This is a genomic window from Nostoc sp. (assembly GCF_036919675.1).
In the GTDB taxonomy this organism is placed as follows: domain Bacteria; phylum Cyanobacteriota; class Cyanobacteriia; order Cyanobacteriales; family Nostocaceae; genus Nostoc.
This window is the reverse complement of sequence record NZ_JBALCP010000022.1, coordinates 115,343-161,270: the sequence shown is the minus strand read 5'-3', so window position 1 is coordinate 161,270 and position 45,928 is coordinate 115,343. Positions and strand designations below refer to the sequence as shown.

The window sequence follows — 45,928 nt, the reverse complement described above, 5'->3', positions numbered from 1 at the left end:
TAGAAGTTCAAAACTCGATTTAGAAGTTCAAAACTCGATTTAGAAGTTCAAAACTCGATTTAGAAGTTCAAAACTCGATTTAGAAGTTCAAAACTTGATTTAGAAGTTCAAAACCAGCTTGTAGGGTCAGTTGTCGCGCAGCGCAATGCACCAAATCAATCATTGCAGCACGATATCACCTCACAATCAAATCTGTGACAAAATAATATTGTTGTCTTATGGCCAATGCGATCGCCTACGACCTATGATTTCTACCATCTCGCGCCGCTACAGCTTGGATGAATATCGTGCGATCGCAGAAAAAGCTGAAGGACACAGCGAATATCGAAGATGAACCTTTTGTGGAACGCTACAGTAAACAAGCAGAAGGTTGCTTGCTCAGTGATTTTAGCGGCTTAGAAGTATCTATTTCTTTGGATTTAGTTGCGATCGCATTATCGATGGCGGAAATTTATCGCGGCGTTGTTTTTGAGTAAATCAGCTTTGTGACGATGTATGCTTTGGGAGGGGTGCGATCGCCTGCTGATATGATAAAGGTGCATTGCGATTTGTGACAACGCACACTACATTAGGGATGCGATCAGACTCAATTTATCAGTAAACGGTTAAAATTGTAGATGTCCTAATTGAGGTTTCATGATTCTATACTTCTAATGCATATATTTTGTCAGAGATGGAGATTAAAATGCCGAAAGCCTCAAACACACCACCAGAGCCAGAGATTACTGATGAGCATAGAGAAGCAGCAGAAGAAGAAATCCGTGAAAAGCAGAAAATAGTTGACTACGATACAAAAGAGTACCCAGTAGAAGTCCTTGTTCAGAAATATAGAGAGGGGCTAGATGAAGACATTAATGAACTATATATACCAGACTATCAGCGGGACATGATTTGGCCCGATGATCATCAATCAAAGTTTATCGAATCCATTTTTCTGGGATTACCAATTCCATATATTTTTGTTGCCGATCTCCGACCAGAAGAAGAAGAAGATTTAGCTCGGCTAGAAATTGTTGATGGAACTCAACGCATCCGAACTTTGGATAGGTTTCTTAAAAATGAATTAAGATTATGCGGATTAAAGAAACTAGAAAACCTCAATGACTTTAAATTTAGCGACTTATCGCTTGCACGGCAGAGACGATTTAATCGGGCTACTATTCGCATGATTGTACTTACTGACAAAGCTGATGAGGAGGTGCGTAGAGATTTGTTCGAGCGTATTAACACAGGTAGTATTGCATTGAATGATATGGAGAAACGGAGAGGTATATCTCCTGGCCCATTTGTCAAGCTACTAGAAGAACTTGCAAAGGAACCAAAGTTTGTAAAATTGTGCCCTCTATCTGAAGCATCACGTCGCAGCCGAGAGCCAGAAGAATTTGTCCTACGCTTCTTTGCATACTTAGATAATTACAAAAACTTTGATAGGTACGTCAATGTATTTTTAAATGAGTATCTAGAAACGCATAATAATTCCAAAATTGACAAAGATGTTTTTCGTCATACATTTCATACAATGCTGGATTTTGTTGATAAATATTTTCCTAATGGGTTTGCTAAAGCAAAAGGTCATGTCAGAACACCTAGAATTCGCTTTGAAGCTATCTCTGTAGGTGTCGCACTTGCGCTGCGAGAGAAAAACGATTTGGAACCAAGCTCAATAGATTGGCTTGACTCAAAAGAGTTCAAAGAATATACAACTTCTGATGCAAGCAACTCTAAACCTAAAGTAATTCGACGTATTGAGTACGTGCGTGATCAACTTCTAAATTAGCTATGCAAACAGTTTTGTTAGATTTCAATACTCGTGTCCAATAAATTAATGAATATTTTTTATTTTTAGAGGGACTAATTAACGAGACAACTAAGTTGGCTGTATTAAATGATGGTGGTGAACAAAATATTAAGGCTATTGATCCTGAGTTGGCTAAAACCCTAAAAGCTAACGGCTTTCTACTATTATATAATCTTATGGAATCAAGTATGAGAAATGCGATTGAAGCTATTTTTGATGAGCTAAAAGGTAAAAAAGTTTCCTTTAATTCTGTCAGAATTGAAATAAAAAAAGTTGTACTTCAAAACTTCAAGAATCGTTCTCCTGAAGATATACATGCTAGGATAACAGATATTTCTCTTGATATTATTACTGCTGGATTTAAAAGTAAAGAGTTATTCTCAGGAAATATTGATCGAGATGAAATTACAAAGACAGCTAGGAAATATGGTTTTTCTTGTGATACTGATTATTCTAAAACAAGGCATGGTGAAAACTTATACAGTATCATGCGGAACCGTAACGATCTAGCTCATGGAAACAAATCATTCTCTGAAGTTGGTAAAGATACAAGTATCGGAGATATTCTAAAATTTAAGGAAGAGGTAATAGAATATATTGGACAGATATTGGAAAATATTGAAAAGTATTTGAATGCGAAAGAATATTTGGATTCTTCTTATGTTGGTACTCTTTAAATAACTTGATTGATATGTTCCAGAATGCTTTGAGCAATAACTTGACCTAGTTTGACAGGAACAGCGTTTCCAATTAATCTTCCTACATGAGCAAACACAACAGGTTCATCAGTAGCTACAAATTCATAATCTGCTGGAAAAGTTTGTAATAATGCTGCTTCTCTAAGAGATATAGCCCGATCTTGTTCAGGATGTCCAAAGCGTCCATTACCAAAACCAAAGCACTGTGTGGTCATGGTTGGGCTAGGCTGATCCCATTCCATCCTACCGTATACTCCTGAATAATTTTTACCACTGGTTTTCAAGTGACATTTAGCTATTAAGTCTTTAGACCAATCACGCCAAGTTCCACCAGGTTTGGAAGCACGGATACGTTGAAGATTTAGAGTAGATAATTTACTGCATTGATGAAGTCTATCAGTTTTAGATGCTTGACCTGCCAAAAGAGGTTCAAGATGTCCGATCGTTTTACGTACTGTTCTGTATTTTTCGGTATTATGGATGGGTTTAATCAAGTCAATTTTACCGAACTTTGAAGCAAGAAGAACTAAACGTTTTCGAGTTTGAGGAATTCCATAATCTGAACAATTAACTTCGTAAGTTTCAAATGAATAGCTTAAATCCTCTAACTGCTGAATAAATTCATAAAAAACTGAATGGTATTTTAGTTGAAGTACGTTTTCCATCGAAACAATTTCAGGCTCGCACTCCTGCACAAGACGAGCAAAATCTTGCACAAGCTTCCATTTCGATTCTTTATCCGTGTAACGTCTTGAGTAGCTTGAAAAAGGTTGACAAGGGGCACAACCAACTAAGACCTTAACACTACTGGCAGGAAAGTATTTTGCCAAATCAGAGCCGTTAACACGCTCCACATCTTCTAGTATGAATTCTGCTTTGGTGTTGTGTTCATATGGAAATTGACACGCTGGATCAATATCATATCCAGCTCTAACTGGAAGACCTGCTTGCTCAAATCCATAAGTCAGTCCCCCTACACCACAAAACAGATCAACTGTAGAGATACTGTCAGCCATTCACTTCCTCTTATTGTTGGTATATACTAACCAACGAGCTAGTCTAGCGTATTTGCATATGGACTACAAGATAGCGAGTTAGCAGATTTACTTTTAAGTACAGCCCTACAATCCTATTTTAGCTGACTTATGAGCAAATTCAACTATGCTTGTAAACCATCTCCATTTTCATTTTCTCAATATCAAGTTTCAATTTATCATTCTCCATCCTCAACTTAGCGTTCTCCTCCCTAATCAACTCAACTTCATTCCTCTTACTCAAAGCCTGATTAATCGCTAATTTCCGCATATCCAGCGAGAACCAACGCTGATAAGTTTGCGTGTGAACCTGCACACTATGCCCCAAATTATCCGCCGCTGCTTTGATTGGTATCCCCAAAATATGCGCCCGAATTGCCCAAGCATGGCGTAAATCGTATGGTTTAAAATCCAATCCTATCTTGCGAAACCACCAACTAACTCGCTGTGTTAATGCGGTTATCTCCGCATGATTAGTGTTATCTTTTTTAGCGATCGCACTCCCCAACATCTCTAAATATTTAGGATTTATCAAATCAAAGTCCGAAATCCATTGCCTATATAATGGTAATGCTTCTCTTTCCCCTGTCTTACAATCCTTATGAACTTTCCATGTCAAATCTGTATTTTCTTGGCTTAACCACCAATCAATATCAGGATTAATAAAAAGTTCCCGTGGACGTAAACCAAAAACTGCTAACATTCCATAAGTCCAGCGCCAAAGCTGCCAGCTATCTTGAACATTTTGATTAACTTGATTACCTCTGCTATTCAGGTAATCTTCAAACTTAATAATCCCTTCATATACTTTCGTATCTGTAGGGATATTCCGGGAATTATTCTCAGGCATTTTGGAATATTTAGATAAATCAATTTCAATTTTGAATGTCAAGCAAAATGCAGATATCGCTCTAGCTGCGTTATATTTAGCCCATTCTTTATCGATTTCCTCAATTGAATTTATCAGATTTTCAGCAGTTGCTAAATCTTTAGCATTAGTGAATCGTTTAGTTCGAGAAAAGTAATAAAAAAAAGTATGCTCGCTTTTGGTAGTCCGTTGATGAGTTTTAAAATACTCTTCTTCAAATTGTTCGAGTAATTCTCCTATGGTTTTAAAATCTTTTATAATTGCCTCATTTCCTAAATATTTATCATTCCATTCAAAAGTTTTACGAGCGATTAACTTCCCTAATTCATAAGCTTCTTCCTCAGCTGTCTTGAGTCCATCTAAGTTAGCAGGAATATTCAAGCTGAGATTGTATTGCTTTTTCCCAGTACCGCTGCTATCTTTGTCTCCTGGTTTAATTGGTAACGTCGCCCGTAACTGCAAACTTCCATTTGATTCTCTAATTGTCACTTTTGCCTTTGCAGACTTCAAACGCAGATTAACTTTCTCTAATTCCAGTAGTACTTTAGTTCTCATGTGTTCTTTTTGCTGCTGTGCTTGCAGAGATGAGCAAAAAAACGGGCGATTAGAAATCGCCCTGGCTCAGGACAACATTTAGATGATGCGGGATATCATGTCCGGTTGAACAATTGTCATTGCGAACGTTTCACTCGCAATGACATATCACATGTAATTTACCGGACATAATATGAGTCCTGAACCTGATTATGCATCGCTGTGTTTTTAGCCTATATTTAGCCTAAAAATAAATGTGTTATCAGCGAACAATGTTTAGCATAGACATTGCTTACTGCAAACATTAGGCTATTTAGAGCTATTGAAGCGCAAAAAGGATTACTCCGGTCCTTATCACGGTTATGACGGCTTCGCCATCTTCGCACGCGACATGGACTTGGCACTCAACAGCCCAACCTGGGGATTAATTGGCGCTCCTTGGAATGAAAAAGCTCAGGCTAAGAAGGCTGAAGCTCAGGCTAAGAAGGCTGAAGCTCAGGCTACAGCTACAGCTAAGGCTACAGCTGCCGTTTAGGGAAATGGGACAGAGAGATAAGTAGGGATAACCTGGGGCTAAAACCCCAGTGGGGAGTTGGGAATCCAAAATTCAAAATTAAAAATGAAAATTAATTTTGGTTTTTGCATTTTGAATTTTGAATCATATTCCCACTTCCTAGTAGAGACGCGATTAATCGCGTCTCTCCCGCCTCAAATCCTCATTCCTCAATAAGTAAAGAATTCAGTAAGCTTGGAGATCCAAAAATGCCTCAGAATCCAGAAAAAATTCAAGACCACGTAGAGTTATTCCACCAACCAGAGTACAAACAGCTATTTCAAAACAAAAAGCAGTTTGAAAATGGTCACGAAGCCGAAGAAGTAGAACGGGTTGCAGAATGGACGAAAAGTTGGGATTATCGTGAAAAGAACTTCGCTCGTGAAGCTTTAACCGTTAACCCTGCTAAAGCTTGCCAACCATTAGGAGCAATCTTTGCTGCTGTTGGTTTTGAAGGCACTCTACCTTTTGTTCAAGGTTCTCAAGGTTGCGTTTCTTACTTCCGCAGCCACTTAACCCGTCACTACAAAGAACCATTCTCTGGTGTATCTTCTTCAATGACTGAAGATGCAGCCGTGTTTGGTGGTCTGCAAAACATGATTGACGGGTTGGCGAACTCTTACCAACTCTACAAGCCCAAGATGATTGCTGTCTGCACCACCTGTATGGCAGAAGTAATTGGTGATGACTTGCAGTCTTTCATCAACAACGCTAAGGAAGCTGGTTCAGTTCCTCAAGATTTCCCAGTACCCTACGCTCACACCCCTAGCTTTGTCGGTTCCCACATCACTGGTTACGACAACATGATGAAGGGAATTCTTTCTAACCTGACAGCAGGTCATAAGAAAGAAACCAGCAATGGTAAAATCAACTTCATCCCAGGTTTTGACACCTATGTAGGCAACAACCGGGAAATCAAGCGGATTGCTTCCTTGTTCGGTTTAGACTACACCCTTCTAGCTGACAACAGCGACTACCTGGATTCACCAAACACAGGTGAGTTCGATATGTATCCAACTGCAACAAAGCTAGAAGATGCAGCAGATTCAATTAATGCTATAGCTACAATTGCTCTGCAATCACACTCCACTCTCAAAACCCGCGAGTACATTCAAAAAGAGTGGAAGCAACCAACCGCAGTTTGCCGTCCTTGGGGTATTAAGGGTACTGATGAGTTATTGATGAAAATCAGCGAACTTAGTGGTTTACCCATTCCCGAAGAATTGGAAAATGAACGCGGTCGGGCAGTTGATGCCATGACTGACTCCCACTCATGGATTCACGGCAAGCGCTTCGCTATCTTCGGTGAACCAGATTTAGTATACTGCGTAGTTGGCTTTATGCTAGAAATGGGTGCTGAACCTGTGCATATCTTGGTTCACAACAGCAACGATGTATTTGAAGCAGAAATGAAAGAACTGCTTGCTTCTAGCCCCTTCGGTAGGAATGCAACTCTTTGGCCAGGTAAAGACTTGTGGCACATGCGTTCTCTAATGTTCACCGAACCCGTAGACTTCCTTGTTGGTAACACCTACGGTAAGTACCTGTGGCGCGATACCAAGATTCCCCTCGTGAGAATCGGCTACCCGATCATGGATCGTCACCACTTACACCGTTACGCCACCATTGGTTACCAAGGTATAATCAACCTCCTCAACTGGACTGTAAATACCCTGTTTGAAGAAATCGATCGCAACACCAACACTCCTTCTAAGACAGATATTTCCTACGACTTAATTCGTTAGAAATTGTGTAGAAACACAACGTGTTAATTAAGGGCGGAAATAATTCGTAATTCGTAATTCGTAATGACGCTCGCGGACTCGCTAACGTAATTCGTAATTATGAATTATTTCCGCCTTTTTATTTCTAGCATTTACCCAAGGTATCTATAAATGGAAACCATCAATCACACTCACGAACACACTCACACTCATCCGAATTACCATCCACCTAACTATAAAAAACCAGGGAAGTTCAACAATCTTCTTAATCCCTTGCGTCGTGTGGTGGATGAAATTCAGGTTAAAAATAATCGCCTCGCTCATCTAATTTGCCAAACAATTCCTTGTTGCTGTCCCTTTGAGCGACAAATTAAATTATTTGGGCGGTCTATTGATATCCCACCACTATGTAAACTCAATCCTTTATATGACGAATTTGTAGGATTGCGTTTCCGTGCTTTATCTTACCTTGCCGATGTATGTGGAGAGGATGTCAAAAAATACATTTGCTAATTATTAGTCATTGGTCATTAGTTATTCAAATGACAAATGGCAAAGAAAACTTCCATCGAACACGAAAAGAGAGATGAAAATCACCCAAGGCAAAATCAACGAGCTGCTGACTGAGACAGGATGCGAGCATAATCAGCACAAACAATCCGAAAAGAAAAACAAGTCTTGCGCCCAACAGGCACAACCTGGCGCAGCTCAAGGGGGCTGCGCCTTTGATGGTGCAATGATTGCCCTAGTGCCGATCGCAGATGCTGCTCATTTAGTCCACGGTCCTATAGCCTGTGCTGGTAATTCCTGGGGCAGTCGTGGTAGTCTTTCTTCTGGCCCTCAACTCTACAAAATGGGCTTTACCACTGACTTGGGTGAAAATGATGTCATCTTCGGTGGCGAAAAGAAGCTTTACAAAGCGATTCTGGAACTCAAAGAGCGCTACCAACCAGCAGCAGTATTCGTCTACGCTACCTGTGTTACTGCCCTAATTGGTGATGATATTGATGCTGTCTGCAAAGCGGCAGCTGAAAAAATCGGTACTCCTGTTATTCCCGTCATTGCCCCAGGATTCATTGGCAGTAAAAATCTCGGCAACCGTTTTGGTGGTGAATCTTTATTGGAATATGTTGTCGGCACAGCAGAACCGGAACAGACAACGCCCTATGATATTAACTTAATCGGTGAATACAATATCGCCGGGGAAATGTGGGGAGTAACACCACTGCTAGAAAAATTAGGCATCCGTATTTTATCTAAAATTACGGGCGATGCTCGCTACAATGAAATTCGCTACGCCCACCGTGCCAAGCTCAACGTCATGATCTGCTCACGAGCGTTGCTCAACATGGCAAGAAAGATGGAGGAGCGTTACAACATCCCCTACATTGAAGAGTCTTTCTACGGCATCGATGATATGAATCGTTGTCTGCGAAATATCGCTGCTAAATTAGGCGACGCTGATTTACAGGAGCGCACAGAAAAGCTGATTGCAGAAGAAACGGCTGCTTTAGATTTGGCATTGGCTCCCTATCGCGCTCGACTCAAAGGTAAACGGGTTATTTTATATACAGGTGGTGTGAAGAGTTGGTCGATTATATCCGCTGCTAAAGATTTAGGTATTGAAGTTGTTGCTACCAGTACTAGAAAAAGTACTGAGGAAGATAAAGCCAAAATCAAGAAGTTGCTCGGCAATGATGGCATCATGTTGGAGAAGGGTAACGCTCAGGAATTGCTACAAGTGGTTAAAGACACTCGTGCAGATATGCTGATTGCTGGTGGTCGTAACCAATACACCGCTTTGAAAGCTCGAATTCCTTTCCTTGATATCAACCAAGAACGTCACCATCCTTATGCAGGTTATGTGGGGATGATTGAGATGGCGCGGGAACTGTACGAAGCTCTGTATAGCCCCATTTGGGAGCAAATACGTAAACCCGCTCCTTGGGAAGAAGAGGCAGTTTAATGGCTCTTATACCCTCGTTCCCAGGTTCCGCCTGGGAACGCATTCCGGGAGGGCTGCTGCCCTTCGTTTTAAAGCAGATGAGGCAAAGCCTCACTGTCAGCATTCCCTGGCAGAGCCAGGGAACGAGAAAGTCCGCCCTGTGGAATGAGGAGGTATTGTAATGGCGATCGTCACTGTTTCTAACAAATCACTGACAGTTAATCCCCTCAAACAAAGTCAAGCTTTGGGTGCAACCTTAGCCTTTTTGGGATTGAAAGGGACGATGCCTTTATTCCACGGTTCTCAAGGTTGTACTGCTTTCGCCAAAGTTGTCCTGGTGCGGCATTTCCGGGAAGCGATTCCCCTAGCTACAACAGCGATGACGGAAGTCACTACTATCTTGGGTGGCGAAGAGAATGTGGAAGAAGCAATTCTCACTTTGGTAGAAAAGGCTAACCCGGAAATTATTGGTTTATGCACCACGGGATTGACCGAAACCAGAGGTGATGACATTGAGGGCTTTGTTAAAGCAATCCGCGGTCGCCACCCAGAATTGAATGATTTAGCGATCGTTTTTGCACCTACCCCAGATTTTAAAGGGGCGTTGCAAGATGGCTTTGCTGTTGCTGTGGAAAGCATAGTTAAGGAAATTCCTCAACCAGGTGAACTCAGAACTGAACAAGTCACGGTTTTGGCGGGTTCTGCCTTCACACCAGGGGATGTACAAGAAATCAAAGAGATACTCACAGCCTTTGGACTAGTGCCTATCTTTGTACCTGACCTTGGCGCTTCCTTAGATGGACACTTAGAGGATGGTTATAGTGCAGTTACAGTCAGTGGGACTACCTTAAAACAGCTACGAGAAGTAGGTAGTTCTGCTTTTACCCTGGCATTGGGTGAAAGTATGCGGGATGCTGCAAAGATTCTAGAAGAACGCTTTGGCACACCTTATGAGGTGTTTGGCGAACTGACTGGATTAGAACCGGTAGATGAGTTTATCCAAGCATTAGCGATTCTGAGTGGTAACAGCGTACCCGAAAAATACCGCCGCCAACGCCGTCAGTTGCAAGATGCAATGTTGGACACTCACTTTTACTTCGGTGCAAAACGAGTTTCCCTAGCGCTAGAACCAGATTTGCTGTGGTCAACAGTGCATTTCCTGCAATCGATGGGAGCGCAGATTCACGCTGCGGTGACTACCACGCGATCGCACTTACTAGAAAAACTCTCAGTTAAAAGCATCACCATCGGTGATTTGGAAGACTTTGAGAGTCTAGCAGACGGTTCTGATTTGCTGATTGGTAACTCGAATGTAAGTGCGATCGCTAAACGGCTTTCGGTTCCTCTTTATCGTCTCGGACTGCCAATTTATGACCGTTTAGGTAATGGCCAGTTTACCAAAGTTGGCTATCGAGGCACGATGGAACTTTTGTTTGGCATAGGCAACTTGTTTTTAGAACAAGAAGAGTCATTAGTAGAGACGCGATTAATCGCATCTGTACTAGATTAATCGCATCTGTACTAGATTAATTGCGTCTGTACTAGATTAATTGCGTCTGTACAATAGACGCGATTAATCGCATCTGTACAATAATCATTCGTCAGTAGTCACTAGTCATTAGCAACTGACAACTAAGAATTGACAAAGGACAAACCACGATGAAAATTGCCTTTACGACAAGTGACCGAGTTCACATTAATACTCACTTTGGAGGGTCAGAAGAAATTGATGTTTATGAAATTTCAGATGAGGGATATCACTTTCTAGAAACTATCAAATTTAATTATGAAATTAAAGAAGAGAATAATGAGAGTAAACTCGCCCCAAAAATTGAAGCATTAGGTGATTGCACAATTATTTATGTTTTAGCAATTGGCGGGAGCGCGGCTGCTCGTTTAATCAAGAAAGGTGTCACTCCCGTGAAGGCGCGATCGGAAGAAGAAGAAGTTAGTGAAGTCCTAACTAAGCTAGTGAAAACCCTCAAAGGTAATCCCCCACCTTGGTTACGTAAAGCTTTACAGCCAAAAACCAAAAACTTTGCCGATGAAGTTGAAAATGAAGCAACGGTATGACGACAAATAATAGTGTTAACGGAACTGCTACAACTGAAGTCTTGAACTCACCTTTCCTTAAGGTATTAATCAAACAAATTCGGGGTCAAGACAATTATGGAGTTTATCGTAGTTGGTCGGATGAGTTGATTCTCAAACCCTTTATTGTTACCAAACAAAAGAAACGGGAAATCTCCATTGAGGGTGAAGTTGATCCGATAACTCAAGCACGAATTATGGCTTTTTTTCGAGCTGTAGCTGCTGGGATTGAACAGGAAACAGGTTTGATCTCCCAGGTTGTAGTTGATTTGAGCCATGAAGGATTTGGCTGGGCATTAGTATTTTCTGGTCGTCTTTTACTAACTGTGAAAACCTTGCGAGATGCTCAACGCTTTGGCTTTGACTCGCTCGATAAATTAGCAGAAGAGGGAGAAAACTACGTCAAAAAAGGCATTGATTTGGCGAAACGCTTTCCGGAAGTTGGCAACCTGTAACAATTTTAGATTTTGGATTTTGGATTTTGGATTCAAGTTTTAATCACTAGTACACTGTGACGGAAGTTTGCCTACCTTTAACAAACAAAGAGCTTAATCTCCTTGTCGGGTTAATTGAGATGGTAGCTAGATTTACGCCGTGTTGTACTAGTCTCATCACTATTTGATTAAAACAATATTATCCAATCCAAAATTTAAAATCTAAAATCCAAAATCAAATGTGGAGTGGCTGATTGTGCAAGCAGAAGAAACCAGTATTGAGGAGCTACAAGGACAAATCAGACGGCTCAACAGCAAAGCAGGTCAAATGAAAATGGATCTACATGATTTAGCTGAAGGTCTGCCAACAGATTACAAACACCTTATGGATGTTGCAGCCGCAACTTATGAAATCTATCGCAAGTTAGATGAGCTTAAGCAACATCTGAAACAATTGGAGAATGCTAAATGACTGGAACAATTGATGAATTCAATAAGCTCGTAGATGCAGAAGAATTTTTTCAATTCTTTAATATGTCTTACGACTCAGAAGTTGTAAATGTAAATCGTCTACATATTCTGAAAAAGTTTTCTCAATATATAAAGGAAATTGATGATCAGTCTCTTGACTTGAGTCAAGAAGAGAGACTAAATCAATATTCTTTGGCTTTGCAAAAAGCTTATCAGGTATTTATTGAATCAACACCCCATGAACAAAAGCTGTTCAAAGTGTTTAACGACAAGCCCAAAAATGTAGTCACACTGACAGAAATCACTTCTGATTAGGAGGTATAAATTGGTTAACCTGACGCCTACCGAATTAGAACGCTATCGTCGCCAAATGATGCTTCCGAATTTTGGCGAAACAGCACAGAAGCGCTTGAAGTCAGCGACGGTTCTGGTTACAGGTGTGGGGGGATTAGGCGGTACAGCGGCGCTTTACTTAGCAGTAGCGGGCGTTGGGCGGCTAATCCTAGTCCGGGGTGGTGACTTGCGGCTGGATGATATGAATCGTCAGGTTCTGATGACGGATGATTGGGTAGGTAAACCAAGGGTATTCAAAGCTAAAGAAACTCTGGACGCAATTAATCCTGATGTGCAAGTGGAAACTGTTCATGATTACATCACCCCGGAAAATGTAGATTCATTAGTGGAGTCCGCTGATATGGCTCTTGATTGCGCCCACAACTTTACAGAGCGCAATTTGTTGAATGAAGCCTGCGTGCGCTGGCGTAAGCCAATGGTAGAAGCCGCGATGGACGGGATGGAGGCTTACCTGACGACGATTATTCCTGGTGTAACTCCTTGTTTATCCTGTCTGTTTCCAGAAAAGCCTGATTGGGATCGGCGCGGCTTTTCAGTTATAGGCGCTGTTTCTGGGACACTGGCTTGTCTAGCGGCGCTGGAGGCGATCAAGCTGATCACCGGGTTTAGTCAGCCTCTATTGTCACAATTGCTGACAATCGATCTGAATCGGATGGAATTTGCTAAACGCCGTTCTCACCGCGATCGCTCTTGTCCAGTATGCGGTAATAGTGCACCTTGGAGACACGCGCAATCCAATTCGATGGAACCCACGAGTATTGCACAAAATAGTTGATTTCCGTCCCCACCTGAAATCAGAACAACTAATCGCTATAAATCAGGAGACCTAATGGGCGTTATCTTATCAGAAAAAGCAGAATTACATCTGCGGGGATTGCTCCAAGGTTCCGCACCCAACGCTAATAACGCAACTAAAGGTATCCGCATCTCTGTAAAAGATGGTGGTTGCAGTGGCCATGAATATGCAATGGATATCACTAGCAAGCCCCAACCAGATGATTTGGTAAGCCAGCAAGGCAAAGTGATGGTTTACGTTGATGCCAAAAGTGCGTCGTTATTAGAAGGAATTGTGGTTGACTTCGTTGAGGGAGTAGTGGAAAGCGGTTTTAAGTTCACCAACCCCAATGCAACTGATAAATGCGGTGGTTGTGGAAAGTCCCTCAAAGCAGGTGACAGTAAGCCTACTGGTGTACCTTGCAGCTAACATCATTCCGTTAGCGCCAAGTCAAGCAATTTTGGATTTTGGATTGCCGATTTTGGATTGAAAGAAACCACTCCAGAAGAGTTGGGGCTTGAGGATTTTAAATTTTGGATAAAAGAATTTGTTCCGCCTACACAATGTCGGGGCATGAACCGAAATAATTTTTAATTCTTCAATTCTTTCTTCTATTATCTAAAATTTAAAATCTAAAATTGGCAAAGTCAATTGTAGAGGCTTCCCATAGATGCGTTGCCTTGCCTTGAGGTAGCTTCTAATTCGCCTTGCATCCCTTACTTACCCCTATAGAGAAGCCAACTAAGGCGTAGCTTCTCCGTAAGAAGAAGGGAAGCAAAAAGTAGGATAGGTTGCTCAAAAACTTCGTAAATTAGACCAACTGTATAACATTTGAGGAGAATCGGAAAATGGCTTCCTACCAAGTTAGATTAATCAGCAAAAAAGAAAACCTCGACACCACAATTGAAGTTGACGAAGAGACCACCATCTTGGACGCAGCGCACGACAATGATATTGACTTGCCAGCTTCTTGTCAAGCAGGTTCTTGCTCTAGTTGTGTTGGCAAGGTCGTTGAAGGTGAAATTGATCAAGAAGATCAAAACTTCCTAGATGACGAGCAGATTTCTAAAGGATTCGCTCTACTTTGTGTCACTTATCCTCGTTCTAATTGCACAATTAAGACACATCAAGAACCTTATCTCGTCTAAACTATTACTTTGGTTGCTACTTTCGACGACCAAATAAAAGATGAAGGATGAAGGATGAAAATATACTTCCTTCTTCCCTTCACAATTCCTAATTTATAATTATTAAAATCATTGATAACGCGAGAGCTAGGAATCGTTACCTTCTGTAAAATTCAGGATGAAACAATCTTGAAAAAACTTATATCAATGGGGGTAATACCAGGAGTTACTATCACTTTATAATAAAATTTTTTCTGATTAATTATTAAAGTAGAAAACACATCTTTAGCAAGAGATATAGAAAGTATTCGTACTATTTATGTCCGTATTATTGATAATTTAATTAATTAACATCTATAGAATATCCTCTTGACCTCACTCCTTTCCTAATTAATTCCACGAGTGAGGTCACTCAATTTCTAGATATGAATGCAATTTCGTATTAGAGATACCGCTTGCAAGAAAAGGCAACTTGCCTATTTTTTATTCAACAGCGACTATCACATCTGATGATTTAATCACGGCAAAAGCCTGCTTACCTTCTACAAGTCCCAGCTTTTCAGCTGATGATTTTGTAATTATTGACACTAACTCAACACCTGGTGCCACTTCTAAAGTTATCTCAGTATTAACTGTACCAGGCACAACTTTTTTTACAGTACCTTGGATAGAGTTACGAGCGCTAATTTCCATTTTCTGTCTGTGTTTTACTTCGTACTTAAACAAACTAACATTTTTTTTTGAAAAGAGGAAAACTTTTGATATTTCTTAATAACTGTCAGGGATATAAAGGAAATCTCAGCGTTACATCTCTGTTTTATTAGACACAAGATTCAATGGAAACATTACATCAAATTTGAGCAAGATAAGACAATGGGCAAAATCCCATTATTAAAGCTAGGCACACTGACGCTATAGCGGACTAGTAACTATTTACGCAAAAGTTATATCTGCTATTACTCTAGATGATGAAATAAAATTGTAAAAAATACTGCATTTAAATTGTATTTTAATATTTTTGTTAGATATATCTGGGTATCTTTATAAATGATTCATAATTTAAAATTATCATAGTGATAATATATAACTAAGCTAAATTGTTGCTAATCAACTTAGTACTCGACCAATCCAAAATTGCTGGGTGAGGCTGAGGAGTAGGGAGTGGTGAAATATTTTTTTCATTTTACCCAACTTTTGAATACCTGACAAAGTTGCTTTGGTAAACTACTAGACTTCAGCTACTCGTATAGCATTTTAAAATAATGGTGGGTATTGCCCACCATTAAGTTTTCCAAGCAATTTTATACTAGGGGATTACTTAAATTTCTGACATTTAAAGAACAATTATGAGTCAAGTTAGCAGGCAAGATTTGAGTGAAGCTACAACCCAATGGCTAATAGCAAAAGGCTATAATCCTGGGGATTTAAATCAGCCAGGTGAGAATGGCGATACAGCTTTGATGAAAGCTACAAGAGAGGGAGTTGATACAGTCGTCAAAGAACTGATTGATGCAGGTGTGGATATTAATGCTCGAAATAGCGATCGCAACAATGCTTTGTGGTTTGCTTGTTTTGGAAACCACTACGATTTAATTAATTTACTGCTGGCTGTCAACATTAACATTGATAACCAAAATGATAACGGTGCGACTGTTTTAATGTATGCAGCGTCATCTGGAAAGACAGAAGTCGTCAAGTTACTTTTACCGCATCATCCTAACTTAGATTTGAAAAACTTAGACGACTATAAAGCTATCGATTTTGCCAGCAATGTAGAAGTTTTAAGGATACTTAAAGATGCCACAAAGTAAGATATCTAGCAAAGGTTATCATGAAGCTACCAAGCATTCTTACTTATCAGTACAAATTGATCCAAATTATGTAGATGCCTCAACACAGCCATCTTCATTTAAAGTTTATCCCAAATTTTATCGGAGAGTGAAATTAAATCTCAATAATCCTGTTCATGCTTTTATCTCGTTAACCAGTGCGATAACCCTGGAAAAAGTGTATAAAGATGGCTCTTCTAAACTGCGAGTGAATCCATCAGCAGGCGCTTTGTATCCCACAGAAGTTTACGTACAGGTTCGCGGTATTGAGGGAATAGTAGATGGTATATATCATCTAGAAGTTGAGAATAATTATCTAACACTCATCTATGAATTAATTGATGATGGGTTAGAGAGTTCTATTATACCGGGTAAAAGTATCAACGGATTCATCTTTTTAATTAGTTGTGTTTATTATAGGTCTAGCTGGAAATATCAAAACAGGAGCATGAGATATTGCTTATTAGATAGCGGACACCATTTAGGTGCGATCGCGGCTTCAGCTTTTCTCCACAACCGAGATATACAACTAATTTTTGACTTTGACAAACTCACTCTCAATTCAGATTTGGGATTTGAAAATAAGGAGTTTATCACTGCTTGTGCGGTGTCAGGAGAACTACAAGACAAGAAAATTAGACGCTTAAGGCTGAAAGTCCCTTTTGTCTGCGGTACTGATTATTTTGAATCCAATCAATTTATTGAAGATACCTACCAAGCAACTACTCTACAAAAGAGTCGTCAGCAGAAATTAGAGTATCCTCAATTTGACTTTGACAAGGATAAATTTTATCAAACAGTTTGGAATAGACGTTCTATTAGACGTTTCCGGAAAGAGTCTATTTCTCAAGAAGATTATTTATATATAGTACAGCAACTTGAGCAGTTAATACCGACAGAAAATTATGAGGAAATAGAAATTTACTCAGTGGTGCATCGAGTAGAGGGAATGATATCTGGGTTATATAAAGGTACGTATCTGGTTAAGACGGGTAATTTTAGTGAAAAGACAGGTTACTTATGCATTAATCAAGCTATTGCTAAAGATGGCGCTGTAACTTTATTTTTTGTGTCAGATTATTTAAATTATCAAACTGCTATGCAAATAGCTGGTTTTATAGGACAGAGACTTTATTTAACTAGTAATTATTTGGTAATTCAGTGTAGTGGAATAGGTGCTTATTATGATCAGGAAACCCAGGAATTATTAGAAACAAATAAAGATGTACTTTATGGAATGGTAGTTGGAATATAAGTAGGAAGCTAAAGAGAGATGCCTAGAAAGATGTATTACTGTAATGGTGATGACTCACATCCTATGCAACCGACATCGGCAGATATTATCCTGCGACAGCAACTAGAGGATTCTATTAGTAGATACTTTTATGAGGCTTGCGATCGCACGATTCAAAATCTTCTATCTAATTGTCGGTGGTATGTCACAACCCATGAGAATGCTCTGACATTGGTAATTGAATGTCCCGATCAAGTTACTAATTGGCGTATTTTGCAAAAAATAGTGCCAATGGGGACATTACTCTACGGAGTTGTCAGCAGTGCTAAAATCCGTGTTTGTCCGCCAGAGATTCAAGGCGTACCTTTTGAAATGAGGGTAGATGAACTTTCTGTTTATCGGGATTGGGCGTGATTTAATTTTAGATTTTGGATTTTGGATTTTAGATTTGGGATTGTTAACTAAAAGTTGATATTCTGTTTGATAAGTGCAGCTACCTCTTCAAAAACCAAATCAGCAGAATGTTTGACAACAGGACTTAACTCCAGTCCCAAAGCAAGATTTGCTGCTTCAATTAAATAAACTGTCACATCTTCGGGAAAGTCATTCTGAAATATTTTCCGTCCGGCAGCTAAAGCATTATCCCAACGAAAATCGTGCAAGTTATAACTAGGTTCTGGCAAAGCTTCCAGTTCTTTTCCTGGAACTTTAAACACAGCACCTGGTTCAGAACCAGTTGAACTTGCATCAATAATTACTAATTGTTTACTACCTCTAGCTTGAAACATTACTTCCATTCCTGCGGTGCCACAGTCATATACTCGCACATTAGGATGAGGGGTTTCAGCGAGATATTTTTGTAAGCGTTGGGCAATGATTACGCCTACTGCGTCGTCACTGCGATTGAGATTTCCGCAACCAATAATAGTTAGCATAGAATGAGATTAAGGCTACACAAGCTTTTGGGCTTTTCTTAGTGCCATTCCACTAAGAGTGGTTGAATAAATAGGTAGACATTTCTTGCCAGTTCTAAATGCAGAGAGTAGTTGAAGAAATATCATTAAAAGCATGGCCTGCTTTTGAAACTATCAACCATCGTGGTTGGCTGATGCGTTTTGCTGATGGTTATACCAAGCGAGGAAATTCAGTGAGCGTTCTGGATCAAATTGGTTTAGACATTGAAGAAAAGATTACCTATTGCGAGTCGCAATATCGAGAGCGTAAACAAAAACCTATTTTCCGCTTGCTCTCATTCACCAAGCCAGAAGTATTAGATGAGCGGCTAGCCACAAGGGGATATCAACTAATTGAGCCATCCCTAGTCATGGGTCTAATATTATCAGAGAGCGATCGCTTAATATTCTACCCACTATTAGTCAGGAGACTCTAAACGATTGGTTAGTTGCTTACCATAACTTGAAAGCTTTGGGAGAACAGCCATCAACTATTCATCGGATGATATTGACAGCAATAAAGTCAGAAACCCTGTTTGTCTCATTCAAACTAAATGAAGAAATTGTTGCGTGTGGAATAGGTATTTTAGAAAGCGGTTGTTTAGGCATTTTTGACCTTGTTACAAGTCCGTTGCAAAGACAGCGTGGCTATGCAACAGCGATTATTCAGGGTTTGCTTCAATGGGGTATTGATAAAGGAGCTTACTTTTCTTACATACAGGTAGTACAGGCAAATACTCCAGGTCACAACTTATATGAAAAACTCGGCTATGAACCAATGTATAAGTATTGGTATCGAGTAGGCTATATTTAACAACAAGTAGAAGTTGTATTTCAATTAAAAAGTAGTATTTATACTAATCTGCAAAATACAGGGTTATACCAGAGGCTTTGACTAATAATATAGGCAAAGCCTCTAAAAAACTAAGTTATCAGTAAGAAACTAGAACTCTACACCATGTTTCTTGGCAATTTCAGTAAGTTTCTCAGACTGATGTTGTGATGCTTTAGTCAAGAGTTCTTCAGCTTGTTCTGTAGTACTTCCCTCTTTAGGGATTAAGTACTTGACATAAAGGGATACAAAATCGGCTGCGATCGCTAAACCGGATAGAGCATGTTTGTCAGCTTCCTTCCCAGCGATCGCTGCTACTAGACCTGCTCTAATTGGGTCTGGTTTAACTTTCATGAACTGCTCGACAAGTTTAGGGACGTAGTCTTCTGGCGGCAAATTATCTAACTTACTTCTATCTGGAGTAAAGTTACATTCTGCGGCTTTGGCCTGCTCTATAACACACCATTCTATGTATTCTTGCAATCCTGCATCGGGAACGCGAGGGAGATATTCGTGTAGCGCTAAATCAGACACAAGCTTACCCTGTAAATTTCTGTTTTGTTGAAGTGAATTAAGGCCAGCCTAACGCACTGTTTCTATAAGTTTTAGTGTGTTACGCTACGAGTTTTGAATAAAAGGGCATTAGGCATTGGGAATTGGACTCCCTGTGAAGCAAGAATCTCAGTTGCTTCAGTGCTGAGAATGTCAACAGGTTAAAAGAGTTGATGGAGCGATCGCCAATATAGCAAATGCATAGGCGTAGCCAGCCGTAGGCATCGCCGAAGTAGCAAATGTAGTCGGCGATATAGCAAATGTAGTCGCTGAAATAGCAAATGTAGTCGCCGATATAGCAAATGCGATCGCCGAAGTAGCAAATATAGTTGGCGATATAGCAAATGTAGTCGCTGATATAGTAAATGCGATCGCTGAAATAGCAAATGTAGTCGCCGAAGTAGCAAATGTGTAGGCGTAGCCAGTCGTAGGCATCGCTGACCCAAAAAGAGAGCGATCACTAATCCTATCTACTTTTGTCGTCGTTCTTTCAGGTTGCGGCTGAGAGCTAATTTAATCTCAATTAAGGTGGTTTCTTCTGGTGTGAGTTCTAAAAATTCTGAAACTGTGCCAACTTTCCAGCACTTTGCTTCTAGCCATTCTCTTTTAGCTTGATCCATAGGTTAAAATCTTAAGATTTGGCTGCCCAAAGTAGGGAAATGTCGTATTTATTAAACATTGAATCGGCACTCACAAGTGTCATCTCTTCTATTTGAGCCTGTGCAATCAACATTCTGTCAAAAGGATCTCGGTGATGCAAAGGCAATGCAGCCGCTCGTAAAGCATGAGAAGCTGTAATTTCTAGCGTTCGCATTGCCAACATCCCCATCCGACTAGAAATATAACTGTCTAGGGGGTCTGACAGTGGTAACTTTCCGATCGCAACTTTTATCCCCATTTCCCAAATGCTGGCAACTGAGAGCCACAATTCATTCGTTTCATCGGCAATATGGGCGATGGCTACCTCATTCAAAAGCTCTGGTTGGGCAAACCACCATAACCAGCATTGTGTATCTAGCAAGAGTTTCACTCTTCACCGCCCTCGAATGCTGCCAAAATTTCTTCTGGCAAAGGCGCGTTGAAATCATCTGGCACTACAAAACGCCCTTGATCCTGCCCTAAACTATTGAGTCGATTTGATGAGGAGCGAAACGGAATTAACTTGGCGATCGGAATGCCTCGGTTGGAAATAATGATTTCTTCTCCAAGTTCTACGCGTGATAATAGCTTTGAGAGATTCGTTTTAGCTTGATGAATATTTACGGTTTCCATAAGATTAAACTAAGTCTGTAAACTAAGTTTAGTTTTTTTGTGATAGTGGTGCAAGGGCGATTTCTAAAACTAAAGTTACTTTACGTATAGATAGTGATGTTTTAGAATGATTCAAATATCAAAAGCACGGCTATCAAACCCAAATTAATAGCCTGCTTCGAGCCTATATGGAAGCCCATCACTAATATGAAATTGGAAGACCTCAGAAAAGATAATATCGGTCAGATTTATGCTTGGTTCCCTAAAAAGGGAAATGATGAATCTTCTATGCTCCTAATCACCTATCCTTATTATTCAATCAAAGCTTTCTATTTTTCATGTCAGAACCTTGAGCAACTGGAGCAGTCAAAAGACATAATCAATCAGGGGAATGTTTCCATAAGCGCAGTTGGTTTTTGGTTTCTTGCTATTGAAGCGTTTATAAACACATTGCTAAAAATCGCTTGTTTTCTTAAAGATAAGGATTTCAATGAATTTAGAGGCAAAAAGCTCAACGGTCGCCTCACAGCAGTTTTTGAAATACTGGAAATAGGGAATCAAGATTTTTATCGCTCAGGTATATTGCCAAAATTAGAAGAATTTCAAACTTTTAGAAATGAGGTTTTTCACGATAGGTTCTTTAATTCAGAAGTTCAATTTTATAAGACAAGTTTTTCTTCTATACCTTATCTAGCTAATCAGGTAGATGTTGTTCAAGCCTCAATCATTGCGTTGGAGATTTTCCAGGCATTCCGATTTGTATACCCTGAACTTGATTTAATGCCAGATATATTTATCCAGAAAAATAGCTCATACGGATTCATTAAGTATGATTTTCTTTATAATGAAGTCATTTTACCGCTTTTTTCTGAAGCTCTTGGGAAACACAGTCTTAATACGGATTTAGTAACTAAACCTATAGAGATAAGACTTCCAGAGAGTTCAATATTGCAGAAAGGAGATGTTAAGATTATCATCCGAGCCTTTCAAAAAGAAAATATTATTTACTCAGCCAATAGTACTGAAACAAATATAGGAGCTAGTTTGTTCAACAAAGTCCGTGACCTAATCACAATAAATGAGCAGGAAAACTTTCAAATTCCTGCTTATCAGCGAATAAAGTCAACGAATTAAATTCGCACACGATTTTGCTTCTCGATTAGCTCAATAATATGTTTAGTCCCAGCCTAACAACCCTGCTGCACTTGCGATCGCAAGTGCAGCAGAGATAAAAATTCTGCCAACTCAACCAGCCCTTCTGCTTCTCGTCGTTCTGTTTGGGTAATCACTTCGCCTGCATCTTGGCGATCCAGCAGAAATTGCAGATGCTCGTGGACAGCTTCAGGAAGTTGAAAATGAGTCAACTCAACAGGTATCTCAATAATTTCAGCCATACAAAGTATGTCTAGCAAAATTGCAACCACTTGTAGAGCCAGTGTAACTCAATATGCATTCTGCTAGACGATCTGATATTTGAGAATTAAGCAGTCCGAAAACGCGCCAACTCTTCACCAGTCTTAGCATCATGGGCGTGAACTGTACACACCAAACAAGAATCAAACGATCGCGCCACATGACCAACTTCCACCGGGTCGCTAGAATCGTAAATGGGTGTGCCAATTAAAGCTTCTTCAATGGGGCCGCGGATTCCTTCACCGTCACGAGGGCCAATATTCCATGTACCTGGGGCAATCACCTGGTAATTCTTAATCTTACCGCCCTCCACTTCTACCCAGTGAGACAAGGAACCGCGTGCTGCTTCCGTTGCACCCCAACCGCGACCATCTTTTTCTTTGGGTTTGATATACCAGGGGTCGTTTAACTTAAATTCGCGTAAACAGTGTTCGGCTTGACGATATAACTTGACAAGTTCGTGAAGTCGTGCTAACTGACGCACATGAATACTAGCGCCACCCATCCGTTTGAATACATCGAGGATAAAGCCGTCGTAGTGCTGCCAAGATTCACCATGTTTGCCACCTGCAACTAATTGCCGCGCTAAGGGGCCAACTTCCAAACGTCCGAAGTCTTTGTGCAAGACTGCACTCGACCAAGAGTAGGCGTTATCGAAATCTTTTGTATTATTCGCAGTAGGTTTAGTGGTGCGATCGCTTGGGTGAACATCTGCTGTCCCTTCATCGTACCAGGAGTGAGTTGTATTCTCGCGGGTAAATGACTGATCCATTAAGGTGTGAGTGTGTGTGAAGCTGTCATACACTCCACTTTTCATGATCATCGCCGCATTTCGTCCTTCAATAGTCGGCTTTTGGTATTTATCTTCATGGGCTAAATATCCCCAAGTGACATATTTACCAACACCAGCACCATATCTATCTAGACCGATATCTAAACCCATGCGCCAATAAAAACCTAAGTCGGAATCTCGATGATTTCGGTCTTCATCTAACCAGTCCCTAAAATCATCATATGTCTCGATTTGTTCATAGCGTTCTAATGAACAACCCAACCACACTGGTTCTAACCAATTGGTGCGGAAATATTCCAGAATCGCCCAAGCGCGGGTGATGTCTGTTAAGGTCGGGGCGCACATCACGCCACCGGGAACCATGTAGCTAGAATGCGGCCATTGTCCGCCTAATAGTGCATAAATTTCTACGGGTTTAGCGGAAATTGTTATGCCTAGTTCGTAAGATTTGCCAGTGAAGGCGGCAAAGCGTCTCACAGCTTCTTGATAGAAACGGCTATTTCGGTATTTTTTATTGGTCAAGTCTATGGCAAATAGACCATAAAAGTAGCGGGGGATGCTTTGAATTGTCTCGACAATTTGACCGAGATTTCTGGCTAAAATTGCATTACGAGGAACTTCTGTTTCCCAAGCTGTATCTAATGCCCAAGATGCACAAGTCAGGTGAGAACCGCCGCAAATGCCGCAAATGCGAGGTGTGACAATTAATCCGGCTTGGGGGTCTTTACCGCGGAGGATAACTTCAAATCCTCGGAAAAGTTCGGCATGTGTCCAGGCGTTGACTACGCGTCCATTATCAATGTCAACTCTGACATCTAAATCGCCTTCAACTCTACCGACGGGCGAAATGTCTAATGATTGAATTGCCATTCTCTTCTCCTGTTTTTGATAAGCACTTTAGTGCTTACTACGAACTAAACTGTGAAAAAGTAGTTTTGTAGGGTGCGTTACGGACTTTTGTCCTAACGCACCTAAAATTCGAGGTGGTGCGTTACGCTACGCGATAACACAACGCCAGTTGCTACAACGGAGGGAACCTCCCTTCGGGTGACGCTCGATGACTCGCTAACGCCAGTCGCCTACGGCGGGAAACCCGCCTACAGCGCTGGACTCACCGCAACGCACTGGCTCCCCGACAAAATTTAATGACCAATGACTAAACTGTGAAAAAGTCTTCTTCTGCCCAAGCTGGTGCGGCATCTTTGGCAATCATTGTGAGTAAGGCGTAGTCTTTTTTGTTCACCCCTGGCGGTAATTCTTTGGGAACTCCCATCACTGTTTGGGTTTTAAATACGGTTCCGGGTTTGAGGTCAAAGAAAGGAAATTCTGGTTCGGTGCAACCTAAACAAGGCATTCCGGCGCGAGTTTTGGAAGAGACGCGGTTCCATAAGATGCGGTTGCAGGAAGAATGGGTCATGGGACCGCGACAACCCAAGTCATAAAATAGGCATCCTTTACGCTGACCAAATTCGGCGGTTGATGCTTTGTAGGCAAAGTGGACGTTGCGGGTACAACCTGTTTGGGTATAGCTGTTGAAGAAGGTTTGGGGACGATTTAGTTCGTCGAAAGCAATGTCTGCTATGCGTCCAGTAGCGATCGCAACTAATATCTGCGTAATCCAGTCGGGATGGGAGGGACATCCAGGTATATTAATTACAGGTAATCCGGCTTGAGACAAGAAGTCTTTACCTAAAAAGCCGCCTTCTTGACGCTTGAGAAATTGCAAACCTTCTGATTCAGTGGGGTTGGGTGACATGGCGGGAATTCCTCCCCATGTGGCACAGTCTCCCACAGCTACGATAAAATGAGCAACTTTGGCGAGGTCTGCTAACCAATCTTTCATGGCGCGATCGGCAAACCGATTCCATTCGCCTGTGCCGTTGGGGGCGTTGACAACACTGCCCTCAAATACCAAGATATCTAAAGGAATTGTGCCAGAAATGCAATCCCACAGCATTGTTTGCAAGTTGTTGCCTATTTCTAACCCCAAGGATGGATGCCAAAGTAAGTTGATGCCAAAGTCGGCAATTAAATCGCAGACTGTCGGTTCTTCGGCGTTGAGAAATGACATGGTGTTGCCTGAACAAGCACCACCCTGTAGCCATAGTACGTTAGTCATCAGTTAGGTGTTTTTCTATTGTTTAACATGCATGATGTAAATGATAATGCTTGTAAAACCTCACCTGGTTATCAATATTTATTTTTCAATTTTAAGATATTTCTTTATTTAATTCAATTTCATTAAAAAAGAATTAATCATTAACAATCACGGAAATCCCATCAAGATTATTTTAAGGTCTTATGTCTGTTAGATATGTAACACATTTAACAAATAAAAAAAAATCCCAAATAAACGGGATTAATTTATTGCAGTAAAAACTATCTAATTATTAATAAAAATTATTCCCAACTGCTAATCTGGGTGAGGTTATAAGTATTTTAAGCCGTCAGATTTTAATGCAATAACTGAGTCAAATACAGTAAAATATCGGGGCACAAAACTTTGCGCCCCGACCTAGTAGTTTATTGTTTTAAGATTTTGGTTGTGCAGCTTGCCTAACAACTTGTTCGTCCAAACCTAACGCTTGAGCTATCTGCTCAATACTTAAACCCATCGCTAATAACTGGGGTATCGCTTCTAACTTACCTTCTTGTTTACCCTCTTGTCTACCCTCTGCAAAAACATCTTGGTAAAATCTAGTTTGCTTTAACTCATTTGATCCAAACATTTTTCCTATCTCCTCCTGGCTCAATCGCGGCAACTTGTAGATTAATATCGTCTCTATCAATTGTATAATTTCCCTAATAGTAGCGACATCTGGAATTTGCCGTCGGGCACTGTTGACTATTTCTAGAGCTTTTGTTGTCGCCGTTGATTCCGGTTCGATGATCAGTTTAACTGTCTCGATGCCGATTGATGATGCCTCAATTGAGCTTAATTCATCAAGATAGACGCGAGTCACTCGTTGGGAGTTGAGTAATTCTGTATATCTTTCGGTATCTCCAGTATCAACGCTGTGGTTGGGGAAGATAACAACACCACACCAATTGTTGGTTAATTCGGTTTTGTCGAGATAGTTAAAGATTTCAGTGAACAAACGTGAGTAGAGTTTTTTGTCTGGTTGAAATTGGACTTCGGCAAAATAGATGGGTAGTTCTGCTGCATTTGGCAGGAAGACGCCATCGATTCTAAACGCCAGTTGTTTGACTTCTACTGAAGAAAATTGGTAAGCACTAGCTATTTGCGGCGGTTGGTTAATCAGTTCAAAGAAAGTGCTGGGAATACTCTGAAAGATGCGATAGAAGATACTGTCTGTTTTCAAAAGAGCTAGTTTTACAGTTGATGAATATATTTTACACTTCGACGATCCCGTGGCGACTCTTTGGAGTACACAAAAATTGGCTAAAGATAGTGCATAATATATGTATGTCAACAATTCAATAAATAATATTTGAATTGTATTAGGTGATGATACAAAAAATATTTTAAAAATATTAGGTGTTTAAAGCTGACATTAATATTAGCAATTTCACCCTAGAATTTTATAAATAGGGTGTTTTATAGTATTTTATTGGGCATGGTATAGGACATTGGCTATAGGGGATTAAGTTTCTTCCCTAGTTCTTAGTCCCTAATCCTAGCCTCAGACAAAAAAGGGGAATTCCGCCTAAAGGACTCGAAGCCTGCGTAAATCAGTATGGCCCGTGATCAGATGCGAAAGCGTGTCTTGATCATTCGTGGGCGTTGACAGACTCAATTCCCAATTGGCTAGAGTACGGCAGAGTTATGACCCCTAGCATTACAGATTCAGCGGTGAAGGCTGCGATCGCAGCTGTTGCATCAGAGTCAGCCTCAACAGAGGAAAAAATCCAGATGCTGATCGAGATAGCACAGGGCTTTCAAAAAAAGCCCAAAGCTGCCCAAGACTTGCGAAATGCAGTTGGGTTATATTACCGGGCCTATGAAATGTGTGGTGAGGAGTATCCCCTGCTGAAAGCCAGGGCCCAAGTGGGCATGGCAGGGACGTTACAGGCAATACCGGATGCTGAGTATCAACTGCTGCTGCAAGCGAAAGCAGGTTATGAAGAAGCTCTACCGATTTTACAACAATTAGCAACGCCAGAGGAAGTGGCAGAGACGCAGATGAATTTTGGGCTGGTGTTGCAGTCGCTTGTACCGTTCAATTTGGCACGGATAACCGACAGCATCCAAGCTTATCACGAGGCGTTGCGGGTGTTTACTTGGGACGATTACCCCCAAGAATACGCGATTTTATATAACAATATTGCGATCGCTTACCTTTCCATGCCCTTAGCATCGGAACGAGAATACTTGCGTCAAGGGTTAGCAGTGCAATCATTTGAGGTGGCGCTAAAGCATATTAATTTGATTGACCATCCCAGAGAATATGCGATGTTACAAAACAATTTAGGGAATGCTTTGCAATATTTAGTGAGTTCCCATGCTGTGGAGAATAATTTAAGGGCGATCGCAGCTTATGACGAAGCGCTAAAAGTGCGTAATCCCAAAGATACACCTCTAGAGTACGCTAACACAATTTCTAACAAAGCCAACGCCCTGTTCAACTTACCAGACGACCAGGAAAAACCAGAAGCTGGTAATCCTAAAAATCTTTTGCAAGCGCGGATGTACTATCAAGACGCTTTAGAAATATTTACGAAATATCAACAAATGGAACAAGCAGAGGTAGTAGCCCAAGCGCTACAAGATGTCGAAACAGAAATGAAGGGTTAGGAGTTATAAGCTATGGATCTAATTTAATTCCTTACTCTTCACTCTTCACTTTAATCAAGAGGACAAAACAGCATGAGAGATATTTTGACAAACTTCAATGTGAGAGATTTTCTCACAAGTTTAGCAAATGGTGACCTGAATATAGCAACAGAATTCGTCTGGGTAATCATAGCAACAGCTTTGTCTATGGTCGGCGGTGCAATTGGTGGAATGCTATTAGCTGGAAAAGATATAGGCTATCAGTTTTCAGCAATGCTTGGTGCATTATTTGCTCCTGCCGGTGTAATTCCTGCCATTATCTTAGGGCTTGCTGTCTTAGATTTATTGACAAATTATTAGGAGAAAAAATGATAGAGATAGGGTGGTTTTCTGTCAAGTTATTTTTAAAGGGAAAGCTCCTACGCGACCCAATATTTTTTGTCAAGCAAACTACTATTGGTGTTACTGTAGGTTTCTTACTACTAGTATTACTCGCACAAGCCCCAATTCCCCTGTACTTGCCAATAACATTATCTAGCTTAGTGACGGGCATGATTATGCCATATCTCCTCAAGGATTTCAAAATGAAGTGAATTGTCCTTTGTAAATAATTAATGCCTAATACTTCGACATCGGCTCAATGTCCGCAAGTCGAGATGCTCAGTACAAGTGCCCAATCACCAATGACTAACCTTGAAGAATTAGTTCAGGAAATTAACCGCTTTGAGGCAATTATATCTGAGTGGGATGAAAGCCAACGGTGTGTAGCAGTAGGTCTAAAAAGAGCAATTGAAGCTTTGCATAAAGCTGCATTGACTAGTTTGATTAAAAGTCTAAAACAAGAATCAATGTCAGCTTTACGTCATGCTGTTACTGATGAAGTAGTGTATGCAGTCCTACTGTATCACGAACTAGTCAAACCACCAAAACCACCATTAGCACAACGTATCCAGACAGCCCTTGAAGAGGTTCGCCCAGGTTTAAAAAGCCATAATGGGGATGTAGAACTAGTAGCAATTAAGCCACCAGATACAGTAGAAGTTAGATTAATAGGAACTTGCAACAGTTGTCCGGCTTCTACTTTGACTTTATCTCAGGGAGTAGAACAGGCAATCAAAAACCATTGTCCCGAAATTACCAAAGTAGTTGCAGTCAATAACAACCCTACTGTTAATAACGCAAATTCTGGTTTAATCAGTCCCTTTTCTTCAAAAATAACTTCTACTTGGATCAAAGTAGCAACTATTGATCAAGTTCCCGAATTTAGTGTGTTGGCAGTACAAATTGCTGGGAATTCACTAATTTTATATCGTCAAGGTGTTACGGTAACATGTTACCGTAATGCTTGCACTCATTTAGGATCTCCCCTAGAAGAGGGTAAGGTTGAAAATGGTATTATTACCTGTCCTTCCCACGGATTCCAGTACAAGTTAGAGACAGGTGAATGCTTAACTGCACCTGATATTTCGCTTCAATCGTATCCAGTAACGATTAAAGACGATAAGGTTTTTGTGAAACTACAAAAATGATCATGCGAAGGTAATATCTCATCAAATATACTTGGCGATTAGGAAATCAGGGCTACATTGCCTTTTCATTTCCGTATTTCGCGCATTCATTTTAGTATTTTGTGCAAGCAAAAAGGCAGATTCCTTTCTCAATATACCTGAATTCTTTCTCATTTGTGTAATTCGGTTATTCATTTTAGTGTTTTGAGAAAGCAAAATGGCTAAATGCTTTCTCAAAATATCTGATTGCTTTCTAATTTTGGTGTTTTCCGCAAGCAAAAAGGCATATTGCTTTCTCAAAATGCTTGATTGTTTTCTCTTTTCAGTAGATTTAGCAAGCATTTCAGTAGATTCAGCAAGTAAAAAGGCATATTGCTTTCTCAAAATGCTTGATTGCTTTCTCATTTCAGTACATCGCGCACTCATGACAAATATCGCTGTGTAGCAAAAGCCACTGGAGGTTAGCAAAAATTTTTTAAGATTGATTAATACGGAAGTTTCTTAAAGATTTTAACTTAATTGAAAATAAAAACATATCCAAAATTGTTACTGTTGTTACATGCTAATCAACATTAATGTTTTTAAATAATTATCAGTGTCTATCTGCGGTTCATGGATATCCCAATCAAAATTAATCCCATATCACAATTACCGCCAGAAGCAACAGAAATTTCTCAATATTTACCTCTATCACCTCAAGGTGCAGAGGTAATTTTAGGCAACATTATTGAACCACAAGAATTAGTGATACCTGTAGCACCTAGTCCCACAACAATGTTCGGGCCTCGTGCTGCTTGTTTGTTATCAGAAACTGGCCCCTTATGGGTATCAGATACGGGACATCATCGATTATTGGGATGGCAGAATTTACCCACGAGAGATAGTCAACCTGCTAATTGGGTAATTGGACAACCTGACTTTTATCATGAGGGACAAAATGCTAAAAGTACACCGGGAAGGGCAACCCTAAGTGTACCAACGGGGATTTGTGCTTGCGGCGAAGGATTAGCTGTAGCGGATGCTTGGAATCATCGGGTTTTGATTTGGAAAAATTTACCAGAAGATAACAATGTTCCAGCAGATTTGGTGTTAGGGCAAGTGAATTTTACCGATAATGAACCAAATCGAGGAAATCAAGCAGCATCAGCCAATACAATGCACTGGCCCTATGGTGTTTTCTATCATCAAGGACAACTATTTATTGCTGATACTGGTAATCGAAGGGTATTAATTTGGCATCAATTACCAACAGAAAATGGTCAACCTGCTGATTTAGTTTTGGGACAACCGGATATGATATCTCGCAATGAAAACGGCGGTGCTTCTCCAACCGCAGCGAGTATGCGTTGGTGTCACGATATTACCTTTTGGGGAGAAAATCTGGTTGTCAGCGATGCAGGTAATCACCGGGTAATGATTTGGCAGGGAATACCAACAGAAAATAATACCCCTTGTATAGTGGTTTTAGGGCAACAAAACTTTGATTTTGTGGAAATGAATCAAGGAGTTTATTATCCTAGTGCTAGTAGTTTGAGTATGCCTTATGGTGTGGGGGTAACTGAGGATTGGTTAGTAGTTGCAGATACTGCTAATTCCCGTTTGTTAGGATGGAGAAAACCGGAATCAATTTTATCACTGCAAGGTGCAGTAGCAAATGGGTTGGCAGGACAAACAAATTTTCAAAGTAAAGGTGAAAATCATAATTTCGGACTACCTAAACGAGATAGCTTAAATTGGTGTTACGGAATAAAAATTTGTGGCAAGACAGCGATAATAGCTGATTCTGGAAATAATCGAATTTTGCTGTGGCAGTTTAACTATGCCGACTGAAGAAATTAGAGTTCGTGGCACTGTTCAAGGAGTAGGATTTCGCCCTACTGTATATCGTCTTGCTAAAGCCTGCGGTTTGCAGGGAGATGTTTGTAATGATGGTCAAGGTGTTTTAATTAGGGTGTCTGGTAGTGAGGAAGCAATAACCAAATTTGTTGCCAGATTGCAAACAGAATGTCCACCGTTGGCAAAAATTAATCAACTAACAAGAATTATTCATGAACGTGAATTAAAATTTGATAATTTTGTGATTTCTACTAGTGTCAGTAATGCCATCAAAACAGAAATTACCCCTGATGCAGCCACTTGTCCGCAATGTCAACAAGAAATATTCGACCCTTTTAGCCGCTTTTATCGCTACCCTTTCACTAACTGTACTCATTGCGGCCCCCGCCTGAGTATTATTCGTGCCATTCCTTACGACAGATGCAATACCAGTATGTCTGCGTTTGCCATGTGTTCAGAATGTGCAAAGGAATACCACGATGTCGAAAACCGCCGTTTTCACGCCCAACCCGTCGCTTGTCATGCTTGCGGCCCTAAAGCTTGGTTAGAACGCGCCGATGGGAAATCAGTTACTGCTTCCATGTTTTCCATGATGGATGATGTTGATGCCGTTTGTACCTTGTTGCAAAAGGGTGAGATTGTAGCAATTAAAGGGTTAGGTGGTATTCATCTGGCTTGCGATGCAACTCAGGAAACTGCTGTACAAAAACTGCGTCAGCGTAAAAAGCGCTATCACAAACCCTTTGCTTTAATGGCGCGAGATATTGAGATAATTGAAGAATACTGCACTGTCAACGCCAAAGAAAAAGAATTATTGATAGGTTCTGCTGCACCAATTGTTTTACTACAAGCGACAGGTAAAAAAGTTGTAGCACCATCGATAGCATCGGGGCAAAATACCCTCGGTTTCATGCTACCATATACGCCCTTACATCATTTAATTCTGCGGCGAATGAATCGCCCAATTATTTTAACAAGTGGCAATCATGCTGATGAACCACAATGTATTGATAATGACGAAGCAAGAGAAAAATTAGGGACAATTGCTGATTATTTTCTGTTTCACAATCGAGAGATTATTAATCGGGTAGATGATTCAGTTGTGCGGGTTATCGGTGAAAAAGCCCAAACAATTCGCCGTGCCAGAGGATATGCACCAGCACCGATTAGTTTACCACCGGGATTTCAGAATGTGCCGCAAATTTTAGCAATGGGTAGTGAGTTAAAAAATACCTTTTGCCTATTGCGTGAAGAAAAAGCAATTCTTTCTCAACATCTGGGAGATTTAAAAAATGCTGCGGCTTTCAATGCTTATCAAGATACTTTGAATTTATACTTAAATTTATTTGAACATCAACCAGAAGTAATTGCCATCGATAAACACCCAGAATACCTCTCCAGCAAACTTGGAAAAGAACTCGCAGATACAAATCAAATCAAAATTCATCAAATCCAACATCATCACGCGCATATCGCTGCTTGCATGGCAGAAAATGGGATCCCTCTAGATTCACCTGCGGTATTAGGCATCGCTTTAGATGGTTTAGGTTACGGTGATGATGGTACACTCTGGGGCGGAGAATTTCTTTTAGCTGATTACCGAAAATTTCGGCGACTAGCAACATTTAAACCAGTAGTAATGGTAGGTGGTGAACAAGCAATTTATCAGCCTTGGCGTAATACCTATGCTCAATTAATATCTGCTAACCTTTGGAATGATTGCCAACAACGATATAGTGATTTAGAAATCATAAAATTTCTGAATAAAAAACCACTAAAGCTACTCAATCAACTTATGGATAAAGGGATTAACTCACCTCCAGCTTCCTCAGTGGGGCGGTTGTTCGATGCAGTGGCAGCAGCTATCGGTATTTATAGAGATGAATGTAGCTATGAAGGACAAGCTGCGATCGCAATGGAAGCTATAGTAGATGTTAGCAGCTTAAATAATTATAAAGAAACGCCAAAATATCCTTTTAATTTTATCTTTTCAGATAGGATTTATTGTATAGACCCGCGCCCAATGTGGCAAGCCTTACTCGATGACTTACAGCAGCAGATTCCAGAACCAGTTATGGCTGCAAAATTTCACAAAGGTTTAGCTAATGCGATTGTGGAGATGGTTAAGCATCTTTATCAAGAAAATCTGATTAATCAAGTTGTCCTAACAGGAGGAGTATTTCAAAATTGTATATTGTTAGAGCAAGTTACCAAACAATTACAAACCTTGGAAATAAAAGTACTTACTCACAGCTTAGTTCCAGCTAATGACGGTGGGCTATCTTTAGGACAAGCAGTTATTGTAGCCGCACAATTAATACATGAGTGTTGATATTTGACAAACTTTATCTCACAAATGATTTTCTCTGCGTTCTCTGCGCCTCAATGGTAGCCTGCGGCAAGCCGCTTTCGCGTCTACGTTTCTCTTAAAAAATCAAAATGTGCTTAGGAATCCCCGGACAAATTATAGAAATTACCAATGTTAACCATAAATTAGCCATAGTTAACATTGCTGGTGTTAAGCGCCAAGTAAATATTGCTTGTATCATAGATGAACAACATCCCCCCGAAGCTTGTATTGGGGATTGGGTATTAGTACATGTTGGCTTTGCCATGAATCGAATTAACGAACAAGAAGCCGCAGAAACATTACAACTCTTACAAGAATTAGCAGCAGCACAAGCAGGGATTAATACTTAAATAATAAGCATTTTTTGTTTCACGTAGAGGCACAGCGAAAGAGTTTAAAACTCCCGCCTTTCTTTCCTTCTTCTTTTGCGTCCTTCTCTACGAGACGCTGCACGTTCACGTAGTGTCTTGTAGAGAAGACAGTTCGTAAAAAAAAGACCCCGCAAAGAAAGCAAAATTCACTGATATCCAAAAAACTATTCCCCAATCCTTATGAAATACGTTGACGAATTCCGCGAACCTGAAAAAGCTGAAGCCATCCGCCGCGAAATCGCCAAATTATGCTACCAGCTAGAAAAACCCATCAAAATCATGGAAGTATGCGGCGGACATACCCACTCCATATTTAAATATGGTATCGAAGAAATATTACCCCAAGCCATTGAACTAATTCATGGGCCTGGTTGTCCAGTATGCGTAATGCCAAAAGGGAGATTAGATGATGCGATCGCAATCTCTCAAAATCATAACGTCATCTTTGCTACCTTTGGTGACGCGATGCGAGTTCCTGGTTCCAATACTACTTTACTGCAAGCTAGGGCACAAGGTGCAGACATCCGTATGGTGTACTCTCCCCTAGACAGCCTGCAAATTGCCAGAGATAACCCCGATAAAGAAGTAGTTTTCTTCGCCTTAGGCTTTGAAACCACAGCCCCCAGCACCGCCTTCACCATCCTGCAAGCAGCAGCCGAAGGAATTCATAACTTTAGTATGTTTTCCAATCACGTCCTCGTGGTTCCCGCCCTCAAAGCACTATTAGATAATCCCGACTTGCAACTGGATGGATTTGTTGGCCCTGGACATGTCAGCATGGTAATTGGCACTGACCCTTATGAATTTATTTCCCAACAATATAATAAGCCAATAGTCGTCTCAGGATTTGAACCCTTAGATATTCTTCAATCGATTTGGATGCTATTGCAACAGCTAATAGAAAATCGTTGTGAAGTTGAAAATCAATATAACCGAATTGTCCAAAAAAGTGGGAATATAGTAGCACTACAAGCCATAAACAAAGTTTTTGCACTGCGAGATAGTTTTGATTGGCGTGGCTTGGGTGATATTCCCTATTCAGGATTACAAATTCAACCTGAATATGCCCAATTTGATGCCGAACTTAAATTTACCATTCCTAATCTCAAAGTAGCCGACCATAAAGCTTGTAAATGTGGAGAAATTCTCAAAGGAGTCTTAAAGCCTTGGGAGTGCAAAATATTCGGTACAGCTTGCACACCAGAAACACCCATTGGTACTTGTATGGTATCTTCTGAAGGTGCTTGTGCAGCCTATTACAAATATGGGCGACTCTCTACGATTGCCAAAAAAACAATCGCCCAAAAACAAAAAGTAGCTATAACTCAAGAACCTCTCCCCGCCTGCGGCTTCTCTTCCGACTAATACATCTCACAAATACTCTGCATACCTCTGCGCTTCCCTTTGCGTTCCTTTGCGTTAAAAAAAAGTCAATTTTAATATGGATTTTTCCTCCAATAACCAAGTACAAAATCCTCTATTCCAAAAAATAGAACAAGTTCGCCGTCGCCAAGGTAAAGTCCAAGACACTCATATAACTCTCGCACATGGTAGCGGTGGTAAAGCCATGCGCGATTTAATAGATGATATCTTTGTCAGCAATTTTGATAACCCGATTCTCTCACAATTAGAAGACCAAGCCAGCTTCAATTTAGCCAGTCTCTTGCAACAAGGAGACAGACTTGCATTTACTACAGATTCCTATGTTGTAGACCCGTTATTTTTTCCCGGTAGTGATATAGGAGAATTAGCTGTCAACGGCACAGTTAATGATTTAGCTGTCAGCGGTGCTAAACCTTTATATTTAACTTGTAGCGTCATTTTAGAAGAAGGATTACCTGTAGAAACCTTACGGTGTGTCGCAGCCAGTATGAAAGCAGCCGCAAAAAAAGCTGGTGTTCAAATTGTCACTGGTGACACAAAAGTTGTACATCGAGGTGCTGCTGATAAACTGTTTATTAATACTGCTGGTATTGGTATCATCCCGCAAGGAGTCAATATTTCTGCCCACAATATTCAACCTGGAGATGCAGTAATTGTTAATGGTGAATTAGGTAATCATGGAGCAGCAATTTTAATTGCCCGTGGGGAATTAGCATTAGAGACTAATATTGAAAGTGACTGTCAGCCGTTGCATACTTTAGTAGAAACTATTCTTCATGCATGTCCCAAAGTTCATGCTATGCGAGATGCTACACGCGGTGGTTTAGCTACAGTTTTAAATGAATTTGCTCTCAGTTCCGATGTGGGAATTCGTCTCTATGAAGAATCTATTCCAGTGCGTGAAGAAGTCAACGGAGTTTGTGAAATTCTCGGTTTAGACCCATTGTATTTAGCTAATGAAGGTAAGTTAGTTGTGGTGGTGGCAGGTAAATATGCAGAAACTGTTTTATCCGCTATGAAATCCCATCCAGCAGGTAAAGATGCTTGTATTATTGGCGAAGTTATTACCTCACCTCCAGGTATCGTATTGTTAAAAACAGTTTTTGGTGCTGAAAGGATTATTGATATGTTGGTAGGCGACCAATTGCCACGAATTTGTTAATCTTTTAATAGTATGCACGAACTTGGAATTACCCAAAATATTGTAGCAATTGTAGCTGAACACGCTAAAGGCGCAAAAGTGCAACGAGTTTTATTAGAAATCGGCAAACTTTCAGCCATTCTGCCCGACGCCGTGCGATTTTGTTTTGATATTTGCACTCAAGGTACAGTTTTAGAAGGGGCAACATTAGAAATTTTGGAAATCCCTGGCTTAGGGCGATGTCGCCAATGTGGTGCAGAAATTGCTCTAGATAAACTCTTTGGTATCTGTAACTGCGGTAGCGTGCAATTAGATTTAATTAATGGTGAAGAACTGAAAATTAAAGAAATAGAAATAGAGGAATTATGTGTGTAACTTGCGGTTGTTCTGATGATGGCGAAACTAAAATTACCAATCTGGAAACAGGTGAAGCTGAACATAATCACCATCATCATACTCACACTTTACCAGATGGGACTGTAATCACTCATTCCCACAGTCATGATACTCATATAGAAGCACCTCAAATTCATGCTAAAATACACAACAAAATAATATCCTTAGAACAAGATATATTAGCAAAAAATAACCTGTTAGCTGCCCAAACTCGGGGATGGTTCAAAGGTCGAAATATTCTCGCCTTAAATTTAATGAGTTCTCCCGGTGCAGGGAAAACAACTCTTTTAACGCGAACCATTAATGATTTAAAGCATCAATTATCTATCAGTGTTATTGAAGGTGACCAAGAAACTGCTAACGATGCCAAAAAAATTAAAGAAACAGGTTCTAAAGTCATCCAAATTAACACCGGAACAGGCTGTCATTTAGATGCATCAATGATAGACAGAGGTTTACAACAACTGAATCCGCCGCTGAATTCAGTTGTGATGATTGAAAATGTGGGAAATTTGGTTTGTCCAGCCTTATTTGATTTAGGAGAAAATGCAAAAGTCGTGATTCTCTCCGTCACGGAAGGAGAAGATAAGCCGATAAAATACCCGCATATGTTCCGTGCTAGTGATATCATGATTCTCACTAAAATTGATTTGCTACCTTATGTAAATTTTGATGTTCAAAAGTGCATAGAATATGCTAACAAAGTAAATCCTAAAATTCAGATTTTTCAAGTTTCTGCAACTACTGGTGCTGGCTTAGAGAATTGGTATGCGTGGCTAACTGAAAAGGTAATAAACTTGTCAACACTAATCTCTTACCACTTGACGAATACCTAAATTTTTTTAACGTAGACGTAAAGCAGCTTCCCGTAGGGGACTGCATTCGCGCAGCGTCTCGTTAGAGAAGGACGCAAATAAAGAGATAGATAATCTTAAAAACCTATGTAAATGATAGTAGCTCTGAGCTAGCCAATTTTTGTCACTCTTGCAGTAAATTATCTATAGGTTGCCAGTACATAGACTTTATCTGAAATAACAAGAAAATACAGACAACAGTGTAACTCTTCTAAAATTGCAACACCCTGCACTTTAGGAGTACAGGGTGGAAGACAGCGATAAGGATGAATAAGCTATATTTTGTGTGATTCCCAGTTCGGACTTATTTACCTCAAAGCCAATCTCGATAAGCTGATATTTCATTTATGCTGATTTCAAACGGCATCCCTTTGCCAAATGGCGGATAAACGCGGATTTTGCCATTTGTAGCAAACCGCTCTAACCTATTACCCAACTGGGGAATATTGCTGACTATATGCCAGTAAGATAAGATGTCGGGGCAGTCAATAATTAATGTGAGGATGCTAGCATTGGTTGTAAGATACCACTGACAATTAGACAACAGGACTCGCGTAATGCGATCGCAGGCTTGATAAAAGCATCTGCCAGTAGACTGTTCTAGTTCCATCTGCAACATTCCATCCTGTTTTGTTACCTCAGCTGGAGGTAAATCATCGGGAGGAAGCAGGTATAGTTTAGAAGACATAATTTCGCACCTCTTGGTTGTAGCGCGTCAAACTCTCTAGGTTTTTTTGCATATCTGAAGACGAGGGTTTGAGTGCTAGCGTACCTAAATTTAATTCGGACTGAAATTTCTTGATTTTGTCTCGACAAGTCTCCACATCACCGATAATTGAGTTCTCAATCAAATAATCTTCGTCGAAACAAATGTTTGTGCGATCAAATGGTTTTTGGTTGGGATTCGCACTATTCTGCAATAGTTGAGCCGAATTAGCTTTCATTTTCTGGCTAAATTGGCGGATGAAAGGTAACGCTTCACTCACTGCCTCATCAAATGTTTTGCCAACATAAAAAAAGCGTGCCAGCACGAAGTTTTCCGCACCACTAGAATTTAAGGCTCGATATTTGGCAACAGTATTCTTCAATCTCTCCAGAGAAAACGGCGGCCCACCCATCAAGCTGAAGGAATGTTTAGCGGCAAACTCGATACCATCATCACCGCCAGTGGCAACATACACTGGTATTTGACTCTGCAATGGTTTTGGGTAAATTGTTAGGCGATCGCATTGATAATGTTGCCCATTAAATGATACATCAGTTTCATATAAGAGCTTCTGAATCAATGCGATCGCTTCTAGCATCTTGGGACGGGATTCACTTGGGAGTGTCGCAAAATGCTTGTTTTGTTGGGGGAAGGGGCCACCTTTGGCAACTCCAAATAATAATCGTCCATTGCACAGGTTATCCAGAGTGGCGATATCTTCCGCTACTCTAATCGGGTTATGGAATGGCAGTAACACCGCCGCAGTGCCTAATTGGATGGTTGAAGTCAATCCTGCTAGGTGTGCCATTAAAACCAACATCGACGGGCTGAGATTGGATTCACTAAAATGGTGCTCACTCACCCAGGCTTCCTCAAAACCTAAGCTTTCTGCCTGTTTTATTAGCGCGACTTGCTCAAAGATGGCACGACGAGCATCTTGGTGATGATTATCGTAATTGCAGAAAATTCCAGTTTTCATTACTTGTTTGTGATCGCTATTTTAGGTGGCAACCCACTGCAACTCCAACCATAGGCGTGGGTTATTTTGTTTGAGCTTCGACATCGGATCGCGCAACAATCGCTTGGCATTCATGCAGACTACTTGCACTAGACCCATGTTGTCTGCTACTTCTCTGAGTATTTGTTTGTGGGCTTGCACATAGGAAATCATTTCGTCAGAGCAATAAATTCCTATATATTGCAAGCGTCTGGCAGGCAGTCCCCAAAAACAGGTGATCACTTTCACATAACACCCATCTAGTAATTCCCCAACTTGCGGGTAGTAATGGTTGAGGACTCTTGTGAATTCTTTGGCTAAGATGTCTTCAGCAATCATTTGAAATGATATTTCTGTAGCGTCCATCACGCTATTTAATATAACATAATTTTATCAATAAAATATGACAAAATAGCTTATATACTTTGAATAAAATATTAAATATTCAATCTTACATTACAAAAAAAAAAGAGGTGTACCTTATTTGGTTTCACCTCATATTTGCATCAAGCACTTTTATGAAAAATTAAATATAAAAGTATTGGGGTTAAGGCAGAAAACAGTTATCGTGAAATTACCTAATTGCCAAACACAAATTACATTCAATTTAAAATTATGAATTCAAACAAAGTGCATTGAAGTAGCACATTTGAATTTTGAATTCCTAAGATTTAATTATTAAGTTTTGTTATCGAGTATTCCGTTCACAAACTAAAACCTCTGCTACGATATCTGGCACATTTTTGACGTCTGTGAATCCTTCAGAACCACCAATAGGTGATATAAATGTATAGTTTGGATCACATACTCCATTGTCATATACTTGAAGAAACCATCTATCTGGAAATCCTTGTACACCTAGTTCCACAGTGTACCAACTCTCGCCAATCAGACGAGAGTTAAAGATTGTGAACCACTCCCTATTCTCTTCTGAAATGTTCCAATCTGCCATGAGCAGTTCTAAAGCTATTTGTCCCGCATCCGTTGAAGTCAACAGCATTTTTACTCCTTATTTGCAGCTTCAGGATTTGCAACTTCAGTATTGGGAACTTCCGGGTATAAACCGAGTTCTTTAGCTAGCTCACGCCCCACAAAAAATAAAAATTGTGCACCATCTTGATTGCCTTCATGGGCAAACATAGTTGCTACTTGTAACATTGTTCCTACTAAGCCAGAATCAATCAATTCTGGGTGAGATTCTAAAACTTCTGGTTCCTGACCATTAGGGCATTTAAGTAACTCATCAATCAGATTAAAATACAGTTGTTCGCGTTGTTCTGTCATGGTATTTTTGTTGAGTTGAGTGAGTAAATTGCGAATTGGTTACTGTTCAATACTTTGCTGCCATAGTCTTTCCAACATTTCAACTTGTTCTTTTAAAACAGCCGCACGATGAACAAGATATCTGTCGTAAAAGAGAATCCCAAACCCAATACAAATAGGGGTTAACAAGAAGAACCATTGTAGAATAGTGGCAAAGTTATATTGTTCAGCAACAGTCAGCATTTGATGAACCACATTACGGTCAGAGGATTGGATGCTAGTCTGAGGGGAATGTGTACTTTCTGTCTGGGGAGCCAAGGCGGGAGCATCTGTACTAGTCTTGTTAACTTCGCAGGCTAAATTCTGGGATTTTACTAACTCCAGATGTCGCTCCCAAACTATGCCAAATACTACTAGTTCTGGAGAAAGCACTGCTAAGGTAACTACGCAAACTATAAGAACATTTAAGAGTTTGGCTTTCATCTTAGCTCTCCCTTGCTAGGTAGTATGTACCCAGTAAGAAAATATCTTTTGCTGTTTATCCAAAGTAGTTATATATTTCTACTTCTCAAACAGTTTTGATATTAAAATATGTGTAATAGGTAATTTTCACAATCGTTATTTGTCAGTTATTTTTCTAATTACCACTGACCACTGACCACTGAAAATTTACCAACCTTTTCACAAAATTTAGGATTATTCAGTCAGAAATAATACACTCAGATTCCAAGAATATGGTTTCATCCTACTCTCAAAAGAGAGATTAAGAAGTCCCCCCTAGTTCACTAAGCTTTCGCTCAGGAATGTTGGGGGGTAGAGGGGAATCTCTGCGTAAATCCTATACGATTTATATCAGCCGCTCTCCACAAAACAGTTTACTCTAGCCCCGTTAAGATTATTAAATTTATTAGAATAGTACTCAAAGCTTGTAATTCCCATCTGATAAGTCTTACAAAAATTTATTGGGGTATGGGTGCTAGTGTTTTTAGGACGGGGTTCTAGTATTTTCGAGATAGGGTTCTGGTATTTCTGCACTCAACTTCAAAGCAGTGTAGGCAATGGTTAAGGACTGTTTTTGATGCATTTTTCAGCAAACAAAACCTGCACTCAAAATAAAATATCAATGTCTCTTGATAAAGATAGACTAATAAATTAAGAAAAGCAATTAAATGTTTTGAAAGCAAATTATATTTCTATAACAAATAGAAAATCTTGAAAAAAATGGTAAAAGTTATGCATATATACAGAATTACAGAAATTGAATCTCAGCCCAAGAGGCAATAGTCAGCAATTCCAAATGGTAAAATAGAAGTATGGCTTGCCAGACCTCTGGTAAAGTGAGAATCAATGGGATATCTGATAAAAGTTCTTCCTAAACTTTCAGATTTTGTGGTTGAGTTAGAATATATAGTATATGCACTCATGGACACTAAACTAAAAATTAAATACACAAAAGCTTATTGTTATAAGTAAATACTCTGTACTAAGATTTAGGATTTTAGGAGTTAAATAATGCGAATTGCTCAAGATGTGACAGAACTTATCGGACGAACTCCTTTAGTTCAACTGAACAAGATTCCTCAAGCTGAGGGAGTAGTAGCAAGGATAGTTGTCAAATTAGAAGGTATGAACCCAGCGGCTTCGGTGAAAGACCGCATTGGGTTAAGTATGGTACTCTCAGCAGAAGCAGCTGGCTCAATTTTCCCTGGAAAAACCATTTTAGTAGAGCCTACCTCAGGTAATACAGGAATTGCTCTAGCGATGGTAGCAGCGGCGCGTGGCTACCGTTTGATTTTGACAATGCCAGAGACGATGAGCCAAGAACGACGAGCTATGCTCAGAGCTTATGGTGCGTCTTTAGAATTGACACCAGGTACTGAGGGGATGCGAGGAGCTATTCGCAAAGCCGAAGAAATTGTGGCTAATACTCCCAATGCTTTTATGCTGCAACAGTTCCGCAACCCTGCTAATCCCAAAGTTCACCAAGAAACCACCGCAGAAGAAATTTGGGCAGATACAGACGGGGAAGTGGATATCGTTATTGCTGGGGTAGGTACTGGTGGGACAATTACTGGTATTGCAGAAGTACTCAAACAGCGTAAGCAGACTTTTCAAGCGATCGCAATTGAACCCAGCAACAGCCCAGTCCTCTCTGGTGGTGAAGCCGGGCCACATAAAATTCAAGGTATTGGTGCCGGATTTATCCCAGATGTTCTCCGTCTAGAATTAGTCGATGAAGTAATTAGAGTTAGCGATGAACAAGCGATCGCCTATGGGCGACGTTTAGCAAAAGAAGAAGGCTTATTGTCTGGGATCTCATCTGGTGCAGCTTTGTGCGCCGCAATTCAAGTCGGTAAACGTCCAGAAAATGCCGGACGTTTAATCGTGATGATTCAGCCTTCCTTTGGAGAACGTTACCTCAGCACACCCATGTTTCAAGACTTGTCCTTAGAAACTGCTAGCGTCCGCTAAGGATACTTGAACAGATCCAACAAGTTAGGAGCCAGAATTCACGAGTCTTCTGGCTCCTAAATAATATTTATATATACTTTCGACTACCTAACTCTACTATTTAGTTAGCTATATACCTTAACGCAAGGAATGACAAGGTTACCCACTAGCTCCAAAATCTATATTCGTAAGTGAATGCGATCGCTCAAAATTGAAAAATTACTCAAAAATCGCTAGCGGACTTTTCAGGCGATTGACGAACGTTACCTCAGCACCCTGATGTTTCAAGACTTGTTCTTAGAAACTGCTGGCGTCCGTTAGTTCTTCAGAACTGCTGTAAGTACTCAAGAGTGGTATTTCAGCCTCTAGACACCAATAGCAACGTTCTTGCTGACTTCCTGACGAACTGGAACGCGGATTTTAAACTCCGCTCCCTCGCCTGGTTCTGAGGTGCAAGAAAGTGAACCACCATGTTTTTCGGTGACGATTTGGTAGCTAATCGACAAGCCCATACCTGTTCCTTTGCCCACGGGTTTTGTGGTGAAGAAGGGATCGAACAGGCGTTGCCGAACAGACTCTGGTATACTTAGACCATTGTCTGCAATGCGGATTTCGATTTGATCAGTGTCAACTTGTTCAGTATGAATAGTAATAGTTGGGCTAGTTATTTGTGCTTGATTGTTTGCTAATGACTCTTCCAAAGCATCGATCGCATTACTCAACACATTCATAAACACTTGATTCTGTTGCCCTGCATATCATTCCACTTGGGGCAGGTTGCCGTAGTGTTTAACAAGTTCAATATCGAGACGATCTGAATTTGCTTTGAGGCGGTGTTGCAGAATCATTACAACGTGTCGCCAATTAACGCTTTAACAATAAATATTTGCGATCGCTATCTGTCATCAATAGCTCAATTAAGTTCAGCGATGCCGAATCTGCCCAGTGCAAGTCATCAAGAAACACAACCAAAGGATGATCTTGAGTCGTGAATACTCCAATGAATTGCCCAAAGACGCGATTGAAGCGATTTTGAGATTCTGTCGCACCTAATTACCTAATTGTGTTACGGGTGGCACAGTTCCAATAACCTGAATAACCGGAAACAAGCATGAGTTCGCTATTACCACCTGCCAAAGCTTAACCTCCCCGCTTGCGGGGAGGGATTGGGGGTGGGTTCTTTTATTATGGGTAATTTGGCGGATATGATATCAGGTTTTAGGGACTTCCAGTTAAAAAAACATCCCATCGTAGGGGCGCAAGGCCTTACGCCCCTACAAATGTACAAATAATTTTGGATAATTTATTTTTTGTCAGTCCCTTAACAGATTACATCACTGCAAAATCCTGTACTAATGGTTGCAGCTGCCTTGCTTTTGGTGTTGTTGAGAACCCTGACCGTGATTACAGTCACCTTGTTTCTTAGGCTGATTATGACCGTGGGAGCAGTTTTGCAAATCTTGCTTCATCAGGTTTTCGCTCATTTCCTGCAAGGATTCGTCCGCAGGCTTTAAGCCAATCCAAGCATCAATCTTTTGTACATCGAATCCTACCTCGCGGCGATCGCCTATTTCTAACAAAGGACGGCGAATTAACAGTGGCTCTCTCAACATCAACTGCAAAGCGGTTTCTGCATCAGTTTTTTCAGGAACTATTTCACCAGATTTTACCTTTGGGGAGGAAGGATTAAACCATTCGGCTACGGGGTGATCGCCAAAAAATGAACGCAAACGCTCAACTGTCCAAGGTTCTGTTAGTAGGTTGTATGCTACCACCTCATGACCGGCAGCTGTTAGCAAAACTTTTTGCTTAGTACCACCTTGACAGCCTGGTTTACTATAGAAAATTACTCTTGCCATATTAACTACCTCCTAATTACTCAATTGTTTGTAGTTGGCGCTTTAGTGCTAAAGCGTTAACTACGAAGCGATGAAATAAATCCTGACGATTCCTAATCAGGACTTACGCACTGAAAACCTGAAACCTAGATCCCCCCTTCCCTTATCTCCGGTGTACACACAAGTCGGAAAAGCTCATCCACATTGGCTTGAATCTGGTAGGATGCTGTACCCTGAGCAATAATACACTCTTGCATTACTAGGTTTTTAAAACTTGTGTGTAGACCGTAACCTTAAAAAGGGGGAACCGTAAAAGCGCACTTTTTAAAGGGGTTGGGGAATCTTTTATGCGTAAGTCCTAGTAATCAAAAATTCCTAGCTTTATCGGTAACTGAGTCAAACTCAAATCTCTCTTTCGGATCAGTTTCGCCGTAAACATTAAAAGTTACAGTTGGTTCATCACCCACTGCTTCTACACTGTGAATTGCGTCGGGAACGAAGCTGATAATATCCCCTGGAAATAGAGTTACTTCTCCCGTAGGTTCAATTTTGTCCTGAAATTCTGGGCTATGAGTGCGTCGCCAAAAAGTATTTTTTTCTTGACCTTTTAACACCGCCACTATTCCCCATGTCCCATGATTATGAATGGTTGAACGGGTTCCCGGTGCAAATGTTACTGTTTGCACTGTCAACGGAAAACCCAATTCATCGTATAGGAGTGAAACAGAGGTTCCCGTTTTGGGCGAAGGCTCTAAATATTGACTTCGCACCCAGTAAGAATTTACTATCAAGCGCCTTACGAGTATCTGAAGTTCTGGTAGACGACTGGCTTCATC

At 40.4% G+C, this 45,928-nt stretch carries 56 protein-coding genes and 3 pseudogenes (1 of these 59 only partly in view); 35 read left to right on the top strand and 24 right to left on the bottom strand.

Annotation, left to right across the window (positions count from 1 at the left end):
• The first annotated feature begins 208 nt into the window (after nucleotides 1-208).
• The 4 genes from V7K49_RS02825 (at nucleotide 209) to V7K49_RS02810 (ending at nucleotide 2,475) form a co-directional block, all read left to right on the top strand.
• Complete coding sequence (locus V7K49_RS02825) at nucleotides 209-334, top strand: hypothetical protein (RefSeq protein ID WP_335204427.1); 126 nt, start codon at nucleotides 209-211, stop codon at nucleotides 332-334.
• On the top strand, nucleotides 279-476 hold the full coding sequence (locus V7K49_RS02820; protein ID WP_335204426.1) for a hypothetical protein: 198 nt from the start codon (nucleotides 279-281) through the stop codon (nucleotides 474-476). Before V7K49_RS02825 ends, V7K49_RS02820 begins: the two co-directional genes overlap by 56 nt.
• A gap of 209 nt (nucleotides 477-685) precedes the next feature.
• Entirely contained in the window at nucleotides 686-1,777 is a 1,092-nt protein-coding gene (locus V7K49_RS02815; RefSeq protein WP_335204425.1) for a DUF262 domain-containing protein, read from the top strand.
• Nucleotides 1,778-1,821: 44 nt separating this feature from the next.
• On the top strand, nucleotides 1,822-2,475 hold the full coding sequence (locus V7K49_RS02810; protein ID WP_442948630.1) for an MAE_28990/MAE_18760 family HEPN-like nuclease: 654 nt from the start codon (nucleotides 1,822-1,824) through the stop codon (nucleotides 2,473-2,475).
• Here V7K49_RS02810 and V7K49_RS02805 read toward each other — a convergent pair.
• Nucleotides 2,472-3,512, bottom strand: a complete 1,041-nt coding sequence (locus V7K49_RS02805) for a DNA cytosine methyltransferase (RefSeq protein ID WP_335204423.1) — start codon at nucleotides 3,510-3,512, stop codon at nucleotides 2,472-2,474. The two genes, V7K49_RS02810 and V7K49_RS02805, sit on opposite strands and share 4 nt — an antisense overlap.
• A gap of 139 nt (nucleotides 3,513-3,651) precedes the next feature.
• Nucleotides 3,652-4,995: pseudogene (locus V7K49_RS02800) on the bottom strand (site-specific integrase); the annotation flags it as partial.
• A gap of 274 nt (nucleotides 4,996-5,269) precedes the next feature.
• Between V7K49_RS02800 and V7K49_RS02795 the strand changes: the two are divergent.
• The 13 genes and pseudogenes from V7K49_RS02795 to V7K49_RS02735 form a co-directional block, all read left to right on the top strand.
• Nucleotides 5,270-5,467: pseudogene (locus V7K49_RS02795) on the top strand (hypothetical protein); the annotation flags it as partial.
• A 227-nt stretch (nucleotides 5,468-5,694) separates the two neighbouring features.
• Nucleotides 5,695-7,230, top strand: a complete 1,536-nt coding sequence (gene nifK / locus V7K49_RS02790; protein WP_335072580.1) for a nitrogenase molybdenum-iron protein subunit beta — start codon at nucleotides 5,695-5,697, stop codon at nucleotides 7,228-7,230.
• Between the two features lie 150 nt (nucleotides 7,231-7,380).
• A complete protein-coding gene (locus V7K49_RS02785; protein ID WP_334872517.1) occupies nucleotides 7,381-7,722 on the top strand; it encodes a Mo-dependent nitrogenase C-terminal domain-containing protein in 342 nt (113 codons plus the stop codon).
• 73 nt (nucleotides 7,723-7,795) lie between these two features.
• Nucleotides 7,796-9,175, top strand: coding sequence for a nitrogenase iron-molybdenum cofactor biosynthesis protein NifE (nifE, locus tag V7K49_RS02780; protein WP_298918602.1), 1,380 nt, complete (start codon nucleotides 7,796-7,798; stop codon nucleotides 9,173-9,175).
• Between the two features lie 160 nt (nucleotides 9,176-9,335).
• Entirely contained in the window at nucleotides 9,336-10,664 is a 1,329-nt protein-coding gene (gene nifN, locus V7K49_RS02775) for a nitrogenase iron-molybdenum cofactor biosynthesis protein NifN (protein ID WP_335204422.1), read from the top strand.
• 149 nt (nucleotides 10,665-10,813) lie between these two features.
• On the top strand, nucleotides 10,814-11,227 hold the full coding sequence (gene nifX / locus V7K49_RS02770) for a nitrogen fixation protein NifX (protein ID WP_298918596.1): 414 nt from the start codon (nucleotides 10,814-10,816) through the stop codon (nucleotides 11,225-11,227).
• Nucleotides 11,224-11,700: a NifX-associated nitrogen fixation protein gene (locus tag V7K49_RS02765; protein ID WP_298918593.1), complete on the top strand. Its 477-nt coding sequence runs from the start codon at nucleotides 11,224-11,226 to the stop codon at nucleotides 11,698-11,700. The genes nifX and V7K49_RS02765 overlap by 4 nt, the downstream gene beginning before the upstream one ends.
• Nucleotides 11,701-11,935: 235 nt before the next feature.
• Entirely contained in the window at nucleotides 11,936-12,151 is a 216-nt protein-coding gene (locus V7K49_RS02760) for a CCE_0567 family metalloprotein (protein WP_335204436.1), read from the top strand.
• Nucleotides 12,148-12,465: a nitrogenase-stabilizing/protective protein NifW gene (gene nifW, locus V7K49_RS02755; protein ID WP_335204421.1), complete on the top strand. Its 318-nt coding sequence runs from the start codon at nucleotides 12,148-12,150 to the stop codon at nucleotides 12,463-12,465. The genes V7K49_RS02760 and nifW overlap by 4 nt, the downstream gene beginning before the upstream one ends.
• A 10-nt stretch (nucleotides 12,466-12,475) precedes the next feature.
• Complete coding sequence (locus V7K49_RS02750) at nucleotides 12,476-13,279, top strand: HesA/MoeB/ThiF family protein (protein WP_335072566.1); 804 nt, start codon at nucleotides 12,476-12,478, stop codon at nucleotides 13,277-13,279.
• 54 nt (nucleotides 13,280-13,333) lie between these two features.
• On the top strand, nucleotides 13,334-13,708 hold the full coding sequence (locus V7K49_RS02745; RefSeq protein WP_335204420.1) for an iron-sulfur cluster assembly accessory protein: 375 nt from the start codon (nucleotides 13,334-13,336) through the stop codon (nucleotides 13,706-13,708).
• A gap of 419 nt (nucleotides 13,709-14,127) precedes the next feature.
• A complete protein-coding gene (locus V7K49_RS02740) occupies nucleotides 14,128-14,427 on the top strand; it encodes a 2Fe-2S iron-sulfur cluster-binding protein (protein ID WP_273768381.1) in 300 nt (99 codons plus the stop codon).
• Between the two features lie 111 nt (nucleotides 14,428-14,538).
• A complete protein-coding gene (locus tag V7K49_RS02735) occupies nucleotides 14,539-14,649 on the top strand; it encodes a FeoA domain-containing protein (RefSeq protein WP_335204419.1) in 111 nt (36 codons plus the stop codon).
• A gap of 240 nt (nucleotides 14,650-14,889) precedes the next feature.
• Here V7K49_RS02735 and V7K49_RS02730 read toward each other — a convergent pair whose 3' ends face one another.
• Nucleotides 14,890-15,099: a TOBE domain-containing protein gene (locus V7K49_RS02730; RefSeq protein ID WP_335072560.1), complete on the bottom strand. Its 210-nt coding sequence runs from the start codon at nucleotides 15,097-15,099 to the stop codon at nucleotides 14,890-14,892.
• A gap of 653 nt (nucleotides 15,100-15,752) precedes the next feature.
• On the opposite strand from V7K49_RS02730, the gene V7K49_RS02725 reads away from it, so the two are divergent.
• From V7K49_RS02725 to V7K49_RS02715, 3 genes are read left to right on the top strand one after another with little or no spacing between them, the layout of a single operon-like run.
• Nucleotides 15,753-16,217, top strand: coding sequence for an ankyrin repeat domain-containing protein (locus V7K49_RS02725; RefSeq protein ID WP_334872505.1), 465 nt, complete (start codon nucleotides 15,753-15,755; stop codon nucleotides 16,215-16,217).
• On the top strand, nucleotides 16,204-17,490 hold the full coding sequence (locus tag V7K49_RS02720) for a nitroreductase family protein (protein WP_335204418.1): 1,287 nt from the start codon (nucleotides 16,204-16,206) through the stop codon (nucleotides 17,488-17,490). Before V7K49_RS02725 ends, V7K49_RS02720 begins: the two co-directional genes overlap by 14 nt.
• Nucleotides 17,491-17,508: 18 nt before the next feature.
• Nucleotides 17,509-17,883: a hypothetical protein gene (locus V7K49_RS02715; protein WP_335204417.1), complete on the top strand. Its 375-nt coding sequence runs from the start codon at nucleotides 17,509-17,511 to the stop codon at nucleotides 17,881-17,883.
• A gap of 47 nt (nucleotides 17,884-17,930) precedes the next feature.
• Here V7K49_RS02715 and V7K49_RS02710 read toward each other — a convergent pair whose 3' ends face one another.
• On the bottom strand, nucleotides 17,931-18,404 hold the full coding sequence (locus V7K49_RS02710; RefSeq protein WP_335204416.1) for a hydrogenase maturation protease: 474 nt from the start codon (nucleotides 18,402-18,404) through the stop codon (nucleotides 17,931-17,933).
• A 98-nt stretch (nucleotides 18,405-18,502) separates the two neighbouring features.
• Between V7K49_RS02710 and V7K49_RS02705 the strand changes: the two genes are divergently transcribed.
• Both V7K49_RS02705 and V7K49_RS02700 read left to right on the top strand, forming a co-directional pair.
• Nucleotides 18,503-18,859: a GNAT family N-acetyltransferase, cg3035/Rv0428c family gene (locus V7K49_RS02705; RefSeq protein ID WP_335204415.1), complete on the top strand. Its 357-nt coding sequence runs from the start codon at nucleotides 18,503-18,505 to the stop codon at nucleotides 18,857-18,859.
• 35 nt (nucleotides 18,860-18,894) lie between these two features.
• Entirely contained in the window at nucleotides 18,895-19,236 is a 342-nt protein-coding gene (locus V7K49_RS02700) for a GNAT family N-acetyltransferase (RefSeq protein ID WP_335204414.1), read from the top strand.
• Between the two features lie 129 nt (nucleotides 19,237-19,365).
• Here V7K49_RS02700 and V7K49_RS02695 read toward each other — a convergent pair whose 3' ends face one another.
• The 5 genes from V7K49_RS02695 to V7K49_RS02675 all read right to left on the bottom strand — a co-directional run bounded on the left by V7K49_RS02695 (nucleotide 19,366) and on the right by V7K49_RS02675 (nucleotide 21,078).
• A complete protein-coding gene (locus tag V7K49_RS02695; RefSeq protein WP_335204413.1) occupies nucleotides 19,366-19,788 on the bottom strand; it encodes a hypothetical protein in 423 nt (140 codons plus the stop codon).
• Nucleotides 19,789-19,959: 171 nt separating this feature from the next.
• Nucleotides 19,960-20,241 carry a hypothetical protein gene (locus tag V7K49_RS02690; RefSeq protein WP_335204412.1) on the bottom strand — a complete coding sequence of 94 codons (282 nt, stop codon included), beginning with the start codon at nucleotides 20,239-20,241 and terminating at the stop codon, nucleotides 19,960-19,962.
• A 35-nt stretch (nucleotides 20,242-20,276) separates the two neighbouring features.
• A complete protein-coding gene (locus V7K49_RS02685; RefSeq protein ID WP_335204411.1) occupies nucleotides 20,277-20,426 on the bottom strand; it encodes a hypothetical protein in 150 nt (49 codons plus the stop codon).
• An 11-nt stretch (nucleotides 20,427-20,437) separates the two neighbouring features.
• Nucleotides 20,438-20,836, bottom strand: coding sequence for a type II toxin-antitoxin system VapC family toxin (locus tag V7K49_RS02680; protein ID WP_335204410.1), 399 nt, complete (start codon nucleotides 20,834-20,836; stop codon nucleotides 20,438-20,440).
• The gene (locus V7K49_RS02675) at nucleotides 20,833-21,078 is read right to left on the bottom strand and encodes a type II toxin-antitoxin system Phd/YefM family antitoxin (protein ID WP_335024425.1); all 246 of its coding nucleotides are present in this window, start codon (nucleotides 21,076-21,078) and stop codon (nucleotides 20,833-20,835) included. The genes V7K49_RS02680 and V7K49_RS02675 overlap by 4 nt, the downstream gene beginning before the upstream one ends.
• Before the next feature lie 186 nt (nucleotides 21,079-21,264).
• On the opposite strand from V7K49_RS02675, the gene V7K49_RS02670 reads away from it, so the two are divergent.
• Nucleotides 21,265-22,191 carry a hypothetical protein gene (locus V7K49_RS02670; RefSeq protein WP_335204409.1) on the top strand — a complete coding sequence of 309 codons (927 nt, stop codon included), beginning with the start codon at nucleotides 21,265-21,267 and terminating at the stop codon, nucleotides 22,189-22,191.
• A gap of 53 nt (nucleotides 22,192-22,244) precedes the next feature.
• On the opposite strand, the gene V7K49_RS02665 is transcribed toward V7K49_RS02670, so the two are convergent.
• The 4 genes from V7K49_RS02665 to V7K49_RS02650 form a co-directional block, all read right to left on the bottom strand.
• Nucleotides 22,245-22,451, bottom strand: coding sequence for a hypothetical protein (locus V7K49_RS02665; RefSeq protein ID WP_335204407.1), 207 nt, complete (start codon nucleotides 22,449-22,451; stop codon nucleotides 22,245-22,247).
• Nucleotides 22,452-22,537: 86 nt separating this feature from the next.
• On the bottom strand, nucleotides 22,538-24,133 hold the full coding sequence (locus tag V7K49_RS02660; RefSeq protein WP_335204405.1) for a nickel-dependent hydrogenase large subunit: 1,596 nt from the start codon (nucleotides 24,131-24,133) through the stop codon (nucleotides 22,538-22,540).
• Nucleotides 24,134-24,419: 286 nt separating this feature from the next.
• Nucleotides 24,420-25,382 carry a hydrogenase small subunit gene (locus tag V7K49_RS02655; RefSeq protein WP_334793004.1) on the bottom strand — a complete coding sequence of 321 codons (963 nt, stop codon included), beginning with the start codon at nucleotides 25,380-25,382 and terminating at the stop codon, nucleotides 24,420-24,422.
• Between the two features lie 412 nt (nucleotides 25,383-25,794).
• Nucleotides 25,795-26,586 carry an Rpn family recombination-promoting nuclease/putative transposase gene (locus V7K49_RS02650; protein WP_335204404.1) on the bottom strand — a complete coding sequence of 264 codons (792 nt, stop codon included), beginning with the start codon at nucleotides 26,584-26,586 and terminating at the stop codon, nucleotides 25,795-25,797.
• Nucleotides 26,587-27,050: 464 nt separating this feature from the next.
• Here V7K49_RS02650 and V7K49_RS02645 point away from each other — a divergent pair, with 464 nt between their 5' ends.
• The 4 genes from V7K49_RS02645 (at nucleotide 27,051) to V7K49_RS02630 (ending at nucleotide 29,527) form a co-directional block, all read left to right on the top strand.
• Nucleotides 27,051-28,019, top strand: a complete 969-nt coding sequence (locus V7K49_RS02645) for a hypothetical protein (RefSeq protein WP_335072535.1) — start codon at nucleotides 27,051-27,053, stop codon at nucleotides 28,017-28,019.
• Between the two features lie 72 nt (nucleotides 28,020-28,091).
• A complete protein-coding gene (locus tag V7K49_RS02640) occupies nucleotides 28,092-28,358 on the top strand; it encodes a hypothetical protein (RefSeq protein WP_335072533.1) in 267 nt (88 codons plus the stop codon).
• 8 nt (nucleotides 28,359-28,366) lie between these two features.
• On the top strand, nucleotides 28,367-28,591 hold the full coding sequence (locus tag V7K49_RS02635) for a hypothetical protein (protein WP_335072531.1): 225 nt from the start codon (nucleotides 28,367-28,369) through the stop codon (nucleotides 28,589-28,591).
• A gap of 90 nt (nucleotides 28,592-28,681) precedes the next feature.
• Nucleotides 28,682-29,527: a NifU family protein gene (locus V7K49_RS02630; protein WP_335204435.1), complete on the top strand. Its 846-nt coding sequence runs from the start codon at nucleotides 28,682-28,684 to the stop codon at nucleotides 29,525-29,527.
• A gap of 21 nt (nucleotides 29,528-29,548) precedes the next feature.
• Here the strand turns inward: V7K49_RS02630 and V7K49_RS02625 are convergent, their stop codons facing one another.
• Nucleotides 29,549-29,911 carry a hypothetical protein gene (locus V7K49_RS02625; RefSeq protein ID WP_335072529.1) on the bottom strand — a complete coding sequence of 121 codons (363 nt, stop codon included), beginning with the start codon at nucleotides 29,909-29,911 and terminating at the stop codon, nucleotides 29,549-29,551.
• Between the two features lie 207 nt (nucleotides 29,912-30,118).
• Here V7K49_RS02625 and V7K49_RS02620 point away from each other — a divergent pair, with 207 nt between their 5' ends.
• From V7K49_RS02620 to hypB, 7 genes are all read left to right on the top strand, one after another.
• Nucleotides 30,119-31,336, top strand: coding sequence for a hypothetical protein (locus V7K49_RS02620; RefSeq protein ID WP_335204402.1), 1,218 nt, complete (start codon nucleotides 30,119-30,121; stop codon nucleotides 31,334-31,336).
• Nucleotides 31,326-33,674: a carbamoyltransferase HypF gene (hypF, locus tag V7K49_RS02615; protein WP_335204400.1), complete on the top strand. Its 2,349-nt coding sequence runs from the start codon at nucleotides 31,326-31,328 to the stop codon at nucleotides 33,672-33,674. Before V7K49_RS02620 ends, hypF begins: the two co-directional genes overlap by 11 nt.
• 107 nt (nucleotides 33,675-33,781) lie before the next feature.
• Nucleotides 33,782-34,042 (top strand): HypC/HybG/HupF family hydrogenase formation chaperone, encoded by a 261-nt coding sequence (locus tag V7K49_RS02610; RefSeq protein WP_334872474.1) that lies wholly within the window; start codon nucleotides 33,782-33,784, stop codon nucleotides 34,040-34,042.
• Nucleotides 34,043-34,243: 201 nt separating this feature from the next.
• A complete protein-coding gene (gene hypD / locus V7K49_RS02605) occupies nucleotides 34,244-35,428 on the top strand; it encodes a hydrogenase formation protein HypD (RefSeq protein ID WP_335204399.1) in 1,185 nt (394 codons plus the stop codon).
• Nucleotides 35,429-35,504: 76 nt separating this feature from the next.
• Nucleotides 35,505-36,608, top strand: a complete 1,104-nt coding sequence (gene hypE / locus V7K49_RS02600; RefSeq protein ID WP_334872470.1) for a hydrogenase expression/formation protein HypE — start codon at nucleotides 35,505-35,507, stop codon at nucleotides 36,606-36,608.
• Between the two features lie 12 nt (nucleotides 36,609-36,620).
• Entirely contained in the window at nucleotides 36,621-36,962 is a 342-nt protein-coding gene (hypA, locus tag V7K49_RS02595; protein WP_334872468.1) for a hydrogenase maturation nickel metallochaperone HypA, read from the top strand.
• The gene (hypB, locus tag V7K49_RS02590) at nucleotides 36,953-37,819 is read left to right on the top strand and encodes a hydrogenase nickel incorporation protein HypB (protein ID WP_335204397.1); all 867 of its coding nucleotides are present in this window, start codon (nucleotides 36,953-36,955) and stop codon (nucleotides 37,817-37,819) included. Before hypA ends, hypB begins: the two co-directional genes overlap by 10 nt.
• Before the next feature lie 331 nt (nucleotides 37,820-38,150).
• On the opposite strand, the gene V7K49_RS02585 is transcribed toward hypB, so the two are convergent.
• The 6 genes from V7K49_RS02585 to V7K49_RS02560 form a co-directional block, all read right to left on the bottom strand.
• Nucleotides 38,151-38,525 (bottom strand): hypothetical protein, encoded by a 375-nt coding sequence (locus tag V7K49_RS02585; RefSeq protein ID WP_273768407.1) that lies wholly within the window; start codon nucleotides 38,523-38,525, stop codon nucleotides 38,151-38,153.
• Nucleotides 38,515-39,522, bottom strand: a complete 1,008-nt coding sequence (locus tag V7K49_RS02580) for an LLM class flavin-dependent oxidoreductase (RefSeq protein ID WP_335204395.1) — start codon at nucleotides 39,520-39,522, stop codon at nucleotides 38,515-38,517. Before V7K49_RS02580 ends, V7K49_RS02585 begins: the two co-directional genes overlap by 11 nt.
• 21 nt (nucleotides 39,523-39,543) lie before the next feature.
• The gene (locus V7K49_RS02575; protein ID WP_334872462.1) at nucleotides 39,544-39,906 is read right to left on the bottom strand and encodes a hypothetical protein; all 363 of its coding nucleotides are present in this window, start codon (nucleotides 39,904-39,906) and stop codon (nucleotides 39,544-39,546) included.
• Between the two features lie 322 nt (nucleotides 39,907-40,228).
• Nucleotides 40,229-40,540: a hypothetical protein gene (locus V7K49_RS02570; RefSeq protein ID WP_334793021.1), complete on the bottom strand. Its 312-nt coding sequence runs from the start codon at nucleotides 40,538-40,540 to the stop codon at nucleotides 40,229-40,231.
• Between the two features lie 2 nt (nucleotides 40,541-40,542).
• Nucleotides 40,543-40,824: a hypothetical protein gene (locus V7K49_RS02565; protein WP_334872459.1), complete on the bottom strand. Its 282-nt coding sequence runs from the start codon at nucleotides 40,822-40,824 to the stop codon at nucleotides 40,543-40,545.
• Between the two features lie 39 nt (nucleotides 40,825-40,863).
• Entirely contained in the window at nucleotides 40,864-41,286 is a 423-nt protein-coding gene (locus V7K49_RS02560) for a hypothetical protein (protein ID WP_334872457.1), read from the bottom strand.
• A 1,029-nt stretch (nucleotides 41,287-42,315) separates the two neighbouring features.
• Here V7K49_RS02560 and cysK point away from each other — a divergent pair.
• Nucleotides 42,316-43,275, top strand: coding sequence for a cysteine synthase A (gene cysK / locus V7K49_RS02555; protein ID WP_334872455.1), 960 nt, complete (start codon nucleotides 42,316-42,318; stop codon nucleotides 43,273-43,275).
• A gap of 344 nt (nucleotides 43,276-43,619) precedes the next feature.
• Here cysK and V7K49_RS02550 read toward each other — a convergent pair whose 3' ends face one another.
• The 4 genes and pseudogenes from V7K49_RS02550 to V7K49_RS02535 all read right to left on the bottom strand — a co-directional run.
• Nucleotides 43,620-43,985 carry a sensor histidine kinase gene (locus V7K49_RS02550; protein ID WP_335204393.1) on the bottom strand — a complete coding sequence of 122 codons (366 nt, stop codon included), beginning with the start codon at nucleotides 43,983-43,985 and terminating at the stop codon, nucleotides 43,620-43,622.
• A 142-nt stretch (nucleotides 43,986-44,127) separates the two neighbouring features.
• Nucleotides 44,128-44,307 (bottom strand): annotated as a pseudogene (locus tag V7K49_RS02545) (AAA family ATPase); the annotation flags it as partial.
• 299 nt (nucleotides 44,308-44,606) lie between these two features.
• Nucleotides 44,607-45,113, bottom strand: coding sequence for an ArsC/Spx/MgsR family protein (locus tag V7K49_RS02540; RefSeq protein WP_334872451.1), 507 nt, complete (start codon nucleotides 45,111-45,113; stop codon nucleotides 44,607-44,609).
• Nucleotides 45,114-45,457: 344 nt separating this feature from the next.
• On the bottom strand, nucleotides 45,458-45,928 hold the 3' portion of the coding sequence (locus tag V7K49_RS02535) for a cupin (protein WP_335204392.1). The gene runs 141 nt beyond the window's last position; the window shows 471 of its 612 coding nt (coding positions 142-612); its start codon lies beyond the right edge, outside the window — the gene reads right to left on this strand; the stop codon is at nucleotides 45,458-45,460.

Bases quoted from the DNA above. Each gene is read 5' to 3' on its own strand.
- V7K49_RS02820 (WP_335204426.1), top strand. From the start codon at position 279: ATGAATATCGTGCGATCGCAGAAAAAGCTGAAGGACACAGCGAATATC.
- V7K49_RS02815 (WP_335204425.1), top strand. From the start codon at position 686: ATGCCGAAAGCCTCAAACACACCACCAGAGCCAGAGATTACTGATGAG.
- V7K49_RS02805 (WP_335204423.1), bottom strand. From the start codon at position 3,512: ATGGCTGACAGTATCTCTACAGTTGATCTGTTTTGTGGTGTAGGGGGA.
- nifK (WP_335072580.1), top strand. From the start codon at position 5,695: ATGCCTCAGAATCCAGAAAAAATTCAAGACCACGTAGAGTTATTCCAC.
- V7K49_RS02785 (WP_334872517.1), top strand. From the start codon at position 7,381: ATGGAAACCATCAATCACACTCACGAACACACTCACACTCATCCGAAT.
- nifE (WP_298918602.1), top strand. From the start codon at position 7,796: ATGAAAATCACCCAAGGCAAAATCAACGAGCTGCTGACTGAGACAGGA.
- nifN (WP_335204422.1), top strand. From the start codon at position 9,336: ATGGCGATCGTCACTGTTTCTAACAAATCACTGACAGTTAATCCCCTC.
- nifX (WP_298918596.1), top strand. From the start codon at position 10,814: ATGAAAATTGCCTTTACGACAAGTGACCGAGTTCACATTAATACTCAC.
- V7K49_RS02765 (WP_298918593.1), top strand. From the start codon at position 11,224: ATGACGACAAATAATAGTGTTAACGGAACTGCTACAACTGAAGTCTTG.
- nifW (WP_335204421.1), top strand. From the start codon at position 12,148: ATGACTGGAACAATTGATGAATTCAATAAGCTCGTAGATGCAGAAGAA.
- V7K49_RS02745 (WP_335204420.1), top strand. From the start codon at position 13,334: ATGGGCGTTATCTTATCAGAAAAAGCAGAATTACATCTGCGGGGATTG.
- V7K49_RS02740 (WP_273768381.1), top strand. From the start codon at position 14,128: ATGGCTTCCTACCAAGTTAGATTAATCAGCAAAAAAGAAAACCTCGAC.
- V7K49_RS02730 (WP_335072560.1), bottom strand. From the start codon at position 15,099: ATGGAAATTAGCGCTCGTAACTCTATCCAAGGTACTGTAAAAAAAGTT.
- V7K49_RS02725 (WP_334872505.1), top strand. From the start codon at position 15,753: ATGAGTCAAGTTAGCAGGCAAGATTTGAGTGAAGCTACAACCCAATGG.
- V7K49_RS02720 (WP_335204418.1), top strand. From the start codon at position 16,204: ATGCCACAAAGTAAGATATCTAGCAAAGGTTATCATGAAGCTACCAAG.
- V7K49_RS02715 (WP_335204417.1), top strand. From the start codon at position 17,509: ATGCCTAGAAAGATGTATTACTGTAATGGTGATGACTCACATCCTATG.
- V7K49_RS02710 (WP_335204416.1), bottom strand. From the start codon at position 18,404: ATGCTAACTATTATTGGTTGCGGAAATCTCAATCGCAGTGACGACGCA.
- V7K49_RS02705 (WP_335204415.1), top strand. From the start codon at position 18,503: ATGCAGAGAGTAGTTGAAGAAATATCATTAAAAGCATGGCCTGCTTTT.
- V7K49_RS02690 (WP_335204412.1), bottom strand. From the start codon at position 20,241: ATGCCTACGACTGGCTACGCCTACACATTTGCTACTTCGGCGACTACA.
- V7K49_RS02685 (WP_335204411.1), bottom strand. From the start codon at position 20,426: ATGGATCAAGCTAAAAGAGAATGGCTAGAAGCAAAGTGCTGGAAAGTT.
- V7K49_RS02675 (WP_335024425.1), bottom strand. From the start codon at position 21,078: ATGGAAACCGTAAATATTCATCAAGCTAAAACGAATCTCTCAAAGCTA.
- V7K49_RS02670 (WP_335204409.1), top strand. From the start codon at position 21,265: ATGAAATTGGAAGACCTCAGAAAAGATAATATCGGTCAGATTTATGCT.
- V7K49_RS02665 (WP_335204407.1), bottom strand. From the start codon at position 22,451: ATGGCTGAAATTATTGAGATACCTGTTGAGTTGACTCATTTTCAACTT.
- V7K49_RS02660 (WP_335204405.1), bottom strand. From the start codon at position 24,133: ATGGCAATTCAATCATTAGACATTTCGCCCGTCGGTAGAGTTGAAGGC.
- V7K49_RS02655 (WP_334793004.1), bottom strand. From the start codon at position 25,382: ATGACTAACGTACTATGGCTACAGGGTGGTGCTTGTTCAGGCAACACC.
- V7K49_RS02645 (WP_335072535.1), top strand. From the start codon at position 27,051: ATGACCCCTAGCATTACAGATTCAGCGGTGAAGGCTGCGATCGCAGCT.
- V7K49_RS02640 (WP_335072533.1), top strand. From the start codon at position 28,092: ATGAGAGATATTTTGACAAACTTCAATGTGAGAGATTTTCTCACAAGT.
- V7K49_RS02635 (WP_335072531.1), top strand. From the start codon at position 28,367: ATGATAGAGATAGGGTGGTTTTCTGTCAAGTTATTTTTAAAGGGAAAG.
- V7K49_RS02630 (WP_335204435.1), top strand. From the start codon at position 28,682: ATGACTAACCTTGAAGAATTAGTTCAGGAAATTAACCGCTTTGAGGCA.
- V7K49_RS02625 (WP_335072529.1), bottom strand. From the start codon at position 29,911: ATGAGAAAGCAATCAAGCATTTTGAGAAAGCAATATGCCTTTTTACTT.
- V7K49_RS02620 (WP_335204402.1), top strand. From the start codon at position 30,119: ATGGATATCCCAATCAAAATTAATCCCATATCACAATTACCGCCAGAA.
- hypF (WP_335204400.1), top strand. From the start codon at position 31,326: ATGCCGACTGAAGAAATTAGAGTTCGTGGCACTGTTCAAGGAGTAGGA.
- V7K49_RS02610 (WP_334872474.1), top strand. From the start codon at position 33,782: ATGTGCTTAGGAATCCCCGGACAAATTATAGAAATTACCAATGTTAAC.
- hypD (WP_335204399.1), top strand. From the start codon at position 34,244: ATGAAATACGTTGACGAATTCCGCGAACCTGAAAAAGCTGAAGCCATC.
- hypE (WP_334872470.1), top strand. From the start codon at position 35,505: ATGGATTTTTCCTCCAATAACCAAGTACAAAATCCTCTATTCCAAAAA.
- hypA (WP_334872468.1), top strand. From the start codon at position 36,621: ATGCACGAACTTGGAATTACCCAAAATATTGTAGCAATTGTAGCTGAA.
- hypB (WP_335204397.1), top strand. From the start codon at position 36,953: ATGTGTGTAACTTGCGGTTGTTCTGATGATGGCGAAACTAAAATTACC.
- V7K49_RS02585 (WP_273768407.1), bottom strand. From the start codon at position 38,525: ATGTCTTCTAAACTATACCTGCTTCCTCCCGATGATTTACCTCCAGCT.
- V7K49_RS02580 (WP_335204395.1), bottom strand. From the start codon at position 39,522: ATGAAAACTGGAATTTTCTGCAATTACGATAATCATCACCAAGATGCT.
- V7K49_RS02575 (WP_334872462.1), bottom strand. From the start codon at position 39,906: ATGGACGCTACAGAAATATCATTTCAAATGATTGCTGAAGACATCTTA.
- V7K49_RS02570 (WP_334793021.1), bottom strand. From the start codon at position 40,540: ATGCTGTTGACTTCAACGGATGCGGGACAAATAGCTTTAGAACTGCTC.
- V7K49_RS02565 (WP_334872459.1), bottom strand. From the start codon at position 40,824: ATGACAGAACAACGCGAACAACTGTATTTTAATCTGATTGATGAGTTA.
- V7K49_RS02560 (WP_334872457.1), bottom strand. From the start codon at position 41,286: ATGAAAGCCAAACTCTTAAATGTTCTTATAGTTTGCGTAGTTACCTTA.
- cysK (WP_334872455.1), top strand. From the start codon at position 42,316: ATGCGAATTGCTCAAGATGTGACAGAACTTATCGGACGAACTCCTTTA.
- V7K49_RS02550 (WP_335204393.1), bottom strand. From the start codon at position 43,985: ATGAATGTGTTGAGTAATGCGATCGATGCTTTGGAAGAGTCATTAGCA.
- V7K49_RS02540 (WP_334872451.1), bottom strand. From the start codon at position 45,113: ATGGCAAGAGTAATTTTCTATAGTAAACCAGGCTGTCAAGGTGGTACT.